Here is a 53,334-nt window from a genome sequence, read left to right on the forward strand (position 1 = left end):
TGGTGGGTGCGGTGTGCGGGATGGTTGTGGGCTGGGCGGTGTGGGGGCAGGGGGGCGGGGCGCGCGCCGCCCCCCCCCCCCCCCCCCCCCCCCCCCCCCCCCCCCCCCCCCCCCCCCCCCGGCCCCGTCCAGAGGCTCGCCGCGAGCGTGCGAGCGGCGAGGAGGACGGGGTCCTTTCTCAGTGGCTGTGCCCGTGGCCGTGCGAGTGGCCGTGGGTGTGGTGCCCACCGCCGTCGTGGTCGTGCTCCTCCTCGGGAGCCTCGACGACGGCGGAGTCGGTCGTCAGGACCATCGCCGCGATCGAGACGGCGTTGCCCAGCGCGGCCTTGGTGACCTTCACCGGGTCGATGACCCCCTGCCCGGCCAGGTCGCCGTACTCACCGGTCGCGGCGTTGAAGCCGTTCCCGGTGCCGAGGTCGCGCACCTTGGCGACGACGACGCGGCCCTCGAACCCGGCGTTGTCGGCGATCTGCACCAGCGGGGCCTCCAGCGCGGTGCGGACGGCGCGCGCGCCGGTCAGCTCGTCGCCGGTCAGCTCGAGGGCGTCGATCGCGCTCGCGGCGTGCACCAGCGCCGAGCCACCGCCGGGGATCACGCCCTCTTCCACCGCCGCGCGGGTGGCGGCGATGGCGTCCTCGATGCGGTGCTTGCGCTCCTTGAGCTCCACCTCGGTCGCCGCGCCGACCCGGATGACGCCGATGCCGCCGGCCAGCTTGGCCAGCCGCTCCTGCAGCTTCTCGCGGTCCCAGTCGGAGTCGGTCGCGTCGATCTCGCGGCGGATCTGCGCGACGCGGTCGCCGATGGTCTCCGACGTGCCGCCGCCGTCGACGATGGTCGTCGCGTCCTTGGTCACGGTGACCCGGCGCGCGGTGCCGAGCACCTCCAGGCCCACCTGGTCGAGCTTGAGGCCGACGTCCTCGCTGACCACCTGACCGCCGGTGACGACGGCGAGGTCGGTCATGAACGCCGTGCGCCGGTCGCCGAAGTAGGGCGACTTCACGGCGACGACCTTGATGGTCTTGCGGATCGAGTTGACGACCAGCGTGGACAGCGCCTCGCCCTCGACGTCCTCGGCGACGATCAGCAGCGGGCGGCCCCCGGTCGACAGCACCTTCTCCAGCAGCGGCAGCAGGTCGGCCAGAGCACTGATCTTGCCGCTGACCAGCAGCACGAGGGCGTCCTCGAGGACGGCCTCCATGGCCTCGGGGTCGGTGACGAAGTACGGCGAGAGGTAGCCCTTGTCGAACTGGACGCCCTCGGTGACGTCGAGCTCGGTGTCCAGGGTGTTGCTCTCCTCGACGGTGATGACGCCGTCCTTGCCGACGCGCTCCATCGCCTCGCCGATCAGCTCGCCGACCTCGGCGTCCTGGGCAGAGATGGTGGCGACACCCGCGATCGCGTCGCGCTTCTCGACCGGGATGGCGGCGGCGTCGAGCGCGGCGTGCACGGCGTCGACCGCGGCACGCATACCGCGGCCCAGCGCCATCGGGTTGGCCCCGGCGGCGACGTTGCGCATGCCCTCGTGCACCAGCGCCTGGGCGAGCACGGTGGCGGTGGTGGTGCCGTCGCCGGCGACGTCGTTGGTCTTGGTCGCGACGCTCTTCGCCAGCTGGGCGCCGAGGTTCTCGTACGGGTCCTCGAGCTCCACCTCGCGGGCGATGGTGACGCCGTCGTTGGTGATGGTGGGAGCGCCGAACTTCTTGTCGATGACGACGTTGCGGCCACGCGGGCCGATCGTCACCTTCACGGCGTCGGCGAGCTTGTCGACACCGCGCTCGAGGGCGCGGCGCGCATCCTCGTTGAACTTGATGATCTTGGCCATGGGCCCTTCCGATCAGGGAGTGCTGGGCGAAGACGACCGCCCCGGGACCCGGTGTTCGGGTCGCCGGGGCGGACGCAACGTGCTGGAACGGCCCCCTCGCAGGGCCCCGCGGGGAGCGGAGCGAGGCGTGGGGGGCGAGGGGGTCCTTCTACTTCTCCACGACGGCGAGCAGGTCGCGGGCGGAGAGCACGAGGTACTCCTCGCCGGCGTACTTGACCTCGGTGCCGCCGTACTTCGAGTAGATGACCACGTCGCCGACGTTCACGTCGAGCGGAACGCGGTTGCCGTTGTCGTCGATGCGGCCGGGGCCGACGGCGACGACGGTGCCCTCCTGGGGCTTCTCCTTGGCGGTGTCCGGGATGACCAGACCGGACGCGGTGGTGGTCTCGGCCTCGTTGGCCTGGACCACGACGCGGTCCTCCAGCGGCTTGATGCTGACCTTGGTAGCGGTCGTCACGTCGGTGACGCCCCCTTCGGTGTAGGACGGCAGGGATGTTCGATGCTGTGGCACGGGGTCCGGGCACCCGCCGTCGCGGGGGTCGGGCGCCAGCCCGTGTCGTTTGGCACTCTACCCAGGAGAGTGCCAGCCGCTCAACCCGGTCGCCGAGGTGGGTGACGTGGGGGCTGACCAGCCCGTGCGCCACCCTGTGCAGGTGGACCGGCCGACCGACGAGCAGACCGTCGAGACCGTGCGCCAGCTGCGCGCGCTGGTGACCCCGGAGGGCGCCAGGGCGCTGTCGCGCGCGGCGACGCTGCTGGACGAGGGGACCGATGCGGTCACCGCGCTGACGCGGCTGCGCGCCGAGGTGGGCACCGATCTCGCCGGGCCGGCATGGGGCATCGCCCGGCAGCGGCAGAAGGCGCGGCCGACGTTCGGGGCCGACGCGGACCGGATGCTGTTCACCGGCGACACCCTCGAGCAGGCAGGACGTCCGGAGCTCGCCTCCCGGCGCGCAGCCCGCCTGCTGGCCGGAGGGGCCGACTCCGTCGCCGACCTCGGGTGCGCCGCCGGCACCGACACGATCGCCCTCGCCCGCGCGGGCGCGCGGGTGCTCGCCGTCGACGTCGACCCGGTGGCGCGCGAGCTCACCGCCCTGAACGCCGAGGCGCTCGGCGTCGACGACGACGTCTGGGTGGTCGCCGGCGACGCGGTGGAGCTGGTGGCGGCCGCCCGTGGTGGGGAGGTGGCCGGGTGCGGGGCCGCCGTCCTGGACCCGGCCCGGCGGGCGGGTGGGCGGCGGCTGCTGGACCCCGACCGCTGGTCGCCGCCGTGGTCCACCGTCGTCCAACTGCTGGACCGGGTGCCCACCTCGGTGGTGAAGGTGGCCCCCGGGCTCGACCACGAGCGGGTGCCCGACGGGGTCGAGGCCGAATGGGTGTCGGTCGGCGGTTCCATCGTCGAGGCGCTGCTGTGGGGCCCCGCGGTGTCGACGACGTGGCGTCGCGCCACCCTGCTGCGCGACGACGAGGTGCACGAGCTGACCGCCGACGCCGACCCCGGCCCCGCGCCGGCCGGCCCGGTGCGCGGCTGGCTGCACGAGCCCGACCCCGCCGTCATCCGCTCCGGCCTGGTGTCGCTCGTCGCCGCCGACCTCGGCGCGAACCTGGTCGACCCGACGATCGCCTACCTGACCTCCGACACCCGCGCGGACTCCCCCTGGGTCAGCTCCTACCGGGTCGACGAGGTGCTGCCGTTCAACCTGAAGAAGGTCAAGGCGCTGCTGCGGGACCGCGGGGTGGGCCGGGTCGTGGTGAAGAAGCGCGGCTCGGCGATCGAGCCGGAGACCCTGGCCCGCCAGCTGCGCACCGACGCCCCCGGCACCGCGATCGTCGTCGTCACCCGCGTCGCCGGCGCCCCGACCGCGCTGGTCTGCGACGTCACCACCTGACCAGCCGTCGGCCCCGACCAGGGGCCCGCCCCGAGCCTGCGAGGGGCGGGGAGGGCGGGGTCCTCTCTCAGCGGCTGACGACGTCGATCGGCAGGGAGCTGTCCGCCCCGAGGTCCGGAGCGGACGGCGCCACCCCGGCGGCGACCAGCCGCGAACCGAGCGCCGCCACCATCGCGCCGTTGTCGGTGCAGAGCTTCGGGCTCGGCACCCGCAGCACGATGCCCGCCTTCGCGCACCGTTCCTCGGCCAGCGCGCGCAGCCGGGAGTTGGCCGCCACTCCCCCGCCCAGCACGAGGTGGTCGACGCCGTGGTCGCGGCAGGCGCGCACGGCCTTGGCGGTGAGCACGTCGGCGACCGCCTCCTGGAACGAGGCCGCCACGTCGGCCACCGGCACCGGCTCCCCAGCGCGCTCCCGGGCCTCGATCCACCGGGCGACGGCGGTCTTCAGCCCGGAGAAGGAGAAGTCGTAGGCCGGGTCGCGGGGTCCGGTGAGCCCGCGCGGGAACGCGATGGCGTGCGGGTCCCCCTCACGCGCGGCCTTGTCGATCGGCGGACCGCCCGGGAACGGCAGCCCGAGCACGCGGGCGACCTTGTCGAACGCCTCCCCGGCCGCGTCGTCGATGGTGCGCCCCAGCGACTGCACCTCCTGCGCGAGGTCGGGCACCAGGAGCAGCGAGCTGTGGCCGCCGGAGACGAGCATCGCGATCGACGGCTCGGCGAGCGGCCCGTGCTGGAGCTCGTCGACGGCGACGTGCGCGGCCAGGTGGTTGACCCCGTAGAGCGGCTTCCCCAGCGCCAGTGCGTACGCCTTCGCGGCCGCGACCCCGACCAGCAGCGCGCCGGTCAGGCCGGGACCCGAGGTCACCGCCACCGCATCGACGTCGGAGGCCCGGATGCCCGCGTCGGCCAGCGCCCGGTGGACCGTGGGCACCATCGCCTCCAGGTGCGCGCGGGAGGCGATCTCCGGGACGACGCCGCCGAAGCGTTCGTGCTCGGCCATCGAGGTGGCCAGCGCATCGGCAAGCAGGGTGTGCCCGCGGACGATGCCGACGCCGGTCTCGTCGCACGAGGTCTCGAACCCGATGACCAGCGGCTCGCTCACGGCGTCCCTCCGTCACATGTCGCTCCCGCGGGGCGCTCCGCTCCTCGCTCGTTCCTCGCTGCGATGCTCACGCCCCTGTCCGCTCCCGCTTCATCACCACGGCGTCCGTGCCGCTCGGTTGGTAGTAGCCGCGCCGCCGGCCGATCTCGGCGAACCCGCGCCGCCGGTAGAGCCCCTGCGCCGTCTCGTTGTCCGCCCGCACCTCGAGCAGCACCACCGGTGCGCCGCGCCGGTCGGCCTCGGCCAGCAGCGCGTCGAGCAGCCGGGCGCCGATCCCCTCGCCCTGCCGGGCGCCGGTGACTCCGATCGTGGCGATGTGCGCCTCGTCGTCGTAGGCGATCAGCCCGGCGTAGCCGACGACCGCCCCCTCGTCCTCGGCCACCAGGTAGTGCCGGGTGTCGGTGCGCGCCAGCTCGTCGCGGTACATGGCGACCGTCCACGTGTCGGGGGCGAAGAGCTCCTCCTCCAGCTCCATCACCGCGGGCAGGTCGGCCAGCCGCATCGGGCGCAGCCGGACGGTCACTTCTGCGACACCGCCTTGATCGAGCTGGGCGGGACGGCGTCGGGGCGGCGCAGGTACAGCGGCACCAGCGGCGCGGCGGACGACGGGTCGGCCAGCTGTGCCGCCGCGGCGCGCAGCAGCCCCGCCGTCGTCACCTCCGCCGGTTGCACGTCGGCACCGAGCCGCTCGGCGAACGCCGGGTCACCGACGAACGGCCCGGTCCGGCCGAGCTCCTCGGGGCGCTCGACGCCCGGGCCGTCGACCCGCCGGTCCTGGTCGTCGTAGGCGGCCCAGTAGACCTCCTTGCGGCGGGCGTCGGTGACCACCGTGCGGGCGCCCGAGCCGACGGCGTCCAGCGAGCAGACCCCCACGACCGGCAGGCCGCGCGCGTCCGCGATCGCCGCCGCGGTGACGATGCCGACCCGCAGACCGGTGAACGGCCCGGGGCCGAGCCCGGTGACGACCGCCTCGACGTCGCCCAGCGCGACACCGGCGTCGGCGAGCACGCCCTCGATCGCCGGGGTCAGCAGCTCGGCGTGCTTCGTGCCCGACGGGACGGCGCGCTCGGCGAGCACCTCCGTGCCGCCGTCAGGGGTACACCGCGCGAGCCCCGCGACGAGCGTCGGGGTGGCGGTGTCGAGCGCGAGGACCAGCACGACCGCTCAGCGTAGGCGAGTGCCGGCGGCCACCTCGTAGACGATCTCGAGACCGTCCTCCTCGTCGACCTGCTCCCCCACGGCGACGAACCCCTCGCCGAGCACCAGGTCCCGCGAGGCGGTGTTCGCCGGGGCCACCGACGCGCGAACCGTGGTCACCGCCGGCTCGTCGGCCGCCCACGCCAGCAGCGCCCGCAGCGCCGCCCGCGCGTACCCCTGCCGCCGGTGCTCCGGATCGATCGAGTAGCCGACCTCCACCATGCCGGAGGCGTCCGGCGGCCCGTGGAAGCCGGCCCGGCCGACCGTCAACCCCCGTCCGGGGTCGCGGACCACCCGGGTGATCCAGCGGGCGCTGCCCGGGTCGGCCACCACCTGCTCGGCCCGGACCCTCCACACCCAGCGGCACTCCCGCCCGGCGAGGTAGGGGCTCAGGGGCACCGGCGCCGCCGCCTCGGCCGCGGCCAGGTCCCCGTCGGCGAGCGCACGCAGCGCGGTCGGGCCGAGGGCGATGAGCTCCACCCGGCGGTCCACGGGCGGCAGGCTAGCCGTGAGCCGTTGCCCCCGTCACCGGCCGGGCGCTACGGTCGCCGACGTGACTGCCGGGTCGGCCTCGAGCCACGAGCGAGTCAGGGTCCCGGCCCGCCGGTGACCGCCGGGTGGCCGCGAGGGCCGCCCTGCCGAGCACCGCCGTGACGCCGTGCTCCCCGCCGTGGCCCTGCCCGGCCCATTCCCCGTCGTCCCCGTGCGTCTGCCGGACGACGCCCCTCGCCGTACCCCCCTCTGGAGCTCCCCATGCCCAGCGCCACCGCCCTGCACCACCTGATCGTCCTGGTCGAGGACCGCGACGCCGCCGTCTCCTGGATCGTCGAGCTGCTCGACCTCCGCACCCCCTGGGACAACGGGTTCTTCCGGTCCGTGCAGCTCGACGACCAGCTCGTGCTCAACTTCGCCGCCGCTCCGGCCCCGGTCGAGCCGCAGCACTACGCGTTCCTCGTGACCGACGAGCGCTTCGACGTCATCAAGGCTCGGTTCGACGCCGACGGGACGCCGTACCAGGCGGACCCGCCGGGGCGCCGTCCCGGTCAGGTCGGGGAGGTCAACCCCGACGGCAGCGGCCGGCGGCTGTACTTCCGCGGTCCCAGCGGGCACCTGCTGGAGGTGCTGACCGCCCGGTACACCGACGTCCCGGACGCCTCGGCGGCGGGCTGAGGGGGCGGCCGGGTCTCAGCCCCCGTCGAGCCGGGCCGCCCACCCCGGGCCGTGCGGCACGAGCAACGCGGTGCGGACGTCGTCGTCGCGCCGGTCCAGCCGCACCTCCAGGTGCTCGTCGGCCAGCTGCTCGACCAGCCCCTGCCCCCACTCGACGACCGTGACCGACTCCTCGGTCGAGGCGTCGAGGTCGAGGTCGTCGACGTCGGCGTGCCCGCCGAGCCGGTAGGCGTCCACGTGCACCAGCGGGATCCGCCCGCCGCGGTGCACCCGGGCGATGACGAACGTGGGCGAGGTGACCGGTTCCCGGACGCCGAGCCCGGCACCGATGCCCTGGGTGAGCGCCGTCTTGCCCGCGCCGAGCGGGCCGACCAGCACCAGCAGGTCGCCGGGGCGGGCGAGGGCGGCCAGCGCCTCGCCCAGGGCGTGGGTGTCGGCGAGCTCCGGCAGCACGTGCTCGCGCCTCACGCGACCTCCTCCAGCGCCCCGGCGACGGCGGTCAGGTCAGCCAGCAGCCCGGCGCGGGGGGCACCGTTCGGGCCGAACCGGATGGCGGCCGACGGGTGGTAGGTGGCCCAGACGGCGCGGCCGTCGACGTCGTGCGGGCGGCCGCGGACCGCCGCGAGCACCGTGCGCGGGCCGAGGAACCACTTGGCCGAGGAGAGCCCGAGCGCGACGACGACGGGCGTGTCGAGGAGCTCGAGCTGACGGCGGAGCCACCCGCTGCACCGCGCCACCTCGGCAGCCTTCGGTGTGCGGTTGGCCGGCGGCCGGCACTTCACGATGTTGAGCACGGCGGCCTCGGCCCGCGACAGCCCGGCCTCGGCCAGCAGCTGGTCCAGCAAGGCCCCCGACTTCCCGACGAACGGCCGGCCGGTCTCGTCCTCGGTCGCGCCCGGCGCCTCGCCGACCAGCACGAACCTGGGCCGGCCGCCGCGCGGGAGGTCCCCGACGACGACGTGCTCCCGGGCCGCGGCCAGCTCGGGGCACGCCACGCAGGAGCGGGCCACGTCCGCGAGGGCCGCCCAGTCCGCGGCCGCTGCCGCGGTGCGGGCGACCTCGTCGGCGGCGGCGTCGAGCCGGGGCGGACGGAGGGCGGCCACCCCCGCACCCTAACCGCGCCGGCAGGCCCGCTCCGGGGGCCGGGTCAGCTCGTCGCGCCCACGCCGAGCCCGGCGGCCACGCGCCGGAGCAGCCCGGCGATCGCCCGGCTCACCTGGTCGGGCTCCTCCAGGGGGACCATGTGCCCGGCCCCGGGGACGACGACGTAGTCGACGGCGTTCTCCCCCGTCGCGTCGAGCCGCTCCACGATGAGGTCGCTGTGCTCCTTGGGGATCATCCTGTCCCGGTCCCCGGTGAGCACCAGGGTCGGCACCCGGCGCAGCGGCTCCAGGCGACCGGTCTCGTCCAGGCCGGCGAGCGCCGGGTAGAACTCCGCGATGACGTCGACCGGGGTGCCGGCGATCATCGCGTCGACGTAGCGCACCAGCGCGGGCTCGACGTCGGACGAGCCGAACGAGAGCGCCCGGGTCGCCGCCGAGACGAGGTCGGCGGCCACCCGACGGGTGCGCTCGGCGAAGGCCGGCCGGCGGCGCATCGTCCAGGCGGCGACCGGCAGCACCGCGGCCCGCATCCGGGTGAGCATCTCGGGCAGGCCGAAGCTGAGGTCGGCGAGGTTGCCGCTCGAGGTGGAGACGAGTGCGACGCCGCGCACCCGGCTGCCGAACAGGTCCGGTCGCGTCGCGGCCAGGCCCATGATCGTCATCCCGCCCATGGAGTGACCGACGAGGACGACCGGTCCACGCGCCACCCGGGCGTCCAGGACCGCCACGAGGTCGGCCGCCAGCTGCTCGATGGTGGAGTGCTCGGCCGGGCCCCGGCCGGAGGAGCCGTGGCCGCGCTGGTCGTAGAAGACGAGCCGGGCCTGCGGTCGGTGCCCGTTCCCGGTGGCCAGCTCCGCGGCGAGGGTGCGTCGCTGGAACGCCCACGACGCCATCGAGAGCGTGTAGCCGTGCACGAAGACGACGGTCAGGGGTGCGTCGCGGGGCCCGATCTCCTCCACGGAGAGGAGCACGCCGTCGTCGGCGCGCACCAGTGCGGTGCGGTCGGCCGGGCGGGCGTCGGCGCCGAGCGGGTCGGCCTGCCGCAGCCGGCGCTCGGCCCGCGCGGCCGAGAGCTCGGCGGCGGGGCCGAGCTCGGCAGCGCGCACGCGGCGGGCCGCGACCCGGCTGAGCGCCACGCCGGCCGCGGTGCCGGCGGCGGCCAGCCCGACGACGGCACCCAGCAGGCCGGCGGCGTGCGCCGTGGGGTGCTTGTGCGGGCGCCGGGCCGGCCGCGAGCGGTTCCGCACCATCAGACCGCCCCCGCCGACCCGACGTAGCGGCGGGTGAACCGCCCGCCGATCCGGGTGACCAGCTCGTAGTGGATGGTGCCGACGGCGTCCGCCCACTGCTGGGCGGTCGGCTCTCCACCGTCCCCCGGCCCCCAGAGGACCACCTCGTCGCCGGCGGCGATCGTGTCGTCGCCGACGTCCAGGACGAACTGGTCCATGCACACCCGGCCGGCGATGGTCCGCTGCGTGCCCGCCGCCAGGACGGGGGCGCTGTTGCCAGCGGCCCGCGGCACCCCGTCGGCGTAGCCGACGGGCACCAGGGCCAGGGTGGTCTCGGCCGGGGTCGCGTAGGTGTGGCCGTAGGAGACCCCGGCCCCGGCTGCGACGCGCTTGGTGAGCGCCACGCGGGCCCGCACCGTCATCGCCGGCCGCAGGCCGTGGTCGGCGGCGTCCCCGCCGAGGGGGTCCAGCCCGTAGACGGCGACGCCCGGGCGCACCATGTCGTACCAGGTCCCCGGCAGGGCGACCGTCGCCGCCGAGTTGGCCAGGTGCCGGCGGGCGTCGGTGAGCCCGGCTGCCCGGGCCACCGCGACCGCCTCCTCGAAGACCCGCACCTGCGCGCCGATGGTGGGGTGCGTGGGCGCGTCGGCGTAGGCCAGGTGGCTCCACAGCCCCACGACCACGACGTCGCCGTCGGCCTGCGCGCGGGCGGCCGCGGCCACGAGCGCCGGCCACTCGGCCACCGGGGCGCCCTCCCGGGAGAGCCCGGTGTCGACGAACAGGTGCAGCCGCGCGGTCCGGCCGGTCGCCCGGGCGCCGGCGACGACCTCGGCGAGGCCCCACGCGGCGTTGACCGACACCTCGACGTCCGCGGTCAGCGCAGCGGCGACGTCGGCACCCGGGCCGTTGAGCCAGGCCAGCACCGGCGCGGTGATGCCCGCCGCCCGCAGGGCCAGCGCCTCGCTGATCACCGCCACGCCCAGCTGGTCGGCACCGCCGGCGAGCGCGGCCCGCGCCGAGGGGACGAGACCGTGCCCGTACCCGTCGGCCTTGACGACCGCCATCAGCGGGCGGCCCACCCGTTCGCGCAGCACCGCGGTGTTCCGGGCGATCGCGTCGAGGTCGACGACCACCTCCGCACCGGTTCCGTTCGTCACGCCTCCGAGTCTGGCAGGCCGGCCGGCGAGGTCCCACGGACCCGGCTGATCGCCTCGGGGAGGTGTCGCACGACGTCGCCCGCGAGGAACGGGCCGCCGGCCGCGGCGACCTGCCCGGCCCGCCCGTGGACGTGCGCGGCCACCGCCGCCGCCTCGGCCGCGGGCAGACCCGCCGCCAGCAGTGCGCCGGCGATGCCCGAGAGCACGTCGCCGGTGCCCGCGGTGGCCAGCCACGGCGTGCCGGTGCCGTTGACGAACGCGGTGCCCTCCGGATCGGCGACCACGGTGGCGTCGCCCTTCAGCAGGACGACCGCCCCCAGGTCGGCCGCCAGCCGGCGGGTGGCCCCGAGGCGGTCGCCCCCGGGTTCGGCACCGAAGCGGGCGAACTCCCGGTCGTGCGGGGTGAGCACGGTGGCGGCCGCCCGGCGGCGCACGAGCTCGGGCTCGCGGGCGAGCAGGGTCAGCCCGTCGGCGTCGACGAGCACGGGCAGATCGGTGGCGAGCACCTCGGCGAGCACGCTCCGGGCGTCGTCGCCGGTGCCCAGGCCCGGCCCGACCACCCACGCCTGCACGCGGCCGGCGTCCCCCGGCCGGCCGTCGGTGACGATCGCCTCCGGCCACGCGGCCCGCACGCCGTCGGCCGCCGTCCCGGCGTAGCGCACCAGCCCGGGACGGGTCCGCAGCGCCGCACCGGTGCAGAGCACCCCGGCCCCGGGATAGGCGGCCGAGCCGGCGACCACGCCGACGACCCCCTGCGAGTACTTGTCGTCGTCGGCGTCGGGCAGCGGCAGCCGGGCGGCGACGTCGGCGTCGGTCAGCTGGCGGGCGGTCGGTGCCGGCAGGTGCGGCCCGAGCCCGATGTCGACCAGGTGCACCTGCCCGGCGCAGCCGCGCCCGGCCCCGGTGACCAGGCCCGGCTTGACCGCCCCGAAGGTGACGGTGTGGGTCGCCGGAAAGGCAGCGCCCGGCACGGCACCGGTGTCGGCGTCCACGCCGCTGGGCAGGTCGACCGCCACCATGTGCGCCGGCCCGGCGGCGGCCCGCTCGACGAGTGCGGCGGCCGGCTGCCGCAGCCCGCCGGTACCGCCCAGGCCGACGATGCCGTCGAGCACCAGGTCCGCGCGGTCGAGCAGCGGACCGGCCGACCCGGCGTCGACGGTGCGGCCACCGGCCCGGCGGAAAGCGGCGAGGCCGGCCGGGTGCGTGCGGTCGGCGGCGAGGAGGACGGCGGTCACCCGGGCGCCACGCGCAGCGAGCCGGGCGCCGGCGAAGAGGGCGTCGCCGCCGTTGTTCCCCGCGCCCACCAGCAGGGCCACCCGGGCGCCGTACGGGCGGGCGAGCAGCCGCAGGCACACGGTGGCCAGCCCGGCAGCCGCCCGCTGCATGAGGGCGCCGTCCGGGAGGGCGGCCAGCAACGGGGCCTCGGCCGCCCGCACCTCCGCGGCGGTGTGCAGGTCGATCATGTGGCCTCCCGGGTCAGGCCCTCGGCGACGACCACCGCGGAGGCGATGCCGCCGTCGTGGCTCAGCGAGACGTGCCACGACGTGACGCCCAGCTGCGCGGCCCGCCCGGCCACCGAGCCGCGGACGGCCAGCTGCGGGCGCCCGTGCTCGCCGACGGTCACCTCGGCGTCGTGCCAGCGCAGGTCACCGGGCGCGCCGAGGGCCTTGGCGAGCGCCTCCTTGGCGGCGAACCGGGCGGCCAGTGACTCCCCGGTCCGCGGGGCCCCGGAGGGGGTGCGCTGCTCCTCGGCGGTGAACAGCCGGTCGCGCAGCCCCGGCGTGCGGGTGAGCGACTGCGCGAAGCGCTCGACCGGCACGACGTCGATCCCCACCCCGATGATCACCGAGGCGACCGGATGGAACGGCCTCGATGCAGGGGCCCGCGGCGAGCGGAGCGAGTCGTGGGGGGCATCGAGGTCCTTCTACTCGACGGTGACGCTCTTGGCCAGGTTGCGCGGCTGGTCGACGTCGTACCCACGGGTGTCGGCGATCTCGCAGGCGAGCACCTGCAGCGGCACGGTCGTCACCACGGGGGCCATGAGGGTCGGCGTGCGCGGCACCCGGATCAGGTGGTCGGCGAACGGCACCACGTCGTCGTCGCCGTCCTCGGCGATCACGATCGTGCGCGCTCCGCGGGCCCGGACCTCCTGGATGTTGGACACGACCTTGCCGTGCACCGAGTTGCGGCTGCGCGGCGAGGGCACCACGACGACGACCGGGGTGCCCTGGTCGACGACGGCGATCGGCCCGTGCTTCAGCTCGCCCGCGGCGAAGCCCTCGGCGTGGATGTAGGCCAGCTCCTTGAGCTTGAGCGCGCCCTCCAGCGCCACGGGGAACCCCACGTGCCGGCCGAGGAACAGGATGGTGCCCGCGTCGGCGAGCGACCGGCCCAGCGCGCGCACCGGCTCCATCTGCTCCAGCACCTTCTCGACGGCGTCGGGCAGCTGCCGCAGGTCCTCGACGATCGCGGCGATCTCGTCCTCGTACTTGACCCCGCGCACCTGGGCCAGGAAGAGCCCGACGAGGTAGCAGGCGACGACCTGGGCGAGGAACGCCTTGGTCGATGCGACGGCGATCTCGGGGCCGGCGTGGGTGTACAGGACGGCGTCGGACTCCCGGGGGATGGTCGAGCCGTTGGCGTTGCAGATGGCGAGCACGCGGGCCTTCTGCTCCTTGGCGTGCCGCAGCGCCATGAGGGTGTCCATCGTCTCGCCGGACTGGCTGATGACGATGACCAGCGTGGAGCGGTCGAGCACCGGGTCGCGGTAGCGGAACTCGCTGGCGACCTCCACCTCGACCGGGATGCGGGTCCAGTGCTCGATGGCGTACTTGGCGATCAGGCCCGCGTGGTAGCTCGTGCCGCAGGAGACGACGAAGATCTTGTCGATGTCGCGGAGCTCCTGGTCCGACAGCCGGACCTCGTCGAGAACCAGCTCGCCGTTCTCGCCCAGCCGGCCCAGCAGGGTGTCGGCGATCGCCTGCGGCTGCTCGGCGATCTCCTTGAGCATGAACCAGTCGTAGCCGCCCTTCTCGGCGGCGGCGGCGTCCCAGTCGACCGTGTAGGCCGTGGGCTCGGCCGGCGCCCCGTCGAAGCCGGTCACCGTGAGCCCGCGGGTGCGGTCGATCTCGACCACCTGGTCCTGGCCGAGCTCCCGGGCCTCCTTGGTGTGCCCGATGAACGCCGCGACGTCGGAGCCCAGGAAGTACTCGGCCACGCCGTCGGCCGTCTCCCCGATGCCGACCACGAGCGGGCTGCTGCGCCGGGCGGCGACGAGGGTGTCGGGCTCGGCGACGTGGGTGGCGACGAGGGTGAACGCGCCCTCCAGCCGCCGGCAGACCCCGCGCATCGCCTCGGCCAGCCGGCCCGGCCCCTCCGGGGTCGCCCCGTAGACGGCGGCGAGCAGGTGGGCCACCACCTCGGTGTCGGTCTCCGACGTGAACTCCACGCCGGCGGCCTCGCACTCGGCCCGCAGCGCCACGAAGTTCTCGATGATGCCGTTGTGGATCACCGCGACGGTCCCGTCACCGGAGACGTGCGGGTGGGCGTTCCGGTCGGTGGGGCCGCCGTGGGTCGCCCACCGGGTGTGCCCGATGCCGATCGTGGCGGCCGGCAGCGGCTCGTCGGCCAGCACCTTCTCCAGGTTGGCCAGCTTGCCGGCCTTCTTCGCCGTGCTCAGCTCACCGCCGGAGACGACGGCGATGCCCGCGGAGTCGTACCCGCGGTACTCGAGCCGGCGCAGCCCCTCCAGGACGACGTCCAGCGCGTCCTGAGGGCCGACGTATCCCACGATGCCGCACATTTCACCGAGAGTACCGGGGACCGTGGCCCGTTCGTCCCCCGCGCGCGACCGGTCCGCCCCGAGGGGTGAGGCCGGATCCAGCCGTCAGCCGACCGCGGCGACGACCTCCGCGAGCCGCTGGGCGACGGCGTCGGCCTGCTCCTGCGTGGGCGCCTCCACCATGACGCGGATCAGCTGCTCGGTGCCCGACGGGCGCAGCAGCACCCGGCCGCTGTCGCCCAGCTCCGCCTCCACCGCGTTGACCGCGGCGGCGACCTCGTCGCTCTCGGCCACGGCGAGGCGGTCGGAGACCGGCACGTTGACCAGCACCTGCGGCAGCCGCTGCACCACCGAGGCCAGCTCCGCCAGCGAGGCGCCGGTGCCGGCCATGCGGGAGAGCAGGGCCAGCCCGGTGAGCAGGCCGTCGCCGGTGGTGGCGTGCTCCAGGAAGACGAGGTGCCCGCTCTGCTCCCCGCCGAGGCTGAGGTCGTGGGCGCGCAAGGCCTCGAGCACGTAGCGGTCGCCGACGGCCGTCGTGCTCACGGTGATCCCGGCGTCGCGCATCGTGTGGTGGAACCCGAGGTTGCTCATCACCGTCGCGACGACCGTGTCGGACTTCAGCGCACCGCGCTCGTGCAGGTCCAGCGCGCAGATGGCCAGGATGGCGTCGCCGTCGACGACGTCGCCGTCGGCGGTGACGGCGAGGCACCGGTCGGCGTCCCCGTCGTGGGCGAGCCCGATGTCGGCGCCGCGCGCCCGGACGGCCTCGACCAGCGGCCCGAGGTGGGTGGAGCCCACGCCGTCGTTGATGTTCCAGCCGTCGGGCGCGCAGCCGATCGCGTGCACCGTCGCGCCGGCCCGCCGGTAGACCTCGGGGGCGGCCGTGGCGGCCGCTCCGTGGGCGGCGTCCACGACGACGGACAGGCCGGTCAGCGGCCGGACGGCCGTGCCGAGCAGGTGCTCGACGTAGGCGTCGGTGCCGTCGTCGAGTGCGCGGACGCGGCCGACCCCGCCGCCGGTGGGGCGGTGGCCGTCGGAGGAGCCGGAGGCGACGGTCTGCTCGATGGCCGCCTCGACGGCATCGGGCAGCTTGTGCCCGCCCCGGCTGAAGAGCTTGATGCCGTTGTCGGGCATCGGGTTGTGGCTGGCCGAGATCATGACGCCGAGATCGGCGCCGCTGCGGCCGGTCAGCCAGGCCAGCGCCGGCGTGGGGACCACCCCGGCGAGGAGCACCTCGGCTCCGGCGCTCGTGAGGCCCGCGACGACCGCGGCCTCGAGCATCTCCCCGCTGGCACGGGGGTCGCGGCCGACGACCGCGACGGGACGCGAGGTCCCGTCGCGGTCGGCGAGCACGCCTGCGGCGGCGCGTGCCACCGAGAGGGCCAGCTCCGGCGTGAGGTCGGCGTTCGCCCGACCCCGGACGCCGTCGGTGCCGAAGAGTCTCCCCCCCATGGCCGACGCAGCCGTGCCGGTCAGCGCTTGGAGTACTGAGGCGCCTTGCGGGCCTTCTTGAGCCCGTACTTCTTGCGCTCCTTGACCCGCGGGTCACGGGTCAGGAAGCCGGCCTTCTTGAGGGCCGGGCGGTCCTCGCTCTCGACCTCGATGAGGGCGCGGGCGATGGCCAGGCGCAGCGCGCCGGCCTGGCCCGTGACGCCGCCACCCTTGAGGAGGCCGACGACGTCGTACTGCTCGGCCTTCTCGAGGGTCACGAACGGCTCACGGATGAGCTGCTGGTGCACCTTGTTCGGGAAGTACTCCTCGAGGGTGCGGCCGTTGAGCTTGAACTGGCCGGTGCCGGGGAGCAGCCGCACACGGACGACTGCCTCCTTGCGCCGGCCGACGGTCTGCACCGGACGCCCCTCGGCGTCGGTCACGGTCAGTGCGCTGGTCACTGGGCCACCTGCTTGATCTCGTAGGTCTGGGGCTGCTGCGCGGCGTGCGGGTGCTCCGGGCCGGCGTAGACCTTGAGCTTCTTGATCATCTGCCGACCGAGGCTGTTGTGCGGCAGCATGCCCTTGATCGCGCGCTCGATGACGCGGTCGGGGTGCGTGCGCAGCTGGTCGCCCACGTTGATGGTCTTGAGGCCACCCGGGTGGCCGGAGTGCCGGTAGGCGCGCTTGTCCTCGCGCTTGGACCCGGTCAGGGCGACCTTGCCGGCGTTGACGATGACGACGAAGTCGCCGACGTCCACGTGCGGGGCGTACTGGGGCTTGTGCTTGCCGCGCAGGAGCTGCGCGGTCTGGCTGGCCAGTCGACCGAGCACCACGTCCGTGGCGTCGATGACGTGCCAGGCCCGGGCGACCTCGCCGGGCTTGGGGGTGTACGTGCGCACGGCGCGCGTCCTCCGTCGTCGTCGGGATGGCTGGTGGGATCGCCTCGCCGAGCACGGGAGACGGTTCTGCACGCGCGGCACCAGCCGGCACGCGCGCCAACCGAGCACGATACCAGTCGAAGGACCTCCGTCCTCCTCACCCCTCGCAGGCTCGGGGCGAGCCTCTGGACGGGGGCCGTTCCAGCGTGTCACCGGGACCCTGGACGGGGGCCGCTGACGGCCGGTTACCGGACTTCGCGCAGCCGCCCGGTGTCGACGTCGTAGACCGTCCCCCGCACCTCGCGCGACAGGAGGTAGGGGCAGTCCCGCAGCAGCCGCATCGACTCGCGGACGTCGGCGTCGACGTCGGTGAACGTGCGCGCCGACCACGGGGGACGGCGGCCGGTGGCCTGCTCGACCCGGTCGGCGAAGTCGACGTCGTTGCTCTTCTGCAGCCCGCAGTCGGTGTGGTGGACCAGCACGATCTCCCGGGTGCCGAGCAGGTGCTGCGAGATGGTCAGCGACCGCACGGTGTCCTCGGTGACGACGCCGCCGGCATTGCGGATGACGTGCGCGTCACCGACCTCCAGACCCAGGAGGGGGAACAGCGGCATCCGGGAGTCCATGCACGCCACGACGGCGACCTTCCGGGCCGGGGCCACCGGCTTGCTGCCGGGGAACCGCTCGGCCCACTCCGCGTTCGCTTCGAGCATCCGGTCGATCTCAGCCACGACCGGACGATAACCGGACTCCCAGGCGTCCGCGCTCGCGGGCGACCACGTCGGCCAGCACCGCCGGGTCCAGCGCCGGCCTGCCCCCTGCGTGCGAGACCGTCGCGGCCGCCGCCGCGGCGGCGAGCCAGGCCGCGTCCTCGGGGCCGCCCCTGCCGAGCAGCGCGGCGACGAGCGCCGCCACCCACACGTCCCCGGCTCCGGTCGGGTCGACCGGCGCCTCCCCGAGCAGCGGCACGACGAGCTCGCCATCGGCCCACGCCGGGTCGACCTCGCGCTCCCCCGCCGCGACGCCGAGGGCCGGTCCGGACCGCCAGGCCACCAGGTCGCCCTGCTTCCCCACCGCCATCGCCACCAGCCGGGGGCCCGCCGCCAGCAGCTGCGCCGCGGCGTCGCGGGCGTCCTCCACACGGGGCAGCGGGCGGCCGACCAGGAGCTCGGCCTCGGTGGCGTCGGCCCGGACGACGTCCGCGCGGGCGAGCACCGCCTCCCTCGTCGCCGGGTCCTCCGCGGCGCCGTCGGCCACCACGAGGGCCGTCCGGGGGACGCGCGCCAGCGCCGCGCGCACCGCCGCGCCGGGCTGCTGCAGCTGCAGGCTCAGCACCTGGCAGGCCGCCAGCTGCTCGGCCGCGCCGGCCACGTCGGCGGGGGTCAGCAGCGCGCCGGGCGGCACGTCCTCGACCAGCCGCCGGCGGCCGCCGTCCTCCACCAGGTCGAGCAGCAGCGCGGTGGGCGTGCCCGGCCGGGTGACGACGCCGGAGACGTCGATCCCGTCGGCGGCGGCCTGCGCCCGCACGTCGCGTCCCGCGGCGTCGTCGCCGACGACGCCGACCAGCGCCACCGGGACGCCGAGCTGGGTCAGCGCGACCGCCTGGTTCGCCCCCTTCCCGCCGAGCAGCTCCCGGCGCCCCGTGGCCGGGGCCGACCCACCGGCCGCGGGCACCCGCGAGAGCCGGAGCACCAGATCGCGGCCGATCTGGCCCAGCACGACGACCGCTGCCATCCACGCGCCCCCTTCCACCGCCGGTGGCGGGCACGCGGCGATGGGCGAGGATGTGCCCCGTGCGCACGGTCGAGGAACACCAGTCGGTGGTGGACGCCCTGCTGCCCGCCCTGCCCGAGGAGACCGTGCCCCTGTCGGCCGCGCACGGTCGGGTGCTGGCGCGCGACGTCGTCGCCGAGGTGCCGCTGCCGGGCTTCGACAACTCGGCGATGGACGGCTACGCCGGCCGGTGGGCCGAGCTCGCCGGCGACGACGGCGGCCCGGTCCGGCTGCCGGTGGCCGAGGACATCCCCGCCGGGCGCACCGACGTCGTCCCCCTGGCGCCGGGCACCGTCCACCGCATCATGACCGGGGCCCCGCTGCCCCCGGGGGCCGACGTCGTCGTCCCCGTGGAGCTCACCGACGGGGGCACCGACGTCGTGGAGATCCGCGGCCGCCCGCCCGCCGGGAGCCACCTGCGGGCGGCCGGCGAGGACATCACCGCAGGCATCGTCGCCCTCCCCGCCGGGGCCCCGCTCGGCGCCGCCCAGCTGGGCCTGGCCGCCGCGGTGGGCGTCTCGGAGCTGGTCGTCCGGCGCCGGCCGCGGGTACTGGTCCTCTCCACCGGCAGCGAGCTCGTCGCACCGGGGCAGCCGCTGGCGCGGGGGCAGATCTACGAGTCCAACTCGGTGCTGCTGGCCGCCGCGGTCGAGGAGGCCGGCGGCATCCCCCGGCGACTGCACTTCGTCCCCGACGACGTGGACCAGTTCCTCGCCACCGTGCGGGCGGAGCTGGCGACGGCCGACCTGCTGATCACCAGCGGCGGGGTGAGCGCCGGCGCCTACGAGGTGGTCAAGGACGCCTTCCGCACGCTCGGCACCGTCGAGTTCGGCAAGGTCGCCATGCAGCCCGGCGGGCCCCAGGGCGCCGGCACGGTCGACGGCGTCCCCGTGGTCACCCTGCCCGGCAACCCGGTGAGCGCCTTCGTCTCCTTCGAGGTCTTCGTCCGCCCGGCCCTGCGCCGGGCACTGGGGCACAGCTCGCCCGCCCGGGTGCGGGTACCCGCCCGGCTCGCCGGCCCGCTGCGCTCCCCCGCCGGTCGCCGGCAGTACCTGCGCGGCCGCTACGAGGGCGGGGAGGTCTCCCAGGTCGGCGGACCCGGCTCCCACCTGGTCGCACACCTGGCCCGGGCCAACTGCCTGGTCGTCGTGCCAGAGGACGTCACCGAACTGCCCGCCGACGCCTCCGTGGACGTCGTGCTGATCGAGGGAGCGCTCCAGTGACCGAACCACGCCTCACCCACGTCGACGAGTCCGGCGCCGCCCGGATGGTCGACGTCTCCGCCAAGGCGGTCACCGCCCGGGAGGCCACCGCGGCCGGCCGGGTGCTGGTCAGCGCCGAGGTGGTCGACCTGCTGCGCGGGAAGGGCGTCCCCAAGGGCGACGCCGTCGCCGTCGCGCGGATCGCCGGCATCGCCGGGGCCAAGCGGACGCCGGACCTGGTGCCGCTGTGCCACCCGATCGCCCTGCACGGCGTGACGGTGGACGTCGAGGTCGCCGACGACGCGGTCGAGATCACCGCCACCGCCCGCACCGCCGACCGCACCGGGGTGGAGATGGAGGCGCTCACCGCGGTCACCGTGGCCGGGCTCACCATGATCGACATGGTGAAGGCGGTCGACCCGCGGGCGACGATCACCGACGTCCGGCTGCTGCGGAAGTCCGGCGGCAAGAGCGGGGAGTGGACCCGGTGACCGCCGCGCTCCCGGCCGGCGCGCGCGCCGTCGTACTCACCGCCTCGAACCGGGCCGCGGCCGGCGTCTACGAGGACCGCAGCGGCCAGGTGCTCGCCGCCGGGTTGCGCGAGCTGGGCTTCGCGGTGGAGGGGCCGCACGTGCGGCCCGACGACGCCGCCGAGCTGGAGGCCGTGCTGCGCAACGCGGTGGACCTCGGCGTCGACCTGGTGGTCACCACCGGCGGCACCGGCCTCTCCCCCACCGACGTCACCCCCGAGGCCACCCGGGCGGTGCTCGAGCGGGAGGCGCCCGGCATCGCCGAGGCGGTCCGCCGGTACGGCGCCGAGCACGGGGTCCCCACGGCGGTCCTCTCCCGTGGGCTGGCCGGCACCGCCGCGCGCACGCTGATCGTCAACCTGCCCGGCTCCACCGGCGGGGTGCGGGACGGGCTCGCCGTCCTCGGCCCGCTGCTCCCGCACGTGGTGAGCCAGCTCCGCGGCGGAGACCATGTCTGACGTCGTCCTCCGGACGACATCGCGGCCAGGAGCCGTGGCCCAGCTGCGCTGAGCGCGTCCTGACCTGCGTCGCGGGAGCCTCCGGCCCCCACTCCTGCGGTCACCTCGCGGGGCGCGCAAGGCCCGTGCAGGTGGCCGCGTCAGTCCAGTGCGATGCGCTCCTGGTGGGTGTAGACGTTGCAGCCGTCGCCACGGAGGAAGCCGACGAGGGTGATGCCGACCTCGCGGGCCAGCTCCACGGCCAGCGACGACGGCGCGGAGACCGCCGCCAGCACCGGGATGCCGGCCATCGCCGCCTTCTGGGTCAGCTCGAAGCTCGCCCGGCCGCTCACCATCAGGACGTGCCCGGCCAGCGGCAGCCGGCCGGCCCGCACGCCGTCGCCGATCACCTTGTCCACCGCGTTGTGCCGACCGACGTCCTCGCGCAGCGCGAGCAGCTCGCCGTCGGCGCCGAACAGCCCGGCGGCGTGCAGGCCACCGGTCTTGTCGAACACCTGCTGCTGGGCGCGGAGCCGGTCCGGCAGCGCCAGCAGGGCCGCCAGTGGGAGCCGCAGGGTGTCGGCGGCGACGTCGAAGGAGGTCTTCGTGCGGATCGCGTCGATGCTCGCCTTGCCGCAGACCCCGCAGGAGCTGGACGTGTAGAAGTTCCGCTCCAGCCCGGTGTCGGGCATCGGCACGCCGGGCGCCAGGTCGACGTCCACGACGTTGTACGTGTTGCGCCCGTCCGCGTCGACCGAGTCGCAGTAGCGCAGGCCCGCGACGTCGTCGGCGCCGCGGATCACGCCCTCGGTCGCCAGGAAGCCGTGCACCAGGTCGAAGTCGTCGCCGGGGGTGCGCATGGTGATCGCCAGCGCGGTACCGCCCAGGCGGATCTCGAGCGGCTCCTCCGCGGCGACCGTGTCGGGCCGGGTGGTGTGCTGCGCGCCGCGGATGCGCAGCACCGGGGTGCGGCTGGTGACTCGTCCCACGCGGAGGACGGTACCCATGCCGTGGGCCTACCGTGTCGGCGTGGACCCGCTGCCCCCGTACTCGGCCGTGGTGCTGGCCGGTGGACGGGCCGAGCGGCTGGGCGGGCAGGCCAAGCCCCAGCTGCGCGTGGGCCGCCGGACGATGCTGACGGCCGTCCTCGACGCCGTCGGCGACGCGCGGCAGCGGATCGTCGTGGGGCCGGCGCAGGAGGTCCCGGGCGATGTCCTCCTGACCCGCGAGGCGCCGCCCGGCGGTGGGCCCGTCGCGGCGCTGCGGGCCGGGCTCGCGGTCGTGGACACCGCCGTCGTCGTCCTCCTCGCCGCCGACCTGCCGTTCCTCACCGCCCACCTGGTCGCGGAGCTGCGCCGACGCCTGCGCCACGACGGTGTCCTGGTGGTCGACGACACCGGTCGCGACCAGCTCCTGCTCGGCGCCTGGCGCACGGCTGCGCTGCGCGCCGCCGTGGCCGCGCCGGACTGCCCTCGCGCCCTGCACCGGGTGGTCTCCGGGCTCGCCGTCGACCGCTTCTCCCCGCCGGTGGCACCTGGCCGCCCGGCGCCGTGGCTGGACTGCGACACCCCCGAGGAGCTGGCGCGCGCCCGGGCGGTAGCCGGCGCGCCCCCCGGGTAGGGCGTGGGCATGCGCATCGTCATCGCCGGGGCCCACGGGCAGGTCGCTCGCCGCCTCGGCCGTCTCCTGTCCGGCCGCGGCGACACCGTCGTCGGGCTCGTCCGCAATCCCGATCACCGGGCCGACCTGGAAGCCGATGGCGTGACGCCGGCGGTGATCGACCTCGAGTCGGCCTCGCTCGAGGAGGTCGCCGAGGTGCTGCAGGGCGCTGACGGGGTCGTGTTCGCCGCGGGCGCCGGGCCGGGCAGCGGGGCCGCCCGCAAGGACAGCGTCGACCGCGGAGCGGCGGTGCTGCTGGCCGACGCCGCCGAGCGGGCGGGGGTGCGGACCTACCTGCTCGTCTCCTCCATGGGGACCGACCTGGTGGCCGGTGGCGCCGCGCCCGACGGCGTCGACGAGGTGTTCGCCGCCTACCTGCGCGCCAAGCTCGCCGCCGAGCAGAACCTGCTCGCCCGCCCCGCCCTCGCGGTCACGGTGCTGCGGCCGGGCGGCCTGACCGACGATCCCGGCACGGGCCGGGTCACCCTCGACCGGCACGTGGAGCGCGGCGAGATCCCCCGCGACGATGTCGCCGCCGTGCTGCTGGCGTTCCTCGACTCCCCGCGCGACGGAGCCGTGGTGGAGCTGGTCTCCGGCACGACGCCGGTCGCCGAGGCGGTCGCCTCCGTCCCCTGACGCGGCCCTTCCGCCCGGCGACGCTTGGTGGTACACCTGTATCACCAACGCCGCCGAGGCAGGAGCCGCCATGCCCACCAGGACCGCCCGCCCGTCCGCGTTCACCAGCGATGCAGCGCGGAACAGGTTCCTCGTGCGCTACGACGAGGTGCTGGACCGGGTCTGGCCGGTCCCGGTCGATCCGGTCGACCTGCCGACCACGGCGGGCACCGTCCGGGGATACCGGGCCGGCCCGACCGGCAGCGCCCCGGTCGTCCTGCTCAGCGGCGCGGGTGGCAACGCGATCGGCTGGTACCGCGCCGTCGCCGCGTTGAGCCGGCAGCACCCGGTGCTGGTCGTGGACACACCCGGTGAGCCCGGCCGCTCCCGGCAGACCGCGCCGCCGGCCGACGGGCCGGCGCTCACGGGCTGGCTCGAGGAGGTGCTCGCCGGGGTCGGGGCCCGTGGCGCCCACCTGGTGGGGTGCTCCTACGGCGGCTGGCTGGCCCTGGAGCACGCGCGGGTGCAGCCGGGGCGGATCTCCGCGGTGACGCTCGTGGACCCGGCCGGCCTCCAGCCGCCGACCGGCCGCTTCTACCGCTGGGTGGTCCTCGGCGGGATGGCCGCCGCACTGCCCCGGGGACTGCGCCACCGGGCGGCCCGGCGCCTGGTGAACGGCACGCTCGCCGACGACGACCTCATGGCCCTGGTGTCGGCATCCATGGCCTTCCGGCGCCGGCTCCCCGCCCCCTCGCCGTGGTCGGACGACGAGCTCGAGAGCGTCGCCCCGCCGGTGCAGGTGCTGATCGGCGAGCGCAGCACCATCCACGATGCCACCGCGGTCGCCCGCCGCCTGTCCGCCGTACGGCCGGACTGGCGCGTGGAGGTCGTCCCCGGCACCGGCCACGCGCTGCAGGTCGAGGCTCCCGAGCTGGTGGCCGACCGGGTGCTCTCCTTCCCCCCACCCGTGAGCCGCCCACGCGCGGAGGCCTGATGCCCAGGCGCGTCGACCACGGCGAACGGCGGGCCCACATCAGAGCAGCTCTGCTGCGCATCGCGAGCAGCCGCGGCCTGCAGGCGGTCACCATGCGGGAGGTCGCCGCCGAGGCGGGGGTGTCGCTGCGCCTGGTGCAGTACTACTTCACCGACAAGCGGACGCTGATGCGGGCCGGCCTGGACGAGCTCGCGGCGCGGTTCGACCGCCGGGTCCGTGAGCGCGCCACCGCGCACGGTGCCGGCCTGCCACCGCGGCTGGCCCTCGAGGTCGTGCTCGGCAGCATCCTGCCCACCGACGAGTCGAGTCGTGCGGACCGCATGGCGTGGACGGCCTACTTCGCCGCAACGCTGACCGACCCCGGGCTGCTGGAGGGCACCACCGACCACCCGGATGCGCTCGCCGACCTGCTGACCGGGTACGTCGTGCGCGCGCAGCAGAGCGGAGATGTCGACGCACAGCGGGACGCCCGCATCGAGGCGGCGAGCCTGCTCGCCCTGGTGAACGGCCTCAGCGACAGCGTGCTCGGCCGGCAGCGGGACGCCGAGGACGCGCTGGCGATCCTGGGCTACCGCCTGGACCGGCTGTTCGACGGCCCGGCCGTCACCCCCGGCGCGCCCGGGTGACCTGGGCACGGGCGGCGAGCTCGGCATCGGGCGGGTAGTCGACGGCGAGCAGCGTCAGGCCGTGGGCCGGGGCGACCGGCACCTCGCTGGACCGCTCGGAGCGTGCCAGGAGGCTCGCCGGCCAGTCGAGCGGGCGCCGCCCCTCACCCACCGCGATCAGGCCCCCCACGAGGCTGCGCACCATCGAGTGGCAGAAGGCGTCGGCGGACGCATCGATGCGGAGCACCTCGACGCCGGCGTCCTCCACGGCCCTCGAGACCTTGAGCCGCAGCAGGGTGCGGATCGTCGTCGCCCCCTCGCGGCGCCTGCAGAAGGCCGCGAAGTCGTGCTCACCGAGGAGCAGCCCCGCCGCGAGATCCATGGCGGTGGCGTCGAGCCGACGCGGCCAGGCCACCGTGTCGTTCCGGCGCAGCGGCGGCGGACCCGCCGGGTCGTCGGTCAGCCGGTACGCGTAGTGGCGGGCCAGCGCACCGAAGCGCGCATCGAAGTCCGGGGGCGCCTCGGTCACCGACCGGACCACCACGTCCGACGGCAGGACGCCGCGGAGCCGCCGGACCAGCTTGGCGGCCTGCTCCTGCCACACCCCCCGCGGGACGTCGCAGTGGACGACCTGACCGGTGGCGTGCACGCCGGCGTCGGTGCGGCCGGCGACGGTGAGGTCGACGTCGCGGCGGAGCACCGTGGCCAGACCCCGCTCCAGCTCGTGCTGGACCGTGCGCATCGCCGGCTGGCGGGCCCAGCCGTGGAAGCCGGTGCCGTCGTACTGCACGGCCAGCCGGAGACGGACGAGCCCGCCACCGGAGTCGGTGGCGGGCTCGTCCGTGCGCTGCTGATCGCTCAGCGGCACGTCACTTCGGGTCCGGAGCGGCGTCGCCGCCCTGGTACTGCTGGCTCGCGGTCGCGGCGTCCCCGAGCTCGGCGGCCTCGACCTCCGCCGCCGCGGCCCGGGCCACCTCGGGCGAGAGCGCCGGGTCGTCCACCAAGGCCGCGTTCTCGCGCTGCGGCTCGGGCGTCACGTCACCGTCGTCCTGCCGGTCGCCGTCGGGGTTGTAGACGTCGGTGACGATCTCCTGCGCCTCGTCCGTGACGCTGCCGTCGGTCACCGCGGGCGAGGTGTCGCCACCGGGACCGGTGGTCTCACCCTGGAACGTCGCCCCCTGGTCGCCGCCACCGGCGGACACGCCGGCCGCGCCGGCGCCCGTCACGTCCTCGGGCGAGCTCATCGGGCGTCCGTGTCCTCGGCGTCGGCGGCGGTCTCGCCGGCCGCCTCCTCGGCGACCTGGTCGGCCGCCGCGTCCTCGGCGACGGAGGTCTCCCCGGCAGCGGACTCGTCGACCGGGGTCTCCTCGGCGTCGGCGGTCTCGATCGCGTCCGCGGTGACCTCGCCGGTGGCAGCGGCCGCGCCGGCGCCGGTGGCGAACTGGGTGCCACGGGCGCGCTCGGCCTCGCCGACGGCCTGCTGGCCGACGGTCAGGGCCTCGACCAGCTCGATGACCGCCATCGGGGCATTGTCGCCCTTGCGGGGACCGACCTTGGTGATGCGGGTGTAGCCACCGGGGCGGTTCTCGTAGCGAGGGCCGATCTCGGCGAACAGGGTGTGGACGACGTCCTTGTCACGGATGGTCGTCATCACCTGACGACGCGCGTGCAGGTCACCGCGCTTGGCGAAGGTCACCAGCTTCTCGGCCAACGGACGCAGCCGCTTGGCCTTCGCCTCGGTGGTGGTGATCCGCCCGTGCTCGAACAGCGAGGTGGCCAGGTTGGCCAGCATCAGCCGCTCGTGCGCGGGGGAGCCGCCGAGACGGGGGCCCTTGGTGGGGGTGGGCATGTCGGTCCTTCCTCAGGCGGCCGGGCGCTCGCTGCCGGCTGCATCCGTGGTGGTGCTGTCGTCCTTGCTGCGGTGGTGCTGCACTGCTCGTGGCGTCAGTGTGGCGTGCCCCGAGCGGCCCCGCTGCAGGGGCCCACCGCGGACGTGCCGGCGGCGGGGTGCAGCGGGGCCCTTGCTCAGAGCTGCTCGGTCTCCTGGTAGGAGCCCTCGTCGTACTGCGCCTGGTCGTAGCCGGCCGCGTACTCGCCCGTGCCCTGGTAGGCGTCGGTCTCGTAGCCCTCGTCGTAGCTCTCGATCGAGGTGGGGATGAACCCGGGCGGGCTGTCCTTGAGCGCCAGCCCCATGGCGGCCAGCTTCATCTTGACCTCGTCGATCGACTTGGCCCCGAAGTTCCGGATGTCGAGCAGGTCGGCCTCGGAGCGGGTCACGAGCTCACCGACGGTGTGCACGCCCTCGCGCTTGAGGCAGTTGTAGGACCGGACGGTGAGGTCCATGTCCTCGATCGGCATCGAGAAGTTGGCGATGTCGGCGGCCTCGGCCGGGCTGGGCCCGACCTCGATGCCCTCGGCGTCGATGTTCAGCTCGCGCAGCAGCCCGAAGAGCTCGACCAGGGTCGACCCGGCCGAGGCGATCGCGTCCCGCGGGGCGATGGAGGGCTTGGTCTCCACGTCCACCACGAGCCGGTCGAAGTCCGTGCGCTGCTCGACGCGGGTCGCCTCGACGGCGTAGGTGACCTTGCGGACCGGCGAGTAGATCGAGTCGACGGGGATGCGGCCGATCTCCTGGCCCGGCTGCTTGTTCTGCGGGGCCGGCACGTAGCCGCGGCCGCGCTCGACGACCAGCTCGACCTCCAGCCGACCCTTGCCGTTCAGGGTGGCGATGTGCAGCTCGGGGTTGTGCACCTCGACGCCGGCCGGCGGCGCGATGTCCGCGGCGGTGACCTCACCCGGGCCCTGCTTGCGCAGGTACATGGTCACCGGCTCGTCGGAGTCGGAGCTGACGACCAGGCTCTTGAGGTTGAGGATGATCTCGGTGACGTCCTCCTTGACGCCCGGCACGGTGGTGAACTCGTGCAGGGTGCCCTCGATGCGGATGCTGGTGACAGCGGCACCGGGGATGGACGACAGCAGCGTGCGCCGCAGGGAGTTGCCGAGGGTGTAGCCGAAGCCCGGCTCGAGCGGCTCGATGATGAACCGCGAGCGCTGCTCCGAGATGGTCTCCTCGGTCAGCGTGGGGCGCTGTGCGATGAGCATTGGGTGTCTCCTTCAGGTCCTCCGGCACCCGCCATATGACGCCGTGAGGGGGTGGTGCTGGCCCCGGCGGACATCTGTCCGTCCGCCGGGACCGGTGGTGCTGGAACGGCCCTGTCGCAGGGGCCCGCCGCGCGGGGAGCGTGTGGCGGGGTGCGACAGGGTCCTTCTACTTCGAGTACAGCTCGACGATCAGCTGCTCCTGGACCGGGGTGTCGATCACCTGACGGGCCGGGATGCCGTGGACGAGCACGCGGAGCTGGGTGCTGATGACCTCGAGCCACGGCGGCACGGGGCGCTCGCCCGCGCGGGCCTGGGCCACCTCGAACGGCATCATCGTGCGCGACTTCTCGGCGACCTCGATGATGTCGTTCTCGCTGACCCGGTACGACGGGATGTCGACCTTGCGGCCGTTCACCCGGATGTGGCCGTGGCGCACCAGCTGGCGGGCCATGTCGCGGGACTCGGCGAAGCCGGCCCGGTAGACCACGTTGTCCAGCCGCGACTCGAGGATCTGCAGCAGGACCTCACCGGTCTTGCCCGTCTTGCGGTTGGCCTCTTCGTAGTAGCCGCGGAACTGCTTCTCCAGCACACCGTAGATACGGCGGGCCTTCTGCTTCTCGCGCAGCTGCAGCAGGTACTCGCTGTCCTTGCTGCGGCCCCGGCCGTGCTCGCCCGGCGGGTACGGCCGGATCTCGATCGGGCACTTCGGGGACTCGCACTTGCTGCCCTTGAGGAACAGCTTCATCTTCTCGCGCCGGCACATGCGGCAGTCGGCTCCGGTGTAACGGGCCACGTCTATCTACCTCTTCGTCTCGTCAGTGGCCGGTCAGACCCGGCGGCGCTTCTTGGGGCGGCAGCCGTTGTGCGGCTGCGGGGTGACGTCCTGGATCTGCCCCACCTCGAGGCCGGTGGCCTGGAGCGAGCGGATCGCGGTCTCCCGGCCGGAGCCGGGGCCCTTCACGAAGACGTCCACCTTGCGCATGCCGTGCTCCTGCGCCTTGCGGGCCGCGTTCTCGGCGGCCATCTGCGCGGCGAAGGGGGTCGACTTGCGGGAGCCCTTGAAGCCGACGTGGCCGGCGGAGGCCCAGCTGATCACGTTCCCGCTGGGATCGGTGATCGAGACGATCGTGTTGTTGAACGTGCTCTTGATGTGCGCAGCACCGTGAGCGACGTTCTTCTTCTCCTTGCGGCGGACCTTCTTGGCGCCGGCCGCGGCGCGAGCCCTGGGAGGCATGAGTCTGTCGAGTTCCTTCTCTTCGTGGCCTAGAGAGGCAGCACGCGTGCGCGCCGACGCTCCCCCCTCACGGGATCTGCGGCGACGCGCTCTCGCGGCTTACTTCTTGCCGGCCTTCTTCTTGCCGGCGATGGTCTTGCGCGGGCCCTTGCTCGAGCGCGCGTTGGTCTTGGTGCGCTGACCGTGCACCGGGAGGCCACGGCGGTGCCGCAGACCCTGGTAGCAACCGATCTCCACCTTGCGACGGATGTCGGCGGCCACCTCGCGGCGCAGGTCACCCTCGACGCGGAAGTGCTCGTCGATGTAGTCGCGGAGCTTCAGCAGGTCCTCGTCACTGAGGTCCTTGGCGCGCAGGTCGGGGTTCACACCCGTCGCGGCCAGGGTCTCCTTGGCGTGGTGCTTGCCGATGCCATAGATGTAGGTGAGCGCGATCTCCATCCGCTTCTCGCGGGGCAGGTCGACGCCAGCCAGTCGTGCCATGTTCAGGTACTCCCTCAGCCCTGGCGCTGCTTGTGCCGGGCGTTGTCGCAGATGACCATGACCCGGCCGTGCCGGCGGATCACCTTGCACTTGTCGCAGATCTTCTTCACCGACGGCTGGACCTTCACCGGTGCCGCCCCTCATTCCTCGAAATCGATGTGCCCGGACCGCGCACGCCGTGCGGGTCCGTGACGGTCACTTGTAGCGGTAGACGATGCGACCGCGCGTCAGGTCGTAGGGCGAGAGCTCCACGACCACGCGGTCCTCGGGCAGGATGCGGATGTAGTGCTGCCGCATCTTGCCGCTGATGTGGGCGAGCACCCGGTGCCCGTTCTGCAGCTCGACCCGGAACATCGCGTTGGGCAGCGGCTCGACGACGCGACCCTCGACCTCGATGGCCCCGTCCTTCTTCGCCATGCCCTACACGCACTCCTTGACTCGGTGGTACTGGTTCCTTCGCGCGGCCGCGCCGATGACCGGCTGGACGCGCTCGGGACTTTGCAGATCGGGTGGTGCCGGCGCTCTCGCAGAGGGCGCTCTGCGTCATGCGGCCACAGCACGACGACAGAACGGCGCTAGCGCCACAGAAGATCGTACCCCGATGTCCCACGCGTCACCAACCCGCCCCGGAGTGACAGTGGTGACGTGCTGAACGGCCCGATCAGGGGCTCACTCCCAGCGTGCGAGGGGTGAGGAGGTCGGGGTCCTTCTTCAGGTGCGGGGCGTGATCCCGAACGGCGCCAGACCCGCGACGCCGCCGTCCTCGGCGGTGAGCACCCACGGACCCTCGGGGGTGATGGCGACCGTGTGCTCGAAGTGTGCCGCGCGCGACCCGTCCTTCGTGACGACCGTCCAACCGTCCTCGAGCTCCACGGTGGCGGGGTCGCCGACGGTCACCATCGGCTCGATCGCCAGGGCGAGGCCGGGGACGAGCTTGGGGCCACGGCCCGGCCGCCCGTAGTTCAGCACGTGCGGGTCCTGGTGCATCTCCGTGCCGATGCCGTGCCCGCCGTAGTGGTCGACGATGCCGTACGGGTGGCTCTCGGCCCGGATGACCTGCTCGACCGCGGAGCTGATGTCGGTCAGCCGGCCGCCGGCGACGGCACGGGCCAGCCCCGCCCACATCGACCGCTCCGTCACGTCGAGCAGCGCCGCATCCTCGGCAGAGGGATCCCCCACCGTCACCGTCACGGCGGAATCCCCGTGCCAGCCGTTCAGGATGGCCCCGCAGTCGATCGAGATGTTGTCGCCCGAGGCGAGCGCCCGGTCCTTGTGCGGGATGCCGTGCACGATCTCGTCGTTGATCGACGCGCAGATGCTGCCGGTGAAGCCGTGGTACCCCAGGAACGAGGGCACGGCACCCGCGCTGCGGATGTGGTCCTCGGCGATCGCGTCGAGCTCACCCGTGGTGACCCCCGGGCGGATGGCAGCGCGGACGGCCGCGATCGCTCCCGCGACGACGAGCCCCGCGCCCCGCATCAGCTCGATCTCGTGCGGCGTCTTTATCTGGATCATGCGTCCACTCCACTTCGCGACCAACGGAAGGCGGCCGAGGATGCCTGCCGTCATCTTCCGCGTCGCTCCTTCACCGCACCGGCCGGCCGGTGGCTCACGCCGGCTGACCGGCCTCGCCGTCATCGTCAGCGCCCAGCGCGCGCAGCGCCCGGGCGGTGACCTCCTCGACCGGACCGATCGCGTCGATGCGCGCGAGCAGCCCCTCGTCCTCGTAGAAGCCTGCCACCGGTGCGGTCTGTTCCCGGTACACGTGCAGCCGGTGCCGCACCGTCTCGGGCTTGTCGTCGTCGCGCTGGACCTCTTTACCGTCCACGATCATGCGCCGACCCGAGAGCCGCCGGACCAGCTCGTCCTCGTCGACCACGAGTTCCACGACGCGGTCGAGCTTCTGCCCCAGCTCGGTGAGGGACTCCCGCAGCTGCTCGGCCTGGGCGATGGTGCGCGGGAAGCCATCGAGCAGGAAGCCCGACTCCGCGTCGTCCTCGGCCAGCCGGTCCTTGACCATGGCGACGGTGATCTCGTCGGGCACGAGGTCGCCGGCGTCCATGTAGACCTTGGCCTTCTGGCCCAGCTCCGTCTTCCCGCTCACGTTGGCGCGGAAGATGTCGCCGGTCGAGATCGCGGGGACGCCGAGCTTGGCGGCGATGATCTGCGCCTGGGTGCCCTTGCCCGCTCCGGGGGGGCCCAGGAGGACGATGCGCACTACTTCAGGAACCCTTCGTAGTTGCGCTGATTCAGTTGCGTCTCGATCTGCTTCACCGTCTCCAACCCCACTCCGACCATGATCAGGACAGCGGTTCCACCGAACGGGAAGTTCTGGTTCTGCCCTTCCTGCGTGATCGACAGGAAGAGGTTCGGCAGGACTGCGACCAGACCCAGGTAGATCGACCCCGGAAGCGTGATCCGGGACAGGACGTACTGCAGGTACTCGGCGGTGGGCCGCCCCGGCCGGATGCCCGGGATGAAGCCGCCGTAGCGCTTCATGTCGTCGGCCCGTTCCTCCGGGTTGAACGTGATCGACACGTAGAAGTACGTGAAGAAGATGATCATCGCGAAGTAGATCGCGACGTGGACCGGGCTGCTCTGGTCGATCACGTAGTTCTCGAAGAACCGACGCACCGCTCCGGTCTCGTTGCCCTGGAGCTGGGTGATCAGCTGGGGCAGGTACAGCAGCGACGAGGCGAAGATGACCGGGATGACGCCGGCCTGGTTCACCTTCAGCGGCAGGTAGGTCGACGTGCCGCCGTACATCCGGCGGCCGACCATCCGCTTGGCGTACTGCACCGGGATGCGGCGCTGCGCCTGCTCGACGTAGACCACGGTGCCGATGATCACGACGGCGAAGGCACACACGACGGCGAAGACGATGCCGCCCCGCGTCTGCAGGATCGAGCCGCCCTCGGCCGGGATCCGCGCGGCGATCGAGGTGAAGATCAGCACGGACATGCCGTTGCCGATCCCCTTCTCGGTCAGCAGCTCGCCGAGCCACATGATCAGCGCGGTGCCGGCGGTCAGCGTGATCACCAGGATCACCGTCGTCCAGACCGACTCCGACGGGATGATCTCCTGGCTGCAGTTCGGGAACAGCTGCCCGCTGCGGGCGAGGGCGATGATGCCGGTGCTCTGCAGCACGGCCAGCGCGATGGTGAGGTAGCGGGTGTACTGGGTCAGCTTGGCCTGACCCGACTGCCCTTCCTTCTTCAGCTGCTCGAAGCGCGGGATCACCACCACCAGCAGCTGCACGATGATGCTCGCGGTGATGTAGGGCATGATCCCCAGCGCGAACACGCTCAACCGGAGCAGCGCGCCGCCGGAGAAGAGGTTCACCAGCGAGTAGAGGTCCCGCTGGTCGGAGGCCTGGGCCTGCTCCAGGCAGCTGTTGATCGCCTCCACCGAGACGCCCGGCCCCGGGACCGCCGCCCCCAGCCGGTAGACGGCGATGATCGCCAGGGAGAACAGCAGCTTGCGCCGGAGATCTGGCGTCCGGAACGCCGCGGCGAACGCCTGCAGCACGTGCCCTCCCCTGTTCGGTCGAGTGAGGTTAGCAAGAGAAGGACCCCGTCCCCCTCACCGCTCGCGAGCTCGCGGTGAGCCTCCGGACGGGGCCGAGGGAGGGGAAGGGGTCCTTCTACTCAGAGAACGGTGGTGCTGCCGCCGGCCGCGGCGATCTTCTCGGCAGCCGAGGCGGAGAAGGCGTTCGCGTGCACGTCGACCTTGATCCCGCCGAGGTCACCGGTGCCCAGCACCTTGACCGGCTGGCCGCGGCGCACCGCGCCGGCCTCGGCCAGCGTGTCCGGGTTGACCGCGCCCCCCTGCGGGAACAGCGCCGCGATCCGGTCGAGGTTGACGACCTGGAAGACGACCTTGTTGTTGTTCTTGAAGCCCGAGAGCTTGGGCAGCCGCATGTTCAGCGGGGTCTGCCCACCCTCGAACCGCGCGGAGACGGTGCCCCGCGCGCCGGTGCCCTTCGTACCGCGCCCGGCCGTCTTGCCCTTGGAACCCTCACCACGACCCACGCGGGTCTTCTTGGTGTGGGCGCCGGGGGCCGGACGCAGGTGGTGGACCTTCAGTGTCATAGCGAGTCTTTCCTCAGACCTCTTCGACGCGCACGAGGTGCGGCACCGTCGCGACCATCCCGCGGATCTCGGGACGGTCCTCCTGGACGACCGAGTCGTTGATCTTCTTCAGGCCCAGCGAGCGCAGCGTCTGGCGCTGGTTGGGCTTGGTGCCGATCGCGGACTTGACCTGGGTGACCTTCAGCTGCGCCATCTCAGACCCCCTGACCCGCACGCGCACGCAGCATGGCGGCCGGGGCGACGTCCTCGAGGGGCAGACCACGGCGGGCCGCGATCTCCTCGGGGCGGACGAGGTCCTTCAGCGCCTGCATGGTGGCGTGCACGATGTTGATCGGGTTCGACGAACCGAGGCTCTTCGAGAGCACGTCGTGGATACCGGCGCACTCCAGCACGGCGCGCACCGGGCCACCGGCGATGACACCGGTACCGGGGCTCGCCGGCTTGAGGAGCACGACGCCCGCCGCCGCCTCACCCTGCACGGGGTGCGGGATGGTGCTGGCGATGCGCGGCACCTTGTAGAAGTGCTTCTTCGCCTCCTCGACGCCCTTGGCGATCGCCGCGGGCACCTCCTTGGCCTTGCCGTAGCCGACGCCCACGGTGCCGTCACCGTCGCCCACGATCACCAGAGCGGTGAAGCTGAAGCGCCGACCACCCTTGACGACCTTGGACACGCGGTTGATCGCCACCACGCGCTCGATGTAGTTGCTCTTCTCGGCGGGAGCGCCTCCGGGGCCCCGCCCGCCGTCACGACGGTCGCGGCGGTCGTTGCCGCCGCCGGCGCCGCCGCCGCGTCGCTGTGGTCCTGGCATCAGACGTCCCTCTCGATCTGCTCGCTCGTGCTGGTGCGGTGGCTGGTCATCAGAAGTCCAGCCCACCCTCGCGGGCACCGTCGGCCAGCGCGGCGATGCGCCCGGCGTAGCGGTTGCCCCCGCGGTCGAAGACGACCGCCGTGATGCCGGCGGCCTTCGCGCGCTCGGCCACCAGGGCACCCACCTGGCGGGCCAGGGCGGACTTGTCGCCCTCGGCGCCACGCAGGCTGGCGTCCATGGTCGACGCGCTCACCACGGTGCGGCCGACGGTGTCGTCGACCACCTGCACGTGGATGTGGCGCGAGCTGCGCTTGACCACCAGGCGCGGGCGCTCCGGCGTGCCGGCGACCCGCTTGCGCAGCCGGTTGTGCCGACGCAGGCGCGAGACGCGCCGCGCGGTGCTGATGTCGGTGCCGACGGGCTTGCGGCCGCCGGCGGTCTTCCCGTTCGTGGGAGCAGTTGCCTGAGCCATCACTTACCCGTCTTCCCGACCTTGCGCTTGACGACCTCGCCCTGGTACCGCACGCCCTTGCCCTTGTACGGGTCGGGCTTGCGGATCTTGCGGATCTTGGCCGCCACCTCACCGACCAGCTGCTTGTCGATCCCGCTGACCCGCAGGCGGGTCGGGGACTCGACCGCGAAGGTGATGCCCTCCGGGGCCTTCACCGGCACGGGGTGGCTGAAGCCCAGGGCGAACTCGAGGTCCGAGCCGCGCGCCTGGACGCGGTAACCGACACCGACGATCTCGAGGGTCTTGGTGTACCCCTCGGTGACGCCGGTGATCATGTTGGCGATCAGAGTCCGCGAGAGCCCGTGCAGGGCGCGGCTCTGCCGCTCGTCGTTGGGGCGCTGCACCCGCAGCGTGCCGTCCTCGTCGCGCTCGACGGTGATCGGCGCGGCGACCGTGTGGCTGAGCGTGCCCTTGGGTCCCTTCACGCTGACCGTCTGACCGTCGATGGCGACGTCGACACCACCGGGCACGGCGATCGGGAGTCGTCCGATCCGTGACATTGTCGTTCGCTCCCTTACCAGACGTAGGCGAGGACTTCCCCACCCACGCCCTTCTTGTTCGCCTGCTTGTCGGTCAGCAGCCCGGTCGAGGTCGAGATGATCGCGACGCCGAGGCCGCCGAGGACCTTGGGCAGCGCCGTCGACTTCGCGTACACCCGCAGACCGGGCTTGGAGACCCGCCGGACGCCGGCGATGCTCCGCTCGCGGTTCGGGCCGTACTTGAGGTCGACCACCAGCTGCTTGAACGGCTTGCCGTCGGCGTCGGTCTCGTCCACGCGCCACCCCGCGATGTAGCCCTCCTGCTGGAGGATCTCGGCGATGTGCGTCTTGAGCTTCGACGACGGCATGACCGCGGAGTCGTGGTACGCCTGGTTGGCGTTGCGCAGACGCGTCAGCATGTCTGCGATCGGGTCGGTCATGGTCATGACGTAGTGGTGCCTCTCTCGCCGCGGTTCCTCGTGCGCCGGGTCATCGGGGACTTGGCGCGGGGCCTTTCGGCGATCAGTGGTGCGTTGGTGAGGGGATGGAGCGGCCCGGCCCCGTCCCGGGTCCCACCCTGAGCTTGCGAAGGGTGGGGAGGACGGGGTGTTTTACCAGGAACTCTTGCGAACGCCCGGGAGCTCCCCGGCGTGGGCCATCTCCCGCAGGCAGATCCGGCACAGGCCGAACTTGCGGAACACCGAGTGCGGGCGACCGCACCGCTGGCAGCGGGTGTAGCCACGCACCTTGAACTTCGGGGTGCGGGCCGCCTTGTTGATCAGCGCCTTCTTGGCCATCTCTTCTCTCCTGCCCGGCTCAGCGGACGGTCGTGACGACGGGCTGGCCGGCGAAGGGGAAGCCGAGCTGGCGGAGCAGCTCGCGACCCTCCTCGTCGGTGGTCGCGGTGGTGACCAGCGTGATGTCCATGCCGCGGGGACGGTCGATCTTGTCGACGTCGATCTCGCGGAACATCGACTGCTCGTTCAGCCCGAACGTGTAGTTGCCGTGGCCGTCGAACTGCTTGGGGTTCAGGCCGCGGAAGTCGCGGATGCGGGGCAGCGCCAGCGACAGCAGACGGTCCAGGAACTCCCACATGCGGTCGCCGCGGAGGGTGACCTTCGCGCCGATGGGCATGCCCTCGCGCAGCTTGAACTGCGCGATGGACTTGCGGGCCCGGACGACGGCCGGCTTCTGGCCGGTGATGGCGGTGAGGTCGCGGACCGCGCCGTCCATCAGCTTGGCGTCGCGGGTGGCCTCGCCGACGCCCATGTTGACGACGATCTTCGTCAGGCGCGGGATCTGCATGACGTTCTCGTAGCCGAACTCCGACTGGAGGGCCGGCGTGATCGTCTCGCGGTAGTGGGCGAGCATGCGGGGCAGCTCACGGGTGGGTGCGCTCATGAGGTTCAGAGGTCCTTACCGGTGCGCCGCGAGACCCGGATGCTGCGGCCTTCCTCGTCCTTGCGGTAGCCGACCCGGGTCGGCTTCTCCTCGGAGTCGACCACCATCACGTTGCTCACGTGGATGGGCGCCTCCTGCGTGACGATCCCGCCCTGCTGGGCGCCGCGCTGGGTCGAGCTGATGCGGGTGTGCTTCCGCACGCGACCGACGCCCTCGACCAGGACCCGCTGGAGCTTGGGGTAGGCGGCGATGACGCGGCCCTTGGCTCCCTTGTCCTTGCCGGCCAGCACGAGGACGGTGTCGCCCTTCTTGACCTTCATCGACGGGGTCTTGTCCGCCATGATCACAGCACCTCCGGGGCGAGCGAGATGATCCGCATGAAGCGCTTGTCGCGGAGCTCCCGGCCGACGGGCCCGAAGATGCGCGTCCCGCGCGGGTCGCCGCTGTCGCGGATGATGACCGCGGCGTTCTCGTCGAAGCGGATGTAGGAGCCGTCCGGACGACGGCGCTCCTTCACGGTGCGGACGACGACGGCCTTGACGACGTCACCCTTCTTGACGCCTGCACCGGGCAGCGCGTCCTTCACGGTGCCGACGATGATGTCGCCGATGCCCGCGTAGCGTCGCCCGGAGCCGCCGAGCACCCGGATGCAGAGGATCTCCTTCGCACCGGTGTTGTCGGCGACGCGCAGCCGCGACTCCTGCTGGATCACGTCCTACTCCCAAATACTTGTGGTGACAGCCGGGCCGGAACGGTGAACCGGCTGTCCGGCACTCGCGTGCGGACGCACCGGCGGCAGTTGCCGCCGGTGCGTCCGAAGCACGGGTACCGGGATGTGACGCGCGACCCCCTCGAGCCACGAGGTGCGCGCCAGTCGTTCAGCGTACTCCTACCTGGGGCGACCCTGCCGGGCCGCCTCCCGCAGGACTACTTGGCCTTCTCGATGACCTCGACCAGCCGCCACCGCTTGGTGGCCGACGTCGGCCGGGTCTCCATGATCTGCACGCGGTCACCGACACCGGCGACGCCCTGCTCGTCGTGCGCCTTCAGCTTGCTCGTCCGGCGGATGACCTTGCCGTACAGGCCGTGCTTCACGCGGTCCTCGACCTCGACGACGATGGTCTTCTCCATCTTGTCGCTGACGACGAGGCCCTCGCGGACCTTGCGGTAGCCACGGCCGGCCAGGCCGGGGCCGGACGACTCCTGGGTCTCGCTCATGCCACACCCTCGTTCGGGGCGACCGAGAGACCCAGCTCGCGCTCGCGCATGATCGTGTAGATCCGGGCGATGTCGCGGCGGACGGTCTGCAGTCGCCGATTGTTGTCCAGCTGGCCGGTGGCCACCTGGAACCGCAGGTTGAACAGTTCTTCCTTCGACTCGCGCAGCCGCGAGGCGAGCTCGTCAGCAGAGAGCTCGCGCAGCTCGGGAGCGGTCAGACCGGCGGCCATCACACTTCTCCTTCACGCGTGATGAAGCGGCACTTCATCGGCAGCTTGTGGATCGCACGACGCATGGCCTCGCGGGCCACGGGCTCGGCGACCCCGGACAGCTCGAACAGCACGCGACCGGGCTTGACGTTGGCCACCCACCACTCGGGCGAACCCTTACCGGAACCCATGCGGGTCTCGGCGGGCTTCTTCGTCAGCGGACGGTCGGGGTAGATCGAGATCCACACCTTCCCGCCACGACGGATGTGCCGGGTCATCGCGATACGCGCCGACTCGATCTGCCGGTTGGTGACGTAGGCCGGCTCCAGGGCCTGGATGGCGTACTCACCGAAGTTGATCTCGGTGCCGCCCTTGGCCCGGCCGGAGCGGCTCGGGTGGTGCTGCTTGCGGTGCTTGACGCGCCGTGGGATGAGCATGGCTCAGCTCTCCGTGTTCTCGGTGGCCGTCTCGGCGGCTGCCGTGCCCTGCGGGCCGGCTGCCTCGGCGACGGTCTGCTCGGGAGCGACCTCACCGGAGGTCTGCGCGACCACGGCGTCGGTGGTCTCGGCCACCGGCCCCGTCGTGGACTCGGCGGCGGCGCGGCCGGCCTCGGTGCCACCAGCGGTGGTGCCCGAGGAACCCGAGCGGCGCTGGGGCCGCTGCGCGCGCTCGCGTCGCTGCTGACGCTGGGCGAGTGCCTCGAGGGCCTCCCGCTCGGCGCGCGAGCCGCTGACGTCGCCCTTGTAGATCCACACCTTGACGCCGATGCGACCGAAGGTCGTACGGGCCTCGTAGATGCCGTAGTCGATGTTCGCCCGGAGGGTGTGCAGGGGCACCCGGCCCTCGCGGTAGAACTCCGAGCGGCTCATCTCGGTGCCGCCGAGGCGACCCGAGCACTGCACCCGGATGCCCTTGACCTGCGGGCTGCGCTGGGCGGACTGCATCGCCTTGCGCATGGCGCGCCGGAAGCTCACCCGGCTGGAGAGCTGCTCGGCGACGCCCTGGGCGACCAGCTGCGCGTCGGACTCGGGGTTCTTGACCTCGAGGATGTTCAGCTGCACCTGCTTGCCGGTCAGCTTCTCCAGCTCGCCGCGGATGCGGTCCGCCTCGGCGCCGCGGCGCCCGATGACGATGCCCGGACGGGCGGTGTGGATGTCGACGCGGACCCGGTCACGGGTGCGCTCGATCTCCACCTTGGAGATGCCGGCCCGCTCCATGCCCTTGGACATGAGCTTGCGGATCGCGACGTCTTCCTTGACGTAGTCCTTGTACAGCTTGTCCGCGTACCACCGGGACTTGTAGTCGGTGGTGATCCCGAGCCGGAACCCGTGCGGGTTGACCTTCTGACCCACTATCGGGTCCCTCCCCTCGTGTTGCTGGTGGACTGCTGGGTGGCCGGGCCGGACTGGCCGGTGTCCCGGCGCGCCTTGCGCGACTTCTGCGCGAGGACGGCGCTGCTGGCGACCTCGCTCACCTCGATGGTGATGTGGCTGGTCCGCTTGTTGATGCGGAACGCCCGGCCCTGCGCACGCGGACGGATCCGCTTGAGCGTCGGCCCCTCGTCGACGTACGCCGCGCTGACCACGAGTGCAGCCGGGTCCAGCTGCAGGTTGTGCTCGGCGTTGGCCACCGCGCTGGCGACCACCTTGGCGACCGGCTCGCTCGCCGACTGCGGGGCGAAGCGCAGCAGCGCCAGGGCCTCGTCGGTCGGCAGGTAGCGGATCAGGTCCACCACGCGGCGGGCCTTCATGGGGGTCACGCGGACGAACCGGGCCGTAGCCCGGGCGACCGGCGCCTCCTGTCCCAACTGGGAAGTCATCTGAATCTCTCTCTACCTGGTCAGCCCCGCCGCGAGCGGCGGTCGTCCTTGACGTGCCCGCGGAAGGTGCGCGTGGGCGCGAACTCCCCGAGCTTGTGCCCGACCATCGCCTCGGTCACGAACACCGGGACGTGCTTGCGGCCGTCGTGCACCGCGAGGGTGTGGCCGAGCATGTCCGGGATGATCGTCGAACGGCGTGACCAGGTACGGATCACGTTCTTGGTGCCCTTGGCGTTCTGGGCGTCCACCTTGGCGAGCAGGTGGTCGTCGACGAACGGGCCCTTCTTCAGGCTGCGTGGCATATCTGTCGGACTCCTCTACCCGCTCAGCGCTTCTTGTTGGTGCGCCGGCGGCGCACGATCAGGGCGTCACTTGCCTTCCGCTTGCGCGTCCGGCCCTCCGGCTTGCCCTTCGGGTTCACCGGGTGGCGACCACCGGAGGTCTTGCCCTCACCGCCACCGTGCGGGTGGTCGACCGGGTTCATCGCCACACCCCGGACGGTCGGGCGCTTGCCCTTCCACCGCATACGGCCGGCCTTGCCCCAGTTGATGTTCGACTGCTCGGCGTTGCCCACCTCGCCGACGGTCGCGCGGCAGCGCACGTCGACGTTGCGGATCTCCCCCGACGGCATGCGCAGCTGCGCGAAGCGACCCTCGCGGGCGACCAGCTGGACGCTGGTCCCCGCGGAACGGGCGATCTTCGCGCCGCCACCGGGACGGAGCTCGATGGCGTGAACCACGGTGCCGACCGGGATGTTCCGCAGCGGCAGGTTGTTGCCCGGCTTGATGTCGGCCGTGGGGCCGCACTCCACCGTGTCGCCCTGCTTCAGCCGCGCCGGCGCGATGATGTAGCGCTTCTCGCCATCGGCGAAGTGCAGGAGCGCGATCCGGGAGGTGCGGTTCGGGTCGTACTCGATGTGCGCGACCTTGGCCGGCACGCCGTCCTTGTCGGCACGACGGAAGTCGATCACCCGGTAGGCGCGCTTGTGGCCGCCACCCTGGTGGCGAGCGGTGACCTTCCCGTGCACGTTGCGCCCGCCACGACCGTGCAGCGGTCGGACCAGCGACTTCTCGGGGTGGTCTCGCGTGACCTCGGCGAAGTCGGCGACGCTGGAGCCGCGGCGGCCCGGCGTCGTCGGCTTGTACTTGCGGATAGCCATTGCTGACTCAGTCCTCTATCTCTGGTCCGAAACGGTCACGGCGCTCAGGCGCCGGGACCACCGAAGATCTCGATGCGGTCGCCGGCAGCCACGGAGACGATGGCGCGCTTGGTGTCCTTGCGCTTGCCCATCTGGGTACCCCGGCTGCGCTTGCGCTTGCCCTGGCGGTTGATCGTGTTCACGCCGAGGACCTTCACCTTGAAGATCTGCTCGACCGCGATCTTGATCTGCGTCTTGTTGGCGTCCGGCCGCACGATGAACGTGTACTGGTTGCCATCCAGCAGGCCGTAGCTCTTCTCGGAGATGACCGGGGCGAGCAGGACGTCCCGGGGGTCGCGGACGCTCATGCCTTCTCCTCGGTGGTCTCTTCGACGGTGCCCTCGCCGGCGGCGGGGGCGATGGACGGGATGCCACCGGGGATCTCGGAGGTGGCGAGGTCGGGCAGGTCGGCGCCGGAGCGCTTGCCCTTGGCCGGACCGGCGACGAACTCGGCCAGCGCCGCCTCGGTGAAGATGACCTCGTCGGAGACCAGCACGTCGTAGGTGTTGAGCTGGCCGGCCTCGATGAGGTGCACCTCGGGGACGTTGCGCAGGCTGACCCAGTTGAGGACGTCGTCGCGGTCGAGGACCACCAGGACCCGCCTGGCCTGGGTGACGGCGTTCAGCGTGGCCAGCGCGGCCTTCGTCTTGGGGGCGTCGCCGTCGACGAACGCGGAGACCACGTGCACCCGGCCCTCGCGGGCCCGGTCGGAGAGGGCACCGCGCAGGGCGGCGGCCTTCATCTTCTTCGGGGTCTTCTGCTCGTAGTTGCGCGGCTGCGGGCCGTGGACGATGCCACCACCGGTGAACTGCGGCGCGCGGATCGAGCCCTGGCGGGCACGCCCGGTGCCCTTCTGGCGGTACGGCTTCGCGCCACCGCCGGCGACCTGACCCCGCGACTTGGTGGCGTGGGTGCCCTGGCGGGCAGCCGCCAGCTGCGCGACGACGACCTGGTGCATCAGGGAGACGTTCGCACTGGCGTCGAAGAGCTCACCGGGCAGCGTCACGCTGCCGGAGGTCTCCCCCGCCGGGGTGCGGACGTCGACCTGGCGGTCGGTGCGCGTCTCGGTCGATGAGGTCACTTGTCGTCACTCCCCACGGGACCGCCCTTGACGGCCGAACGGACGAGCACGAGGCCGCCCTTCGGGCCGGGGATGGCGCCCTTGATCAGCAGCAGACCCCGCTCGGTGTCCACCTTGTGGACGACGAGCGACAGGGTCGTGGTCTTGACCGCACCCATGCGGCCGGCCATGCGCAGGCCCTTGAAGACCCGGCCCGGCGTCGACGCGCCACCGATGGAACCCGGCGACCGGTGCTTGCGCTGGGTGCCGTGCGAGGCGCCGAGGCCCTTGAACCCGTGGCGCTTCATGACACCGGCGGTGCCCTTGCCCTTGCTGGTGCCGATGACGTCGACCTTCGCGACGCCGTCGAACACGTCGGCGGTCAGCTCCTGGCCGACCGTGTAGTTCCCCGCGTCGGAGGTGCGCAGCTCCACCAGGTGGCGCCGCGGCGTCACGCCCGCCTTGGTGAAGTGCCCGCCCTCGGGCTTGTTCACCTTGCGCGGGTCGATCTCACCGAACCCGAGCTGGACGGCGGAGTAGCCGTCGACCTCGGGGGTGCGCACCTGGGTCACCACACACGGGCCCGTCTTGACGACGGTCACCGGCACGAGGCGGTTGTTCTCGTCGAAAACCTGGGTCATCCCCAGCTTCTCGCCGAGGAGACCACGGAATGTGCTCGCCATGTCTGCTGACTGCCCTTACTGAATGTTGACGTCGACCGAGGCCGGCAGGTCGATGCGCATGAGCGCGTCGACCGTCTTCGGCGTCGGGTCGAGGATGTCGATGAGCCGCTTGTGGGTCCGCATCTCGAAGTGCTCGAAGGAGTCCTTGTACTTGTGCGGAGACCGGATCACGGCGTACACGTTCTTCTCCGTCGGCAGCGGCACCGGGCCGACGACGCGCGCTCCGGTCTTCGTCACCGTCTCCACGATGCGCCGCGCCGAGGCATCGATCGCCTCGTGGTCGTAGGCCTTCAGCCGGATGCGGATCTTCTGTCCCGCCATCGCCTGTTCTCGCTCCTGCCGATCGGTTGTGAAAGATCAAGTGGGTCTGTTGACCCGGTGGGTCCAGGACCCGGGCGGGCTCGGGCGGCGTGCCGCCCCGAGCCCATGGCCGGGCGGCGGCCGGAACCCCGGCCGCCGCCCGTCAGGGTGTTACTTGAGGATCTTGGTGACGCGGCCGGCGCCCACGGTGCGGCCACCCTCGCGGATGGCGAACCGCAGACCCTCCTCCATGGCGATGGGCTGGATCAGCTCCACCGTCATCTCGGTGTTGTCGCCGGGCATGACCATCTCGGTCCCGGCGGGCAGGGTCACGACGCCGGTCACGTCCGTCGTCCGGAAGTAGAACTGGGGACGGTAGTTGTTGAAGAACGGCGTGTGACGGCCACCCTCGTCCTTCGAGAGGATGTAGACCGAGCCCTCGAAGTTGGTGTGCGGGGTGATCGAGCCGGGCTTCACGACGACCTGGCCGCGCTCGACGTCCTCGCGCTTGATGCCACGGAGGAGCAGACCCACGTTGTCGCCGGCCTGACCCTGGTCGAGCAGCTTGCGGAACATCTCGACGCCGGTGACGGTCGTCTTCGTCGAACCCTCGCGGATACCGACGATCTCGATCTCCTCGGAGACCTTGACGATGCCACGCTCGACGCGACCGGTGACGACGGTGCCACGACCGGTGATCGTGAAGACGTCCTCGACGGGCATGAGGAACGGCTTGTCGATCTCACGCTCCGGCTCGGGGATCGCCGAGTCGACGGCGTCCATGAGCTCCATGAGCTTGTTGCCCCACTCGGCGTCGCCCTCGAGGGCCTTCAGCGCGGAGACGCGGACCACGGGGACGTCATCGCCCGGGAACTCGTACTCGCTGAGCAGCTCGCGGACCTCGAGCTCGACGAGCTCGAGGATCTCCTCGTCGTCGACCATGTCGGCCTTGTTGAGCGCCACGACGATGTAGGGGACGCCGACCTGGCGGGCCAGGAGGACGTGCTCCTTGGTCTGCGGCATCGGGCCGTCGGTGGCGGCCACGACCAGGATCGCGCCGTCCATCTGCGCGGCACCGGTGATCATGTTCTTGATGTAGTCGGCGTGCCCGGGGCAGTCGACGTGCGCGTAGTGCCGGTTCTCCGTCTGGTACTCGACGTGCGCGATCGAGATCGTGATGCCGCGAGCCTTCTCCTCGGGCGCCTTGTCGATCATGTCGAAGGCGGAGGCCTCGTTGAGGTCCGGGTACTTGTCGTGCAGGACCTTGGTGATCGCCGCGGTCAGCGTCGTCTTCCCGTGGTCGATGTGCCCGATGGTGCCGATGTTGACGTGCGGCTTGGTCCGCTCGAACTTGGCCTTGGCCACTGGGTTCCTCTCCTCGTGGTTACGCAGGTGGTGCGTGCTCTGGGGTGGGGGCTGTGCTCGGGAGCTCGCGGGCGGTCGCCCGCATCCCGGTTACTCGCCGGTCGCCTTGGCGATGATCTCCTTGGCGACGTTGGCCGGGACCTCGGCGTACGAGTCGAACACCATCGAGTAGCTCGCCCGTCCCTGGGTGCGGCTGCGCAGGTCGCCCACGTAGCCGAACATCTCCGACAGCGGGACCAGTGCCCGGACGACGCGGGCGCCGGAGCGCTCCTCCATCGCCTGGATGAGCCCGCGGCGGGAGTTGAGGTCGCCGATCACGTCGCCCATGTTCTCCTCGGGCGTCGTGACCTCGACCGCCATCAGCGGCTCGAGCAGGGCCGGGTCGGCCTTGCGCGCCGCCTCCTTGAAGGCGATCGAGCCGGCGATCTTGAAGGCCATCTCCGAGGAGTCGACCTCGTGGTACTGGCCGTCGAGGAGGCTCGCCTTGACGCCCACCATCGGGTAGCCGGCGAGGACGCCGTACTGCATGGCGTCCTGCATGCCCTGGTCCACCGACGGGATGTACTCCTTGGGGACGCGACCGCCGGTGACCTTGTTCTCGAACTCGTAGGTCGCGGAGTCGGCACCCATGGGCAGCGGCTCGATGGCGATCTGCACCTTCGCGAACTGCCCGGAGCCACCCGTCTGCTTCTTGTGGGTGTAGTCGTACCGCTCGACCGCCTTGCGGATCGTCTCGCGGTAGGCGACCTGCGGCTTGCCGACGTTGGCCTCGACGTTGAACTCGCGCCGCATGCGGTCGACGAGGATCTCCAGGTGGAGCTCGCCCATGCCGGAGATGACGGTCTGACCGGTCTCCTCGTCGAGCTTGACCTGGAAGGTCGGGTCCTCCTCGGCGAGCTTCTGGATCGCCGTGCCCAGCTTCTCCTGGTCGCTCTTGGTCTTCGGCTCGATGGCGACCGAGATGACCGGGGCCGGGAAGGTCATCGACTCGAGGATCACCGGCTTCTGCGGGTCGCAGAGGGTGTCACCCGTCGTCGTCTGCTTCAGGCCGTTGACCGCCACGATCTGGCCGGCGCCCACGCCCTCGCGCTCCTCGCGCTTGTTCGCGTGCATCTGGTAGATCTTGCCGACCCGCTCCTTGCGGTCCTTGGTGCTGTTGAGCACCGGGGAGCCGGAGTCGAGGCGACCCGAGTACACGCGGATGTAGGTCAGCTTGCCCAGGTGCTGGTCGGTCTGGATCTTGAAGGCCAGCGCCGAGAACGGCTCGTCCTCGTCGGCGTGCCGGAGCACCTCGGTCTCGCCGTCCATGGCGGTACCGACGATCGCCTCGACGTCCAGCGGGCTGGGCAGGTAGTCCGTGACCGCGTCGAGCAGGGGCTGCACGCCCTTGTTCTTGAAGGCGGTACCGGTGAGCACCGGGTTCACCTGCGCGGCGATGGTCGCCTTGCGGATGGCGGCCTTGAGGCGGTCGACCGAGATCTCCTCGCCCCCGAGGTAGGACTCCATGAGCGAGTCGTCGAAGTCCGCGATGTTCTCGAGCAGCTTCTCGCGGTACTCGGCGGCCTGGTCGGCGAGCTCCGCGGGGATCTCCTCGACCGCGTAGTCCTCGCCCATCTTGGTCTCGCCGCGCCAGGTGAGCGCCCGCATCTGCACCAGGTCGACGACGCCGATGAAGTCGGCCTCGGCCCCGATCGGCAGCTGCAGCACCAGCGGGTTCGCCCCGAGGCGCTCCACCATCATGTCCACGCACCGGAAGAAGTCGGCGCCGGTCCGGTCGAGCTTGTTGACGAAGCACATGCGCGGGACGCCGTACTTCTCGGCCTGCCGCCAGACCTGCTCGGTCTGCGGCTCGACGCCGGCGACACCGTCGTAGACGGCGACGGCACCGTCGAGCACCCGCAGCGACCGCTCCACCTCGACGGTGAAGTCGACGTGCCCGGGGGTGTCGATGATGTTGATGTCGTAGCCGTTCCAGGAGCACTTCGTCGCGGCGGACGTGATGGTGATGCCGCGCTCCTGCTCCTGCTCCATCCAGTCCATCGTGGCCGCGCCGTCGTGGACCTCACCGATCTTGTAGTTGATACCGGTGTAGAAGAGGATGCGCTCGGTCGTGGTGGTCTTGCCGGCGTCGATGTGCGCCATGATCCCGATGTTGCGGGTCTTGGCGAGCTGGGCCTCGTTGCTGGCCATTCCTTACTCCTCTTGCTGGTTGTCCGTGTGCGGGTGCCGGGGGTCGCCCGGGAGTCCCGCCGACGGCGGGCGCTGGTGCGTTACCAGCGGTAGTGCGCGAAGGCCTTGTTCGACTCGGCCATCTTGTGCGTGTCCTCGCGCCGCTTCACAGCCGCACCCAGACCGTTGCTCGCGTCCAGCAGCTCGTTCATCAGACGCTCGGTCATCGTCTTCTCGCGGCGGCCGCGGCTGTACTGGATGAGCCAGCGCAGGCCGAGGGTGGTGCTGCGGGAGGCGCGGACCTCGACCGGGACCTGGTAGGTCGCACCACCGACGCGGCGGCTGCGGACCTCGAGGGCCGGCTTCACGTTGTCCAGCGCCCGCTTGAGCGTGACGACCGGGTCGGTGTCGGTCTTGGCGCGGCAGCCCTCGAGGGCGCCGTAGACGATCGACTCGGCGACCGAGCGCTTGCCGTCGACCAGCACCTTGTTCACCAGCTGGGTCACCAGCGGCGACTGGTACACCGGGTCGGCGACGAGCGGGCGACGCGGCGCGGGGCCCTTGCGCGGCATTAGCTCTTCTCCTTCTTCGCGCCGTAACGGCTGCGAGCCTGCTTGCGGTTGCGGACACCCTGGGTGTCCAGCGAGCCACGGATGATCTTGTAGCGCACGCCCGGCAGGTCCTTCACGCGGCCGCCGCGCACGAGCACCATCGAGTGCTCCTGCAGGTTGTGACCGACGCCCGGGATGTAGGCGGTCACCTCGATGCCACTGGTGAGGCGGACGCGAGCGACCTTGCGCAGCGCCGAGTTCGGCTTCTTCGGCGTCGTCGTGTACACGCGCGTGCAGACTCCGCGACGCTGGGGCGAACCCTTCAGCGCCGGGGTCTTGGTCTTCTCGACCTTGTCCTCGCGGCCCTTGCGGACCAGCTGGTTGATCGTGGGCATGGGTGGCCTGGATCTCCTACCTGCGCTGGGGTGGTGCTCGTCTGTTTTCTGCTCTGCGGTGGTGCTGGGGTGCCGGTCCCTCGTCGGAACCTCCCCGACCCCGGCCCTGTTCCACGTCCGGTCCACGTGGTCGGGCGTGTCGCCCTTCCTCGGACCGGTGCGGCGTCTGACCGAACTCGGTTGCCCCTCGCGACTCGGCGCCGCCACCCACCCCGGCCGGGCCGGGAGGACGGTCCCCGGCGACCCTGAGATCTGCATCTCGGGCCGCCCAGGCGCACCGCGAACGGGAGCAGGCCCAGGGCACCCTGGGCACGGCTGACCACGATACCCGTGCCCGCGGAGCCGGTCAAAGCCGGGTGCCTCACATGCGTCGACAGGTCGACGGGAGGGGGCTGGGTGGCAGCCGGAGTGCCCGGACACTACCGCCGCCCCGGCCTCGGGGACAGCTCCACCGCGCACCCCGGCGCGCGACCGATACCGTGCGGACGACGTCAACGGTGGCGCCGCGACACAGAGGAGTGCACGTGCGGATCGGCATCCAGGCCAGCTACAGCGGGGGTTTCCAGGAGACGGCGGCGGAGATCCGCGATCTCGAGGCCGCGGGGCTCGACCTGGCCGCGGTGGCCGAGGTCTACACCTTCGACGCGGTCAGCCAGCTCGGCTACCTGGCGGCGGTGACCGAGCGGGTCGAGCTGCTGAGCGCGATCTTCCCCATCTACAGCCGCACCCCGGCGCTGACCGCGATGACCGCCGCCGGCCTGGACTTCGTGTCCGGCGGCCGCTTCACCCTCGGGCTCGGCGCCTCCGGCCCCCAGGTGATCGAGGGCTGGCACGGCGTGCCCTACGACGCGCCCCTGCAGCGCACCCGCGAGGTCGTGGAGGTCTGCCGCCAGGTGTGGCGCCGGGACCGGCTCGACCACCAGGGGAAGAAGTACACGATCCCGCTGCCGGCCGACCAGGGCACCGGCCTGGGCAAGCCGCTCAAGCTGATCAACACCCCGGTCCGCGACCGGATCCCGGTGATGCTGGCCGCCCTCGGCCCGAAGAACGTCGAGCTCGCCGCCGAGATCGCGGAGGCCTGGGAGCCGATCTTCTTCGTGCCCGAGAAGGCGGCGTCGGTGTGGGGCGACTCCCTGGCCGCCGGCAAGGCCAAGCGCGACCCGGCGCTCGGCGACCTGCAGGTCGTCACCGGCGTCCCCGTCGCCGTCGGTGACGACGTCGAGGGGCTGCTGGAATCCGTGAAGCCGGCGCTCGCCCTCTACATCGGCGGCATGGGCGCCCGCGGCAAGAACTTCTACAACGACCTCGCCGTCCGGTACGGCTACGAGGCCGAGGCGAGGACCATCCAGGACCTCTACCTCGACGGCAGGAAGGACGAGGCCGCGGCCGCCGTCCCCGACGAGCTGGTGCGGGCGTCGTCGCTGATCGGCCCGGAGGGCTACGTCGCCGAGCGGATCACCGCCTTCGCCGAGGCCGGCGTGACCACCCTGATGCTCCAGCCGCTCGACGGCAGCAGGGAGGGGCGGCTGCGGACGGTCGAGACCGTGAAGCGGCTGGCCGGGTAGCCGTTCGCAGCAGGACCCCGGGTCGTGGCGGCCGGCGAGCACCCCGGCGGCCACGCCGGGCCCCGCGACACGGAGGAGACGGCGACTCCGGCTCCCCGCCCGTCGCACGCGCCCGGGATGGCGGGACACGTGCGCGCGCTCTACGGTGCGCTTCCGGCTGCACCTGCGACGTGCAGCGCACGCACGGACGGGTGGAAGGGAGAACGGGCCGCGCCGCACCGGCACCGGCGCCCCCGACGACAGATGCGCATCTCGTGGCGGTGGCTGCGGCCCGGCCAGCTCGGGACGGAGGCGGAACAGGCGACGTTCCGGACCCTCCACTCGGCCTCCCTCACCGCGCCCGCGCTGCGTGAGGGCCTGACCGCGAGCTCGGCGGAACGTGCGGTCCGCCATCTGCGCGACCTGCTCGGGGTGCCGGCGGTCGCGCTCACCGACACCGTGTCCATGCTCGCGTGGGACGGTCGGTTCGGACACCACGAGCGGCACGCCTCGGCTCTTGCCGCCTTCGTGCTCGAGTCGGGCAACACCGTGGTCCGGGACCGCACCGACTTCTCCTGCGCTGATGCCGGGTGCGGGCTGCGACAGGCCGTGATCAGCCCGCTCGTGGTGGACGACCGGGTGGTCGGCACCCTGCAGGCGTTCACGCCGTCCGCGTCCACCCGGCTCGTGCGGGCCGCCGGCGAGGTCGCACGCTGGGTGTCGGGGAACCTGGAGCTCGCCGAACTCGACGCCTCCCGCACCCGGCTGATGGAGGCCGAGGTACGGGCGCTGCGGGCGCAGATCAGCCCGCACTTCATCTACAACTCGCTGACCGCGATCGCGTCGTTCGTGCGCACCGATCCGGAGCGGGCCCGGGAGCTGCTGCTGGAGTTCGCCGACTTCACCCGGTACTCCTTCAGCCGGCACGGCGAGTACACGACGCTGGCCGAGGAGCTGCGGTCGGTCGAGCGCTACCTCGTGCTCGAGAAGGCCCGGTTCGGCGACCGGCTCCAGGTGACGCTGCGGGTGGCCCAGGAGGTGCTGCCGGCGGCCGTGCCGTTCCTCTGCCTCCAGCCGCTCGTGGAGAACGCCGTCCGGCACGGGCTCGAACGCAAGCCGGGTACCGGGACGGTCACCATCATCGCCGCGGACAACGGCGGCGAGTGCCTGATCTCCGTGGAGGACGACGGCATCGGGGAGGACCCGGAGAAGGTGCGACGGGCGCTCGCCGGCGACACGTCCGTCGACTCGGTGGGGCTGGGCAACGTGGACGCCCGGCTGCGCACCGCCTTCGGCGACGACTACGGCCTGGTCGTCGAGACCGGCCCGGGAGCCGGCACGAAGGTCAGCGTGCGGGTGCCCAAGTTCGCCCCGGGCGTGCGCCCGTGACGGCCGACCTGTTGACCGTGCTGGTGGTCGACGACGAGCGCCCCGCCCTCGACGAGCTCCGCTGGCTGCTCGAGCGGGACCCCCGAATCGGCACCGTCGTGACCAGCGACTCGGCCACCGAGGCGCTGCGGATCCTCCAGGAAGGAACCCTCGACGGGGTCTTCCTGGACATCCGGATGCCCGGGCTCACGGGCCTGGACCTGGCGCGGGTGCTGTCCCAGTTCAAGACGCCGCCTCCGGTGGTCTTCGTGACCGCCCACGACGACCACGCCGTCGACGCGTTCGAGTTGGACGTCGTCGACTACGTCCTCAAGCCCGTTCGGGACGACCGGCTGACGGAGGCGGTCCGCCGGGTGGCCGCTGCGCGGGCGGGCGGCCCCCCGCCCGCCGACGACGACATCGCCGTCGAGCTCGGCGGGGTGACGAGGTTCGTGCCCCGCTCCAGCATCCGCTACGTCGAGGCGCAGGGTGACTACGCCAGGCTGCACACCGCGTCGGGCGGCCACCTGGTCCGGGTTCCGCTGACCACCTTGGAGGAGGCCTGGAAGGACGCCGGGTTCGTGCGGATCCACCGGTCGCTGCTGGTCGCGCTGCAGCACGTGGACGAGGTGCGGATGGACGCCGGCCGGTGCACCGTGGTCGTCGGCGGCGTGGAGCTCGGGGTGAGCCGGCGGCACACCCGGGAGCTCCGCGACCTCCTGGTGCGCCGGGCGCGGCCGGGCCACTCGGGGAGGTGGTGAGTGGTGCCGGACCCGACCCCACGCCGGGTGCGCGTCACCAGCCCGCGCACCGGGGCTGCGCGGGCGCAACGGGTCCCGGCTGCCCGGGAGATCGACGACCAGACCCTCCTCGGCGAGGTGTACGTGACGTCGCTGCTGCGCTCCCAGCTGCGCCTGGCCCTGCTGACGATGGCCGCCCTGGCCGTGTTCGTCGGTGGGATCCCCCTGGTCTTCTGGCTGGTGCCGGATCTCGCCGCGGTCGAGGTGCTCGCCGTACCGCTCCCCTGGTTCCTGCTGGGGTTCGCCGTCTACCCGTTCCTGTTCGTGGTCGGCTGGCTCTACGTGCGTGCCGCCGAACGCACCGAGCGGGATTTCACCGACGTGCTGAACCGCTCGTGACGCCCCGGACCGGCCGGCCGTGACCGCGGCCGGCTACAGCATCGCCGGCGTCACGGTCGTGGTCGTCGCCACGTTGGCGATCGGTGCCTACGGGTGGCGGTTCTCGCGCACCACCAGCGACTTCTTCGTCGCCTCCCGCACGGTGCGGCCGGGGCTGAACGCGTCGGCGATCGGTGGGGAGTACCTCTCCGCCGCCTCCTTCCTCGGTGTCGCCGGTCTGGTGCTGGCGTTCGGCACCGACATGCTGTGGTACCCGGTCGGCTGGACGGCGGGCTACCTGGTCCTGCTGGTGTTCGTCGCCGCGCCACTGCGCCGCTCCGGTGCCTACACGTTGCCCGACTTCGCCGAGAGCCGGCTGGAGTCGCTGGCGGTGCGCCGGTTCTCCTCGCTGCTGGTGGTGGCGATCGGCTGGCTGTACCTGATGCCGCAGTTCCAGGGCGCCGGTCTGGCGCTGGCCACCACGACCGGGACCGAGCCGTGGCTGGGCGGCGCGCTGGTCGCGGCGGTGGTGCTGGTCAACGTGCTGTTCGGCGGGATGCGGAGCATCACCTTCGTCCAGGCGTTCCAGTACTGGCTGAAACTCACCGCGCTGCTGTTCCCGGTGCTCTTCATGGCCGGCGTCTGGCTCGGCGACGGCGGCCCCTCCCCCGCTTCGGCCGTCGCCGGGGGCCTGGGTGGGTCCGGGGACGAGTGGGCGTCACCGCTCGCCGGGAGCGGGCACCAGCTCTACACGACGTACTCGATCATCGTCGCCACGTTCCTGGGCACCATGGGGCTCCCCCACGTGGTGGTGCGCTTCTACACCAACCCCGACGGCATCGCGGCCCGCCGCACGACGCTCCTCGTGCTGGCCCTGCTCGGTCTGTTCTACGTGCTGCCGCCGATCTACGGCGGCCTGGGCCGGCTGTACACACCGGACCTGATCAGCAGCGGCCGCACCGACACCGTGGTCCTGGAGCTGCCGGCGCGGATGCTGAGCGGCACGATGGGTGAGCTGCTGTCCGCCCTGACCACCGCCGGGGCCTTCGCCGCGTTCCTGTCCACGTCGTCCGGGCTGACCGTCGCGGTGGCCGGCGTGATCAGCCAGGACGTGATGGGACGCCGGTTCCGCGGGGTGCGCGCGTTCCAGGCGGCGGCCGTCACGGCCGTCGTCGTCCCGCTCGGTCTCGCGTTGCTGACCGAAGGGGTCGGTGTCGCCCGGGCCGTCGGCCTCGCCTTCGCCTTCGCCGCCTCCACCTTCTGCCCGTTGCTGGTGCTGGGCATCTGGTGGCGCCGGCTCACCGACGCCGGCGCGATCGCCGGGATGCTCGTCGGTGGCGGCTGCGCCGGGTTCGCGGTGCTGGCCACCCTGCTCGGACTGGCTCCCGACGGCTGGCCCGGCGCCCTGCTCGTCCAGCCGGCTGCCTGGACGGTCCCGCTGGCGTTCCTCACGATGACGGTGGTCTCGCTGGCCACGCCCAGGCGCCTGCCCCGGCACGCCGCCCGCAGCATGGCCAGGCTGCACACACCCGAGGCGGTGCTGCTGGACCGCGGTCCGCTCCCCCGGTGATCGCCGAGGCGTCGCCGCGGTGCTGCGACGCCGTCCGTCACGAGACCGATGTGACCGGCGCCTCCCCGCGCGACCGTTCGTCCC

At 72.8% G+C, this 53,334-nt stretch carries 70 protein-coding genes; 14 read left to right on the forward strand and 56 right to left on the reverse strand.

Annotated elements, in window-relative coordinates:
• Positions 1-178 precede the first annotated feature (178 nt).
• Together groL and groES are read right to left on the reverse strand one after the other, a co-directional pair.
• Positions 179-1,822: a chaperonin GroEL gene (gene groL / locus ACI799_RS03275; protein ID WP_456590410.1), complete on the reverse strand. Its 1,644-nt coding sequence runs from the start codon at positions 1,820-1,822 to the stop codon at positions 179-181.
• Positions 1,823-1,970: 148 nt separating this feature from the next.
• Positions 1,971-2,279 (reverse strand): co-chaperone GroES, encoded by a 309-nt coding sequence (gene groES / locus ACI799_RS03280; RefSeq protein ID WP_014377938.1) that lies wholly within the window; start codon positions 2,277-2,279, stop codon positions 1,971-1,973.
• Between the two features lie 196 nt (positions 2,280-2,475).
• Between groES and ACI799_RS03285 the strand changes: the two genes are divergently transcribed.
• Positions 2,476-3,711, forward strand: coding sequence for a THUMP-like domain-containing protein (locus tag ACI799_RS03285; RefSeq protein WP_456612445.1), 1,236 nt, complete (start codon positions 2,476-2,478; stop codon positions 3,709-3,711).
• Positions 3,712-3,778: 67 nt separating this feature from the next.
• Here ACI799_RS03285 and tsaD read toward each other — a convergent pair whose 3' ends face one another.
• From tsaD to ACI799_RS03305, 4 genes are all read right to left on the reverse strand, one after another.
• On the reverse strand, positions 3,779-4,813 hold the full coding sequence (gene tsaD / locus ACI799_RS03290; RefSeq protein ID WP_456600104.1) for a tRNA (adenosine(37)-N6)-threonylcarbamoyltransferase complex transferase subunit TsaD: 1,035 nt from the start codon (positions 4,811-4,813) through the stop codon (positions 3,779-3,781).
• Positions 4,814-4,880: 67 nt separating this feature from the next.
• Positions 4,881-5,336 carry a ribosomal protein S18-alanine N-acetyltransferase gene (gene rimI / locus ACI799_RS03295; RefSeq protein WP_456590413.1) on the reverse strand — a complete coding sequence of 152 codons (456 nt, stop codon included), beginning with the start codon at positions 5,334-5,336 and terminating at the stop codon, positions 4,881-4,883.
• Positions 5,333-5,971 carry a tRNA (adenosine(37)-N6)-threonylcarbamoyltransferase complex dimerization subunit type 1 TsaB gene (gene tsaB, locus ACI799_RS03300; RefSeq protein WP_456612446.1) on the reverse strand — a complete coding sequence of 213 codons (639 nt, stop codon included), beginning with the start codon at positions 5,969-5,971 and terminating at the stop codon, positions 5,333-5,335. Before tsaB ends, rimI begins: the two co-directional genes overlap by 4 nt.
• A 6-nt stretch (positions 5,972-5,977) precedes the next feature.
• On the reverse strand, positions 5,978-6,502 hold the full coding sequence (locus ACI799_RS03305) for a GNAT family N-acetyltransferase (protein WP_456612447.1): 525 nt from the start codon (positions 6,500-6,502) through the stop codon (positions 5,978-5,980).
• A 261-nt stretch (positions 6,503-6,763) separates the two neighbouring features.
• On the opposite strand from ACI799_RS03305, the gene ACI799_RS03310 reads away from it, so the two are divergent.
• Positions 6,764-7,180 (forward strand): hypothetical protein, encoded by a 417-nt coding sequence (locus tag ACI799_RS03310; protein ID WP_456600101.1) that lies wholly within the window; start codon positions 6,764-6,766, stop codon positions 7,178-7,180.
• 15 nt (positions 7,181-7,195) lie between these two features.
• Here the strand turns inward: ACI799_RS03310 and tsaE are convergent, their stop codons facing one another.
• From tsaE to ACI799_RS03370, 12 genes are all read right to left on the reverse strand, one after another.
• Complete coding sequence (tsaE, locus tag ACI799_RS03315) at positions 7,196-7,648, reverse strand: tRNA (adenosine(37)-N6)-threonylcarbamoyltransferase complex ATPase subunit type 1 TsaE (RefSeq protein WP_456612448.1); 453 nt, start codon at positions 7,646-7,648, stop codon at positions 7,196-7,198.
• Positions 7,645-8,283 carry a uracil-DNA glycosylase gene (locus ACI799_RS03320; RefSeq protein ID WP_456612449.1) on the reverse strand — a complete coding sequence of 213 codons (639 nt, stop codon included), beginning with the start codon at positions 8,281-8,283 and terminating at the stop codon, positions 7,645-7,647. The genes tsaE and ACI799_RS03320 overlap by 4 nt, the downstream gene beginning before the upstream one ends.
• A gap of 44 nt (positions 8,284-8,327) precedes the next feature.
• The gene (locus ACI799_RS03325; protein ID WP_456590419.1) at positions 8,328-9,533 is read right to left on the reverse strand and encodes an alpha/beta fold hydrolase; all 1,206 of its coding nucleotides are present in this window, start codon (positions 9,531-9,533) and stop codon (positions 8,328-8,330) included.
• A complete protein-coding gene (gene alr / locus ACI799_RS03330) occupies positions 9,533-10,669 on the reverse strand; it encodes an alanine racemase (RefSeq protein ID WP_456612450.1) in 1,137 nt (378 codons plus the stop codon). Before alr ends, ACI799_RS03325 begins: the two co-directional genes overlap by 1 nt.
• On the reverse strand, positions 10,666-12,132 hold the full coding sequence (locus tag ACI799_RS03335) for an NAD(P)H-hydrate dehydratase (protein ID WP_456612451.1): 1,467 nt from the start codon (positions 12,130-12,132) through the stop codon (positions 10,666-10,668). Before ACI799_RS03335 ends, alr begins: the two co-directional genes overlap by 4 nt.
• Positions 12,129-12,515: a holo-ACP synthase gene (locus ACI799_RS03340; protein WP_456590422.1), complete on the reverse strand. Its 387-nt coding sequence runs from the start codon at positions 12,513-12,515 to the stop codon at positions 12,129-12,131. The genes ACI799_RS03335 and ACI799_RS03340 overlap by 4 nt, the downstream gene beginning before the upstream one ends.
• Positions 12,516-12,593: 78 nt before the next feature.
• A complete protein-coding gene (gene glmS, locus ACI799_RS03345) occupies positions 12,594-14,471 on the reverse strand; it encodes a glutamine--fructose-6-phosphate transaminase (isomerizing) (protein ID WP_456590423.1) in 1,878 nt (625 codons plus the stop codon).
• A gap of 84 nt (positions 14,472-14,555) precedes the next feature.
• A complete protein-coding gene (gene glmM / locus ACI799_RS03350) occupies positions 14,556-15,902 on the reverse strand; it encodes a phosphoglucosamine mutase (RefSeq protein ID WP_456590424.1) in 1,347 nt (448 codons plus the stop codon).
• A 20-nt stretch (positions 15,903-15,922) separates the two neighbouring features.
• Positions 15,923-16,342, reverse strand: coding sequence for a 30S ribosomal protein S9 (rpsI, locus tag ACI799_RS03355; protein WP_456590425.1), 420 nt, complete (start codon positions 16,340-16,342; stop codon positions 15,923-15,925).
• A complete protein-coding gene (gene rplM / locus ACI799_RS03360; protein ID WP_456590426.1) occupies positions 16,339-16,782 on the reverse strand; it encodes a 50S ribosomal protein L13 in 444 nt (147 codons plus the stop codon). The genes rpsI and rplM overlap by 4 nt, the downstream gene beginning before the upstream one ends.
• 224 nt (positions 16,783-17,006) lie before the next feature.
• Positions 17,007-17,492: a beta-class carbonic anhydrase gene (locus ACI799_RS03365; RefSeq protein WP_456590427.1), complete on the reverse strand. Its 486-nt coding sequence runs from the start codon at positions 17,490-17,492 to the stop codon at positions 17,007-17,009.
• Complete coding sequence (locus ACI799_RS03370) at positions 17,485-18,495, reverse strand: PfkB family carbohydrate kinase (protein ID WP_456597878.1); 1,011 nt, start codon at positions 18,493-18,495, stop codon at positions 17,485-17,487. Before ACI799_RS03370 ends, ACI799_RS03365 begins: the two co-directional genes overlap by 8 nt.
• 50 nt (positions 18,496-18,545) lie before the next feature.
• Between ACI799_RS03370 and moeA the strand changes: the two genes are divergently transcribed.
• From moeA to ACI799_RS03385, 3 genes are read left to right on the forward strand one after another with little or no spacing between them, the layout of a single operon-like run.
• Positions 18,546-19,757 (forward strand): molybdopterin molybdotransferase MoeA, encoded by a 1,212-nt coding sequence (gene moeA / locus ACI799_RS03375; protein WP_456612452.1) that lies wholly within the window; start codon positions 18,546-18,548, stop codon positions 19,755-19,757.
• On the forward strand, positions 19,754-20,227 hold the full coding sequence (moaC, locus tag ACI799_RS03380; protein ID WP_456600095.1) for a cyclic pyranopterin monophosphate synthase MoaC: 474 nt from the start codon (positions 19,754-19,756) through the stop codon (positions 20,225-20,227). The genes moeA and moaC overlap by 4 nt, the downstream gene beginning before the upstream one ends.
• Positions 20,224-20,724, forward strand: coding sequence for a MogA/MoaB family molybdenum cofactor biosynthesis protein (locus ACI799_RS03385; protein ID WP_456590431.1), 501 nt, complete (start codon positions 20,224-20,226; stop codon positions 20,722-20,724). Before moaC ends, ACI799_RS03385 begins: the two co-directional genes overlap by 4 nt.
• Before the next feature lie 140 nt (positions 20,725-20,864).
• Here ACI799_RS03385 and fdhD read toward each other — a convergent pair whose 3' ends face one another.
• Entirely contained in the window at positions 20,865-21,692 is an 828-nt protein-coding gene (gene fdhD, locus ACI799_RS03390) for a formate dehydrogenase accessory sulfurtransferase FdhD (protein ID WP_456590432.1), read from the reverse strand.
• 40 nt (positions 21,693-21,732) lie between these two features.
• Here fdhD and mobA point away from each other — a divergent pair, with 40 nt between their 5' ends.
• The 4 genes from mobA (at position 21,733) to ACI799_RS03410 (ending at position 24,597) form a co-directional block, all read left to right on the forward strand.
• On the forward strand, positions 21,733-22,323 hold the full coding sequence (gene mobA, locus ACI799_RS03395) for a molybdenum cofactor guanylyltransferase (protein ID WP_456600093.1): 591 nt from the start codon (positions 21,733-21,735) through the stop codon (positions 22,321-22,323).
• A 9-nt stretch (positions 22,324-22,332) separates the two neighbouring features.
• Positions 22,333-22,998 (forward strand): NAD(P)H-binding protein, encoded by a 666-nt coding sequence (locus ACI799_RS03400; RefSeq protein ID WP_456590434.1) that lies wholly within the window; start codon positions 22,333-22,335, stop codon positions 22,996-22,998.
• Between the two features lie 70 nt (positions 22,999-23,068).
• Positions 23,069-23,971, forward strand: a complete 903-nt coding sequence (locus tag ACI799_RS03405; protein ID WP_456612453.1) for an alpha/beta fold hydrolase — start codon at positions 23,069-23,071, stop codon at positions 23,969-23,971.
• Positions 23,971-24,597 (forward strand): TetR/AcrR family transcriptional regulator, encoded by a 627-nt coding sequence (locus tag ACI799_RS03410; RefSeq protein ID WP_456612454.1) that lies wholly within the window; start codon positions 23,971-23,973, stop codon positions 24,595-24,597. Before ACI799_RS03405 ends, ACI799_RS03410 begins: the two co-directional genes overlap by 1 nt.
• Here the strand turns inward: ACI799_RS03410 and truA are convergent.
• The 37 genes from truA to rpsL form a co-directional block, all read right to left on the reverse strand.
• Entirely contained in the window at positions 24,575-25,444 is an 870-nt protein-coding gene (truA, locus tag ACI799_RS03415; protein WP_456612455.1) for a tRNA pseudouridine(38-40) synthase TruA, read from the reverse strand. The genes ACI799_RS03410 and truA overlap by 23 nt on opposite strands.
• Before the next feature lies 1 nt (position 25,445).
• A complete protein-coding gene (locus ACI799_RS03420) occupies positions 25,446-25,820 on the reverse strand; it encodes a hypothetical protein (RefSeq protein WP_456590438.1) in 375 nt (124 codons plus the stop codon).
• The gene (gene rplQ, locus ACI799_RS03425; protein ID WP_456612456.1) at positions 25,817-26,425 is read right to left on the reverse strand and encodes a 50S ribosomal protein L17; all 609 of its coding nucleotides are present in this window, start codon (positions 26,423-26,425) and stop codon (positions 25,817-25,819) included. The genes ACI799_RS03420 and rplQ overlap by 4 nt, the downstream gene beginning before the upstream one ends.
• A 176-nt stretch (positions 26,426-26,601) precedes the next feature.
• Entirely contained in the window at positions 26,602-27,678 is a 1,077-nt protein-coding gene (locus ACI799_RS03430; protein WP_456590440.1) for a DNA-directed RNA polymerase subunit alpha, read from the reverse strand.
• A 166-nt stretch (positions 27,679-27,844) separates the two neighbouring features.
• Positions 27,845-28,471, reverse strand: coding sequence for a 30S ribosomal protein S4 (gene rpsD, locus ACI799_RS03435; protein ID WP_456590441.1), 627 nt, complete (start codon positions 28,469-28,471; stop codon positions 27,845-27,847).
• Positions 28,472-28,504: 33 nt separating this feature from the next.
• Positions 28,505-28,912, reverse strand: coding sequence for a 30S ribosomal protein S11 (gene rpsK / locus ACI799_RS03440; protein ID WP_091319594.1), 408 nt, complete (start codon positions 28,910-28,912; stop codon positions 28,505-28,507).
• A 99-nt stretch (positions 28,913-29,011) separates the two neighbouring features.
• The gene (rpsM, locus tag ACI799_RS03445; protein ID WP_456590442.1) at positions 29,012-29,392 is read right to left on the reverse strand and encodes a 30S ribosomal protein S13; all 381 of its coding nucleotides are present in this window, start codon (positions 29,390-29,392) and stop codon (positions 29,012-29,014) included.
• A gap of 14 nt (positions 29,393-29,406) precedes the next feature.
• Positions 29,407-29,520, reverse strand: coding sequence for a 50S ribosomal protein L36 (rpmJ, locus tag ACI799_RS03450; protein ID WP_012950458.1), 114 nt, complete (start codon positions 29,518-29,520; stop codon positions 29,407-29,409).
• Positions 29,521-29,587: 67 nt separating this feature from the next.
• A complete protein-coding gene (gene infA / locus ACI799_RS03455) occupies positions 29,588-29,809 on the reverse strand; it encodes a translation initiation factor IF-1 (RefSeq protein WP_012950459.1) in 222 nt (73 codons plus the stop codon).
• Positions 29,810-30,103: 294 nt separating this feature from the next.
• The gene (gene map / locus ACI799_RS03460) at positions 30,104-30,961 is read right to left on the reverse strand and encodes a type I methionyl aminopeptidase (protein ID WP_456612457.1); all 858 of its coding nucleotides are present in this window, start codon (positions 30,959-30,961) and stop codon (positions 30,104-30,106) included.
• A 40-nt stretch (positions 30,962-31,001) separates the two neighbouring features.
• Positions 31,002-31,610, reverse strand: a complete 609-nt coding sequence (locus tag ACI799_RS03465; protein WP_456590444.1) for an adenylate kinase — start codon at positions 31,608-31,610, stop codon at positions 31,002-31,004.
• Entirely contained in the window at positions 31,610-32,920 is a 1,311-nt protein-coding gene (secY, locus tag ACI799_RS03470) for a preprotein translocase subunit SecY (protein WP_456590445.1), read from the reverse strand. The genes ACI799_RS03465 and secY overlap by 1 nt, the downstream gene beginning before the upstream one ends.
• A gap of 119 nt (positions 32,921-33,039) precedes the next feature.
• Positions 33,040-33,483: a 50S ribosomal protein L15 gene (gene rplO / locus ACI799_RS03475; RefSeq protein WP_456590446.1), complete on the reverse strand. Its 444-nt coding sequence runs from the start codon at positions 33,481-33,483 to the stop codon at positions 33,040-33,042.
• A 13-nt stretch (positions 33,484-33,496) separates the two neighbouring features.
• Positions 33,497-33,676: a 50S ribosomal protein L30 gene (rpmD, locus tag ACI799_RS03480; protein WP_284491275.1), complete on the reverse strand. Its 180-nt coding sequence runs from the start codon at positions 33,674-33,676 to the stop codon at positions 33,497-33,499.
• A 1-nt stretch (position 33,677) separates the two neighbouring features.
• Positions 33,678-34,292, reverse strand: coding sequence for a 30S ribosomal protein S5 (gene rpsE / locus ACI799_RS03485; protein ID WP_026857030.1), 615 nt, complete (start codon positions 34,290-34,292; stop codon positions 33,678-33,680).
• 49 nt (positions 34,293-34,341) lie between these two features.
• Positions 34,342-34,764: a 50S ribosomal protein L18 gene (gene rplR / locus ACI799_RS03490; RefSeq protein WP_456590447.1), complete on the reverse strand. Its 423-nt coding sequence runs from the start codon at positions 34,762-34,764 to the stop codon at positions 34,342-34,344.
• A complete protein-coding gene (gene rplF, locus ACI799_RS03495; RefSeq protein ID WP_456590448.1) occupies positions 34,764-35,303 on the reverse strand; it encodes a 50S ribosomal protein L6 in 540 nt (179 codons plus the stop codon). Before rplF ends, rplR begins: the two co-directional genes overlap by 1 nt.
• A 14-nt stretch (positions 35,304-35,317) precedes the next feature.
• Complete coding sequence (gene rpsH / locus ACI799_RS03500) at positions 35,318-35,728, reverse strand: 30S ribosomal protein S8 (protein ID WP_456590449.1); 411 nt, start codon at positions 35,726-35,728, stop codon at positions 35,318-35,320.
• A gap of 165 nt (positions 35,729-35,893) precedes the next feature.
• Positions 35,894-36,079, reverse strand: a complete 186-nt coding sequence (locus tag ACI799_RS03505; RefSeq protein WP_091929101.1) for a type Z 30S ribosomal protein S14 — start codon at positions 36,077-36,079, stop codon at positions 35,894-35,896.
• 19 nt (positions 36,080-36,098) lie between these two features.
• A complete protein-coding gene (rplE, locus tag ACI799_RS03510; RefSeq protein ID WP_456590450.1) occupies positions 36,099-36,683 on the reverse strand; it encodes a 50S ribosomal protein L5 in 585 nt (194 codons plus the stop codon).
• A 5-nt stretch (positions 36,684-36,688) separates the two neighbouring features.
• On the reverse strand, positions 36,689-37,024 hold the full coding sequence (gene rplX / locus ACI799_RS03515) for a 50S ribosomal protein L24 (RefSeq protein ID WP_456590451.1): 336 nt from the start codon (positions 37,022-37,024) through the stop codon (positions 36,689-36,691).
• Between the two features lie 2 nt (positions 37,025-37,026).
• On the reverse strand, positions 37,027-37,395 hold the full coding sequence (gene rplN, locus ACI799_RS03520; protein WP_305998210.1) for a 50S ribosomal protein L14: 369 nt from the start codon (positions 37,393-37,395) through the stop codon (positions 37,027-37,029).
• A gap of 215 nt (positions 37,396-37,610) precedes the next feature.
• A complete protein-coding gene (gene rpsQ, locus ACI799_RS03525; protein WP_456590452.1) occupies positions 37,611-37,901 on the reverse strand; it encodes a 30S ribosomal protein S17 in 291 nt (96 codons plus the stop codon).
• Positions 37,898-38,131, reverse strand: a complete 234-nt coding sequence (rpmC, locus tag ACI799_RS03530; RefSeq protein ID WP_097194642.1) for a 50S ribosomal protein L29 — start codon at positions 38,129-38,131, stop codon at positions 37,898-37,900. The genes rpsQ and rpmC overlap by 4 nt, the downstream gene beginning before the upstream one ends.
• Positions 38,131-38,547, reverse strand: a complete 417-nt coding sequence (rplP, locus tag ACI799_RS03535) for a 50S ribosomal protein L16 (RefSeq protein WP_014377986.1) — start codon at positions 38,545-38,547, stop codon at positions 38,131-38,133. Before rplP ends, rpmC begins: the two co-directional genes overlap by 1 nt.
• 3 nt (positions 38,548-38,550) lie before the next feature.
• Positions 38,551-39,462: a 30S ribosomal protein S3 gene (gene rpsC, locus ACI799_RS03540; protein ID WP_456590453.1), complete on the reverse strand. Its 912-nt coding sequence runs from the start codon at positions 39,460-39,462 to the stop codon at positions 38,551-38,553.
• On the reverse strand, positions 39,462-39,929 hold the full coding sequence (gene rplV / locus ACI799_RS03545; protein WP_091929107.1) for a 50S ribosomal protein L22: 468 nt from the start codon (positions 39,927-39,929) through the stop codon (positions 39,462-39,464). Before rplV ends, rpsC begins: the two co-directional genes overlap by 1 nt.
• 20 nt (positions 39,930-39,949) lie before the next feature.
• Complete coding sequence (rpsS, locus tag ACI799_RS03550; protein ID WP_236825796.1) at positions 39,950-40,231, reverse strand: 30S ribosomal protein S19; 282 nt, start codon at positions 40,229-40,231, stop codon at positions 39,950-39,952.
• 23 nt (positions 40,232-40,254) lie between these two features.
• The gene (rplB, locus tag ACI799_RS03555; RefSeq protein ID WP_456590454.1) at positions 40,255-41,088 is read right to left on the reverse strand and encodes a 50S ribosomal protein L2; all 834 of its coding nucleotides are present in this window, start codon (positions 41,086-41,088) and stop codon (positions 40,255-40,257) included.
• Positions 41,089-41,132: 44 nt separating this feature from the next.
• Positions 41,133-41,435, reverse strand: a complete 303-nt coding sequence (rplW, locus tag ACI799_RS03560) for a 50S ribosomal protein L23 (RefSeq protein ID WP_347058012.1) — start codon at positions 41,433-41,435, stop codon at positions 41,133-41,135.
• The gene (gene rplD, locus ACI799_RS03565; protein ID WP_456612458.1) at positions 41,432-42,208 is read right to left on the reverse strand and encodes a 50S ribosomal protein L4; all 777 of its coding nucleotides are present in this window, start codon (positions 42,206-42,208) and stop codon (positions 41,432-41,434) included. Before rplD ends, rplW begins: the two co-directional genes overlap by 4 nt.
• Complete coding sequence (gene rplC, locus ACI799_RS03570; protein WP_456590456.1) at positions 42,205-42,870, reverse strand: 50S ribosomal protein L3; 666 nt, start codon at positions 42,868-42,870, stop codon at positions 42,205-42,207. The genes rplD and rplC overlap by 4 nt, the downstream gene beginning before the upstream one ends.
• Before the next feature lie 15 nt (positions 42,871-42,885).
• Entirely contained in the window at positions 42,886-43,191 is a 306-nt protein-coding gene (rpsJ, locus tag ACI799_RS03575) for a 30S ribosomal protein S10 (protein ID WP_014377994.1), read from the reverse strand.
• A 150-nt stretch (positions 43,192-43,341) separates the two neighbouring features.
• Positions 43,342-44,535, reverse strand: coding sequence for an elongation factor Tu (gene tuf / locus ACI799_RS03580; RefSeq protein WP_456589066.1), 1,194 nt, complete (start codon positions 44,533-44,535; stop codon positions 43,342-43,344).
• Positions 44,536-44,625: 90 nt separating this feature from the next.
• A complete protein-coding gene (fusA, locus tag ACI799_RS03585) occupies positions 44,626-46,725 on the reverse strand; it encodes an elongation factor G (RefSeq protein ID WP_456589067.1) in 2,100 nt (699 codons plus the stop codon).
• An 80-nt stretch (positions 46,726-46,805) separates the two neighbouring features.
• Positions 46,806-47,276, reverse strand: coding sequence for a 30S ribosomal protein S7 (rpsG, locus tag ACI799_RS03590; RefSeq protein WP_456589068.1), 471 nt, complete (start codon positions 47,274-47,276; stop codon positions 46,806-46,808).
• Positions 47,276-47,650 (reverse strand): 30S ribosomal protein S12, encoded by a 375-nt coding sequence (gene rpsL / locus ACI799_RS03595; protein WP_012950487.1) that lies wholly within the window; start codon positions 47,648-47,650, stop codon positions 47,276-47,278. The genes rpsG and rpsL overlap by 1 nt, the downstream gene beginning before the upstream one ends.
• A gap of 524 nt (positions 47,651-48,174) precedes the next feature.
• On the opposite strand from rpsL, the gene ACI799_RS03600 reads away from it, so the two are divergent.
• The 5 genes from ACI799_RS03600 to ACI799_RS03620 all read left to right on the forward strand — a co-directional run bounded on the left by ACI799_RS03600 (position 48,175) and on the right by ACI799_RS03620 (position 53,250).
• Positions 48,175-49,215, forward strand: a complete 1,041-nt coding sequence (locus tag ACI799_RS03600) for an LLM class F420-dependent oxidoreductase (RefSeq protein WP_456589069.1) — start codon at positions 48,175-48,177, stop codon at positions 49,213-49,215.
• 243 nt (positions 49,216-49,458) lie between these two features.
• On the forward strand, positions 49,459-50,583 hold the full coding sequence (locus tag ACI799_RS03605; protein ID WP_456612459.1) for a histidine kinase: 1,125 nt from the start codon (positions 49,459-49,461) through the stop codon (positions 50,581-50,583).
• The gene (locus ACI799_RS03610) at positions 50,580-51,323 is read left to right on the forward strand and encodes a LytR/AlgR family response regulator transcription factor (RefSeq protein ID WP_456589071.1); all 744 of its coding nucleotides are present in this window, start codon (positions 50,580-50,582) and stop codon (positions 51,321-51,323) included. The genes ACI799_RS03605 and ACI799_RS03610 overlap by 4 nt, the downstream gene beginning before the upstream one ends.
• A gap of 3 nt (positions 51,324-51,326) precedes the next feature.
• Complete coding sequence (locus ACI799_RS03615; RefSeq protein WP_456589072.1) at positions 51,327-51,701, forward strand: hypothetical protein; 375 nt, start codon at positions 51,327-51,329, stop codon at positions 51,699-51,701.
• 19 nt (positions 51,702-51,720) lie between these two features.
• Positions 51,721-53,250 (forward strand): sodium/solute symporter, encoded by a 1,530-nt coding sequence (locus ACI799_RS03620; RefSeq protein ID WP_456599615.1) that lies wholly within the window; start codon positions 51,721-51,723, stop codon positions 53,248-53,250.
• Positions 53,251-53,334: the final 84 nt, after the last annotated feature.

The sequence above is a fragment of the Blastococcus sp. SYSU DS0753 genome (assembly GCF_054051175.1).

Coding starts and splice junctions, on each gene's coding strand:
- rplE (WP_456590450.1), bottom strand. CDS start 36,683: ATGAGCGCACCCACCCGTGAGCTGCCCCGCATGCTCGCCCACTACCGC.
- rpmD (WP_284491275.1), bottom strand. CDS start 33,676: ATGGCGCAGCTGAAGGTCACCCAGGTCAAGTCCGCGATCGGCACCAAG.
- rpsG (WP_456589068.1), bottom strand. CDS start 47,276: ATGCCGCGCAAGGGCCCCGCGCCGCGTCGCCCGCTCGTCGCCGACCCG.
- rpsS (WP_236825796.1), bottom strand. CDS start 40,231: ATGCCACGCAGCCTGAAGAAGGGCCCGTTCGTCGACGACCACCTGCTC.
- rplO (WP_456590446.1), bottom strand. CDS start 33,483: ATGACACTGAAGGTCCACCACCTGCGTCCGGCCCCCGGCGCCCACACC.
- rplQ (WP_456612456.1), bottom strand. CDS start 26,425: ATGCCCACCCCCACCAAGGGCCCCCGTCTCGGCGGCTCCCCCGCGCAC.
- ACI799_RS03420 (WP_456590438.1), bottom strand. CDS start 25,820: ATGAGCTCGCCCGAGGACGTGACGGGCGCCGGCGCGGCCGGCGTGTCC.
- ACI799_RS03400 (WP_456590434.1), top strand. CDS start 22,333: ATGCGCATCGTCATCGCCGGGGCCCACGGGCAGGTCGCTCGCCGCCTC.
- rplV (WP_091929107.1), bottom strand. CDS start 39,929: ATGACTTCCCAGTTGGGACAGGAGGCGCCGGTCGCCCGGGCTACGGCC.
- groL (WP_456590410.1), bottom strand. CDS start 1,822: ATGGCCAAGATCATCAAGTTCAACGAGGATGCGCGCCGCGCCCTCGAG.
- rplB (WP_456590454.1), bottom strand. CDS start 41,088: ATGGCTATCCGCAAGTACAAGCCGACGACGCCGGGCCGCCGCGGCTCC.
- rpsH (WP_456590449.1), bottom strand. CDS start 35,728: ATGACCATGACCGACCCGATCGCAGACATGCTGACGCGTCTGCGCAAC.
- glmS (WP_456590423.1), bottom strand. CDS start 14,471: ATGTGCGGCATCGTGGGATACGTCGGCCCTCAGGACGCGCTGGACGTC.
- rplP (WP_014377986.1), bottom strand. CDS start 38,547: ATGCTCATCCCACGGCGCGTCAAGCACCGCAAGCAGCACCACCCGAGC.
- ACI799_RS03335 (WP_456612451.1), bottom strand. CDS start 12,132: ATGATCGACCTGCACACCGCCGCGGAGGTGCGGGCGGCCGAGGCCCCG.
- map (WP_456612457.1), bottom strand. CDS start 30,961: ATGACGGCAGGCATCCTCGGCCGCCTTCCGTTGGTCGCGAAGTGGAGT.
- ACI799_RS03430 (WP_456590440.1), bottom strand. CDS start 27,678: ATGCTCATCGCACAGCGCCCCACGCTGACCGAGGAGACCATCTCGGAG.
- rpsE (WP_026857030.1), bottom strand. CDS start 34,292: ATGCCAGGACCACAGCGACGCGGCGGCGGCGCCGGCGGCGGCAACGAC.
- ACI799_RS03370 (WP_456597878.1), bottom strand. CDS start 18,495: ATGGCAGCGGTCGTCGTGCTGGGCCAGATCGGCCGCGATCTGGTGCTC.
- ACI799_RS03605 (WP_456612459.1), top strand. CDS start 49,459: ATGCGCATCTCGTGGCGGTGGCTGCGGCCCGGCCAGCTCGGGACGGAG.
- rpsJ (WP_014377994.1), bottom strand. CDS start 43,191: ATGGCGGGACAGAAGATCCGCATCCGGCTGAAGGCCTACGACCACGAG.
- rpmC (WP_097194642.1), bottom strand. CDS start 38,131: ATGGCCGCCGGTCTGACCGCTCCCGAGCTGCGCGAGCTCTCTGCTGAC.
- rplC (WP_456590456.1), bottom strand. CDS start 42,870: ATGGCGAGCACATTCCGTGGTCTCCTCGGCGAGAAGCTGGGGATGACC.
- rplR (WP_456590447.1), bottom strand. CDS start 34,764: ATGGCTCAGGCAACTGCTCCCACGAACGGGAAGACCGCCGGCGGCCGC.
- rplF (WP_456590448.1), bottom strand. CDS start 35,303: ATGTCACGGATCGGACGACTCCCGATCGCCGTGCCCGGTGGTGTCGAC.
- rpsK (WP_091319594.1), bottom strand. CDS start 28,912: ATGCCTCCCAGGGCTCGCGCCGCGGCCGGCGCCAAGAAGGTCCGCCGC.
- fusA (WP_456589067.1), bottom strand. CDS start 46,725: ATGGCCAGCAACGAGGCCCAGCTCGCCAAGACCCGCAACATCGGGATC.
- rpsL (WP_012950487.1), bottom strand. CDS start 47,650: ATGCCCACGATCAACCAGCTGGTCCGCAAGGGCCGCGAGGACAAGGTC.
- ACI799_RS03325 (WP_456590419.1), bottom strand. CDS start 9,533: ATGGTGCGGAACCGCTCGCGGCCGGCCCGGCGCCCGCACAAGCACCCC.
- moeA (WP_456612452.1), top strand. CDS start 18,546: ATGTGCCCCGTGCGCACGGTCGAGGAACACCAGTCGGTGGTGGACGCC.
- infA (WP_012950459.1), bottom strand. CDS start 29,809: ATGGCGAAGAAGGACGGGGCCATCGAGGTCGAGGGTCGCGTCGTCGAG.
- rplX (WP_456590451.1), bottom strand. CDS start 37,024: ATGGCGGACAAGACCCCGTCGATGAAGGTCAAGAAGGGCGACACCGTC.
- rplW (WP_347058012.1), bottom strand. CDS start 41,435: ATGAGCGTCCGCGACCCCCGGGACGTCCTGCTCGCCCCGGTCATCTCC.
- ACI799_RS03410 (WP_456612454.1), top strand. CDS start 23,971: ATGCCCAGGCGCGTCGACCACGGCGAACGGCGGGCCCACATCAGAGCA.
- ACI799_RS03505 (WP_091929101.1), bottom strand. CDS start 36,079: ATGGCCAAGAAGGCGCTGATCAACAAGGCGGCCCGCACCCCGAAGTTC.
- ACI799_RS03405 (WP_456612453.1), top strand. CDS start 23,069: ATGCCCACCAGGACCGCCCGCCCGTCCGCGTTCACCAGCGATGCAGCG.
- rpsQ (WP_456590452.1), bottom strand. CDS start 37,901: ATGAGCGAGACCCAGGAGTCGTCCGGCCCCGGCCTGGCCGGCCGTGGC.
- glmM (WP_456590424.1), bottom strand. CDS start 15,902: ATGGGGGGGAGACTCTTCGGCACCGACGGCGTCCGGGGTCGGGCGAAC.
- ACI799_RS03310 (WP_456600101.1), top strand. CDS start 6,764: ATGCCCAGCGCCACCGCCCTGCACCACCTGATCGTCCTGGTCGAGGAC.
- rpsM (WP_456590442.1), bottom strand. CDS start 29,392: ATGGCACGACTGGCTGGCGTCGACCTGCCCCGCGAGAAGCGGATGGAG.